General features: G+C 63.5%; 62 protein-coding genes (2 of these 62 running past the window's edge). 33 read left to right on the top strand and 29 right to left on the bottom strand.

Annotated features, from left to right (window positions below; all coding sequences use genetic code 11):
* On the bottom strand, positions 1–323 hold the 5' portion of the coding sequence (locus ACGYLY_RS11115) for a nascent polypeptide-associated complex protein (RefSeq protein WP_395281556.1). Its footprint begins 73 nt before the window's first position; the window shows 323 of its 396 coding nt (coding positions 1–323); it begins with the start codon at positions 321–323; its stop codon lies off the left edge, out of view.
* 91 nt (positions 324–414) lie between these two features.
* A complete protein-coding gene (locus ACGYLY_RS11110; RefSeq protein ID WP_395281558.1) occupies positions 415–885 on the bottom strand; it encodes a PUA domain-containing protein in 471 nt (156 codons plus the stop codon).
* 142 nt (positions 886–1,027) lie between these two features.
* Between ACGYLY_RS11110 and ACGYLY_RS11105 the strand changes: the two genes are divergently transcribed.
* On the top strand, positions 1,028–1,204 hold the full coding sequence (locus ACGYLY_RS11105; protein WP_231184621.1) for a hypothetical protein: 177 nt from the start codon (positions 1,028–1,030) through the stop codon (positions 1,202–1,204).
* On the opposite strand, the gene ACGYLY_RS11100 is transcribed toward ACGYLY_RS11105, so the two are convergent.
* The 3 genes from ACGYLY_RS11100 to ACGYLY_RS11090 form a co-directional block, all read right to left on the bottom strand.
* Entirely contained in the window at positions 1,201–1,698 is a 498-nt protein-coding gene (locus ACGYLY_RS11100; protein WP_395281559.1) for an NYN domain-containing protein, read from the bottom strand. The genes ACGYLY_RS11105 and ACGYLY_RS11100 overlap by 4 nt on opposite strands.
* Before the next feature lie 49 nt (positions 1,699–1,747).
* Positions 1,748–2,389 carry a metallophosphoesterase gene (locus ACGYLY_RS11095; RefSeq protein ID WP_395281560.1) on the bottom strand — a complete coding sequence of 214 codons (642 nt, stop codon included), beginning with the start codon at positions 2,387–2,389 and terminating at the stop codon, positions 1,748–1,750.
* Positions 2,390–2,462: 73 nt separating this feature from the next.
* Positions 2,463–2,795 carry a hypothetical protein gene (locus ACGYLY_RS11090; RefSeq protein ID WP_395281561.1) on the bottom strand — a complete coding sequence of 111 codons (333 nt, stop codon included), beginning with the start codon at positions 2,793–2,795 and terminating at the stop codon, positions 2,463–2,465.
* Between the two features lie 357 nt (positions 2,796–3,152).
* Between ACGYLY_RS11090 and dapA the strand changes: the two genes are divergently transcribed.
* The 6 genes from dapA to ACGYLY_RS11060 are packed head-to-tail and all read left to right on the top strand — an operon-like array spanning position 3,153 to position 8,828.
* Positions 3,153–4,043: a 4-hydroxy-tetrahydrodipicolinate synthase gene (gene dapA, locus ACGYLY_RS11085; protein WP_395281562.1), complete on the top strand. Its 891-nt coding sequence runs from the start codon at positions 3,153–3,155 to the stop codon at positions 4,041–4,043.
* On the top strand, positions 4,040–4,801 hold the full coding sequence (gene dapB, locus ACGYLY_RS11080) for a 4-hydroxy-tetrahydrodipicolinate reductase (protein WP_395281563.1): 762 nt from the start codon (positions 4,040–4,042) through the stop codon (positions 4,799–4,801). The genes dapA and dapB overlap by 4 nt, the downstream gene beginning before the upstream one ends.
* On the top strand, positions 4,798–5,640 hold the full coding sequence (locus ACGYLY_RS11075) for a 2,3,4,5-tetrahydropyridine-2,6-dicarboxylate N-succinyltransferase (protein WP_395281565.1): 843 nt from the start codon (positions 4,798–4,800) through the stop codon (positions 5,638–5,640). The genes dapB and ACGYLY_RS11075 overlap by 4 nt, the downstream gene beginning before the upstream one ends.
* Positions 5,637–6,887, top strand: coding sequence for a diaminopimelate decarboxylase (lysA, locus tag ACGYLY_RS11070; RefSeq protein WP_395281566.1), 1,251 nt, complete (start codon positions 5,637–5,639; stop codon positions 6,885–6,887). Before ACGYLY_RS11075 ends, lysA begins: the two co-directional genes overlap by 4 nt.
* Positions 6,884–7,720: a diaminopimelate epimerase gene (gene dapF / locus ACGYLY_RS11065; RefSeq protein ID WP_395281567.1), complete on the top strand. Its 837-nt coding sequence runs from the start codon at positions 6,884–6,886 to the stop codon at positions 7,718–7,720. The genes lysA and dapF overlap by 4 nt, the downstream gene beginning before the upstream one ends.
* 4 nt (positions 7,721–7,724) lie before the next feature.
* On the top strand, positions 7,725–8,828 hold the full coding sequence (locus ACGYLY_RS11060; RefSeq protein ID WP_395281568.1) for a M20 family metallopeptidase: 1,104 nt from the start codon (positions 7,725–7,727) through the stop codon (positions 8,826–8,828).
* A gap of 259 nt (positions 8,829–9,087) precedes the next feature.
* Here ACGYLY_RS11060 and ACGYLY_RS11055 read toward each other — a convergent pair whose 3' ends face one another.
* Together ACGYLY_RS11055 and ACGYLY_RS11050 are read right to left on the bottom strand one after the other, a co-directional pair.
* The gene (locus ACGYLY_RS11055) at positions 9,088–9,480 is read right to left on the bottom strand and encodes a DUF5518 domain-containing protein (protein ID WP_395281569.1); all 393 of its coding nucleotides are present in this window, start codon (positions 9,478–9,480) and stop codon (positions 9,088–9,090) included.
* Between the two features lie 34 nt (positions 9,481–9,514).
* Entirely contained in the window at positions 9,515–9,733 is a 219-nt protein-coding gene (locus ACGYLY_RS11050) for a zinc ribbon domain-containing protein (protein ID WP_231184610.1), read from the bottom strand.
* A gap of 87 nt (positions 9,734–9,820) precedes the next feature.
* On the opposite strand from ACGYLY_RS11050, the gene ACGYLY_RS11045 reads away from it, so the two are divergent.
* Positions 9,821–10,192, top strand: a complete 372-nt coding sequence (locus ACGYLY_RS11045) for a hypothetical protein (protein WP_231184609.1) — start codon at positions 9,821–9,823, stop codon at positions 10,190–10,192.
* A gap of 40 nt (positions 10,193–10,232) precedes the next feature.
* On the opposite strand, the gene ACGYLY_RS11040 is transcribed toward ACGYLY_RS11045, so the two are convergent.
* Together ACGYLY_RS11040 and purB are read right to left on the bottom strand one after the other, a co-directional pair.
* Positions 10,233–10,883 (bottom strand): hypothetical protein, encoded by a 651-nt coding sequence (locus tag ACGYLY_RS11040; RefSeq protein WP_395281570.1) that lies wholly within the window; start codon positions 10,881–10,883, stop codon positions 10,233–10,235.
* Between the two features lie 90 nt (positions 10,884–10,973).
* Positions 10,974–12,350 carry an adenylosuccinate lyase gene (gene purB, locus ACGYLY_RS11035; protein ID WP_395281571.1) on the bottom strand — a complete coding sequence of 459 codons (1,377 nt, stop codon included), beginning with the start codon at positions 12,348–12,350 and terminating at the stop codon, positions 10,974–10,976.
* Between the two features lie 167 nt (positions 12,351–12,517).
* Between purB and purH the strand changes: the two genes are divergently transcribed.
* Positions 12,518–14,134: a bifunctional phosphoribosylaminoimidazolecarboxamide formyltransferase/IMP cyclohydrolase gene (purH, locus tag ACGYLY_RS11030; RefSeq protein WP_395281572.1), complete on the top strand. Its 1,617-nt coding sequence runs from the start codon at positions 12,518–12,520 to the stop codon at positions 14,132–14,134.
* 340 nt (positions 14,135–14,474) lie between these two features.
* A complete protein-coding gene (locus tag ACGYLY_RS11025) occupies positions 14,475–14,738 on the top strand; it encodes a zinc ribbon domain-containing protein (protein WP_395281573.1) in 264 nt (87 codons plus the stop codon).
* Positions 14,739–14,767: 29 nt separating this feature from the next.
* Here the strand turns inward: ACGYLY_RS11025 and ACGYLY_RS11020 are convergent, their stop codons facing one another.
* A complete protein-coding gene (locus ACGYLY_RS11020) occupies positions 14,768–15,568 on the bottom strand; it encodes an alpha/beta fold hydrolase (RefSeq protein WP_395281574.1) in 801 nt (266 codons plus the stop codon).
* A 144-nt stretch (positions 15,569–15,712) separates the two neighbouring features.
* Here ACGYLY_RS11020 and ACGYLY_RS11015 point away from each other — a divergent pair, with 144 nt between their 5' ends.
* Together ACGYLY_RS11015 and folP are read left to right on the top strand one after the other, a co-directional pair.
* Positions 15,713–16,243: an SHOCT domain-containing protein gene (locus ACGYLY_RS11015; RefSeq protein ID WP_395281575.1), complete on the top strand. Its 531-nt coding sequence runs from the start codon at positions 15,713–15,715 to the stop codon at positions 16,241–16,243.
* 68 nt (positions 16,244–16,311) lie between these two features.
* Positions 16,312–18,750, top strand: a complete 2,439-nt coding sequence (folP, locus tag ACGYLY_RS11010) for a dihydropteroate synthase (protein WP_395281576.1) — start codon at positions 16,312–16,314, stop codon at positions 18,748–18,750.
* 9 nt (positions 18,751–18,759) lie between these two features.
* On the opposite strand, the gene ACGYLY_RS11005 is transcribed toward folP, so the two are convergent.
* The 7 genes from ACGYLY_RS11005 to ACGYLY_RS10975 form a co-directional block, all read right to left on the bottom strand.
* Positions 18,760–19,569, bottom strand: a complete 810-nt coding sequence (locus tag ACGYLY_RS11005) for an ABC transporter permease (protein WP_395281577.1) — start codon at positions 19,567–19,569, stop codon at positions 18,760–18,762.
* Positions 19,566–20,237 (bottom strand): ATP-binding cassette domain-containing protein, encoded by a 672-nt coding sequence (locus ACGYLY_RS11000; RefSeq protein WP_395281578.1) that lies wholly within the window; start codon positions 20,235–20,237, stop codon positions 19,566–19,568. Before ACGYLY_RS11000 ends, ACGYLY_RS11005 begins: the two co-directional genes overlap by 4 nt.
* Before the next feature lie 155 nt (positions 20,238–20,392).
* A complete protein-coding gene (locus ACGYLY_RS10995; protein WP_395281579.1) occupies positions 20,393–21,469 on the bottom strand; it encodes a glycosyltransferase in 1,077 nt (358 codons plus the stop codon).
* Positions 21,470–21,553: 84 nt separating this feature from the next.
* The gene (locus ACGYLY_RS10990; protein WP_395281580.1) at positions 21,554–22,153 is read right to left on the bottom strand and encodes a hypothetical protein; all 600 of its coding nucleotides are present in this window, start codon (positions 22,151–22,153) and stop codon (positions 21,554–21,556) included.
* Between the two features lie 275 nt (positions 22,154–22,428).
* Positions 22,429–22,893 carry a hypothetical protein gene (locus tag ACGYLY_RS10985; RefSeq protein ID WP_395281581.1) on the bottom strand — a complete coding sequence of 155 codons (465 nt, stop codon included), beginning with the start codon at positions 22,891–22,893 and terminating at the stop codon, positions 22,429–22,431.
* Positions 22,894–22,977: 84 nt separating this feature from the next.
* Positions 22,978–23,172 (bottom strand): hypothetical protein, encoded by a 195-nt coding sequence (locus tag ACGYLY_RS10980; protein WP_395281582.1) that lies wholly within the window; start codon positions 23,170–23,172, stop codon positions 22,978–22,980.
* A 4-nt stretch (positions 23,173–23,176) separates the two neighbouring features.
* The gene (locus ACGYLY_RS10975; RefSeq protein WP_395281583.1) at positions 23,177–23,509 is read right to left on the bottom strand and encodes a HalOD1 output domain-containing protein; all 333 of its coding nucleotides are present in this window, start codon (positions 23,507–23,509) and stop codon (positions 23,177–23,179) included.
* A gap of 176 nt (positions 23,510–23,685) precedes the next feature.
* Between ACGYLY_RS10975 and ACGYLY_RS10970 the strand changes: the two genes are divergently transcribed.
* A complete protein-coding gene (locus ACGYLY_RS10970; protein ID WP_395281584.1) occupies positions 23,686–25,491 on the top strand; it encodes a S9 family peptidase in 1,806 nt (601 codons plus the stop codon).
* 18 nt (positions 25,492–25,509) lie between these two features.
* Here ACGYLY_RS10970 and ACGYLY_RS10965 read toward each other — a convergent pair whose 3' ends face one another.
* Positions 25,510–26,001, bottom strand: coding sequence for a GNAT family N-acetyltransferase (locus ACGYLY_RS10965; protein WP_395281585.1), 492 nt, complete (start codon positions 25,999–26,001; stop codon positions 25,510–25,512).
* A gap of 121 nt (positions 26,002–26,122) precedes the next feature.
* Here ACGYLY_RS10965 and ACGYLY_RS10960 point away from each other — a divergent pair, with 121 nt between their 5' ends.
* The 4 genes from ACGYLY_RS10960 to ACGYLY_RS10945 all read left to right on the top strand — a co-directional run bounded on the left by ACGYLY_RS10960 (position 26,123) and on the right by ACGYLY_RS10945 (position 29,727).
* Positions 26,123–27,067 (top strand): ABC transporter ATP-binding protein, encoded by a 945-nt coding sequence (locus ACGYLY_RS10960; RefSeq protein ID WP_395281587.1) that lies wholly within the window; start codon positions 26,123–26,125, stop codon positions 27,065–27,067.
* Positions 27,064–27,897, top strand: a complete 834-nt coding sequence (locus ACGYLY_RS10955; RefSeq protein WP_395281588.1) for an ABC transporter permease subunit — start codon at positions 27,064–27,066, stop codon at positions 27,895–27,897. The genes ACGYLY_RS10960 and ACGYLY_RS10955 overlap by 4 nt, the downstream gene beginning before the upstream one ends.
* 64 nt (positions 27,898–27,961) lie before the next feature.
* Positions 27,962–28,897 carry an ABC transporter ATP-binding protein gene (locus ACGYLY_RS10950; protein ID WP_395281589.1) on the top strand — a complete coding sequence of 312 codons (936 nt, stop codon included), beginning with the start codon at positions 27,962–27,964 and terminating at the stop codon, positions 28,895–28,897.
* On the top strand, positions 28,894–29,727 hold the full coding sequence (locus ACGYLY_RS10945) for an ABC transporter permease (RefSeq protein ID WP_395281591.1): 834 nt from the start codon (positions 28,894–28,896) through the stop codon (positions 29,725–29,727). Before ACGYLY_RS10950 ends, ACGYLY_RS10945 begins: the two co-directional genes overlap by 4 nt.
* Before the next feature lie 27 nt (positions 29,728–29,754).
* Here ACGYLY_RS10945 and ACGYLY_RS10940 read toward each other — a convergent pair whose 3' ends face one another.
* The 3 genes from ACGYLY_RS10940 to ACGYLY_RS10930 all read right to left on the bottom strand — a co-directional run bounded on the left by ACGYLY_RS10940 (position 29,755) and on the right by ACGYLY_RS10930 (position 32,557).
* Positions 29,755–30,333: a response regulator gene (locus ACGYLY_RS10940; protein WP_395281592.1), complete on the bottom strand. Its 579-nt coding sequence runs from the start codon at positions 30,331–30,333 to the stop codon at positions 29,755–29,757.
* Positions 30,334–30,616: 283 nt separating this feature from the next.
* A complete protein-coding gene (locus tag ACGYLY_RS10935; protein ID WP_395281593.1) occupies positions 30,617–31,267 on the bottom strand; it encodes a bacterio-opsin activator domain-containing protein in 651 nt (216 codons plus the stop codon).
* 240 nt (positions 31,268–31,507) lie between these two features.
* Entirely contained in the window at positions 31,508–32,557 is a 1,050-nt protein-coding gene (locus tag ACGYLY_RS10930; protein WP_395281594.1) for an NAD(P)-dependent glycerol-1-phosphate dehydrogenase, read from the bottom strand.
* A gap of 235 nt (positions 32,558–32,792) precedes the next feature.
* Between ACGYLY_RS10930 and ACGYLY_RS10925 the strand changes: the two genes are divergently transcribed.
* The 3 genes from ACGYLY_RS10925 (at position 32,793) to ACGYLY_RS10915 (ending at position 35,918) form a co-directional block, all read left to right on the top strand.
* On the top strand, positions 32,793–33,644 hold the full coding sequence (locus ACGYLY_RS10925; protein ID WP_395281595.1) for an NmrA/HSCARG family protein: 852 nt from the start codon (positions 32,793–32,795) through the stop codon (positions 33,642–33,644).
* Positions 33,645–33,716: 72 nt separating this feature from the next.
* Positions 33,717–34,256, top strand: coding sequence for a gamma carbonic anhydrase family protein (locus ACGYLY_RS10920; protein ID WP_395281596.1), 540 nt, complete (start codon positions 33,717–33,719; stop codon positions 34,254–34,256).
* Positions 34,257–34,379: 123 nt separating this feature from the next.
* Positions 34,380–35,918: a trehalose-6-phosphate synthase gene (locus ACGYLY_RS10915; protein ID WP_395281597.1), complete on the top strand. Its 1,539-nt coding sequence runs from the start codon at positions 34,380–34,382 to the stop codon at positions 35,916–35,918.
* Position 35,919: 1 nt separating this feature from the next.
* Here the strand turns inward: ACGYLY_RS10915 and ACGYLY_RS10910 are convergent, their stop codons facing one another.
* The gene (locus tag ACGYLY_RS10910) at positions 35,920–37,293 is read right to left on the bottom strand and encodes a nicotinate phosphoribosyltransferase (RefSeq protein ID WP_395281598.1); all 1,374 of its coding nucleotides are present in this window, start codon (positions 37,291–37,293) and stop codon (positions 35,920–35,922) included.
* Between the two features lie 101 nt (positions 37,294–37,394).
* Here ACGYLY_RS10910 and ACGYLY_RS10905 point away from each other — a divergent pair, with 101 nt between their 5' ends.
* The 4 genes from ACGYLY_RS10905 (at position 37,395) to ACGYLY_RS10890 (ending at position 40,431) form a co-directional block, all read left to right on the top strand.
* Positions 37,395–37,526, top strand: coding sequence for a hypothetical protein (locus ACGYLY_RS10905; RefSeq protein WP_255665796.1), 132 nt, complete (start codon positions 37,395–37,397; stop codon positions 37,524–37,526).
* Between the two features lie 90 nt (positions 37,527–37,616).
* Positions 37,617–38,954, top strand: a complete 1,338-nt coding sequence (locus ACGYLY_RS10900) for a RimK family alpha-L-glutamate ligase (protein ID WP_395281599.1) — start codon at positions 37,617–37,619, stop codon at positions 38,952–38,954.
* A gap of 57 nt (positions 38,955–39,011) precedes the next feature.
* On the top strand, positions 39,012–40,235 hold the full coding sequence (locus ACGYLY_RS10895; RefSeq protein WP_395281600.1) for an HAD family hydrolase: 1,224 nt from the start codon (positions 39,012–39,014) through the stop codon (positions 40,233–40,235).
* Positions 40,236–40,287: 52 nt separating this feature from the next.
* Positions 40,288–40,431: a YHS domain-containing protein gene (locus tag ACGYLY_RS10890; protein WP_231184566.1), complete on the top strand. Its 144-nt coding sequence runs from the start codon at positions 40,288–40,290 to the stop codon at positions 40,429–40,431.
* 2 nt (positions 40,432–40,433) lie between these two features.
* Here the strand turns inward: ACGYLY_RS10890 and ACGYLY_RS10885 are convergent, their stop codons facing one another.
* A complete protein-coding gene (locus ACGYLY_RS10885) occupies positions 40,434–41,078 on the bottom strand; it encodes a hypothetical protein (protein ID WP_395281601.1) in 645 nt (214 codons plus the stop codon).
* Positions 41,079–41,195: 117 nt separating this feature from the next.
* Positions 41,196–41,462 (bottom strand): MoaD/ThiS family protein, encoded by a 267-nt coding sequence (locus ACGYLY_RS10880; protein WP_395281602.1) that lies wholly within the window; start codon positions 41,460–41,462, stop codon positions 41,196–41,198.
* Positions 41,463–41,562: 100 nt separating this feature from the next.
* On the opposite strand from ACGYLY_RS10880, the gene ACGYLY_RS10875 reads away from it, so the two are divergent.
* Together ACGYLY_RS10875 and ACGYLY_RS10870 are read left to right on the top strand one after the other, a co-directional pair.
* Complete coding sequence (locus ACGYLY_RS10875; RefSeq protein WP_395281603.1) at positions 41,563–42,477, top strand: dihydrodipicolinate synthase family protein; 915 nt, start codon at positions 41,563–41,565, stop codon at positions 42,475–42,477.
* A gap of 106 nt (positions 42,478–42,583) precedes the next feature.
* Positions 42,584–43,432 (top strand): NosD domain-containing protein, encoded by an 849-nt coding sequence (locus ACGYLY_RS10870; RefSeq protein ID WP_395281604.1) that lies wholly within the window; start codon positions 42,584–42,586, stop codon positions 43,430–43,432.
* On the opposite strand, the gene ACGYLY_RS10865 is transcribed toward ACGYLY_RS10870, so the two are convergent.
* Positions 43,416–44,519, bottom strand: coding sequence for a glycoside hydrolase (locus ACGYLY_RS10865; RefSeq protein ID WP_395281606.1), 1,104 nt, complete (start codon positions 44,517–44,519; stop codon positions 43,416–43,418). The genes ACGYLY_RS10870 and ACGYLY_RS10865 overlap by 17 nt on opposite strands.
* Positions 44,520–44,559: 40 nt before the next feature.
* Positions 44,560–44,688: a hypothetical protein gene (locus ACGYLY_RS10860; protein WP_395281607.1), complete on the bottom strand. Its 129-nt coding sequence runs from the start codon at positions 44,686–44,688 to the stop codon at positions 44,560–44,562.
* 161 nt (positions 44,689–44,849) lie between these two features.
* Here ACGYLY_RS10860 and ACGYLY_RS10855 point away from each other — a divergent pair, with 161 nt between their 5' ends.
* From ACGYLY_RS10855 to ACGYLY_RS10835, 5 genes are all read left to right on the top strand, one after another.
* Entirely contained in the window at positions 44,850–44,975 is a 126-nt protein-coding gene (locus tag ACGYLY_RS10855) for a hypothetical protein (protein WP_255665794.1), read from the top strand.
* A gap of 50 nt (positions 44,976–45,025) precedes the next feature.
* The gene (locus ACGYLY_RS10850) at positions 45,026–46,264 is read left to right on the top strand and encodes a mandelate racemase/muconate lactonizing enzyme family protein (protein WP_395281609.1); all 1,239 of its coding nucleotides are present in this window, start codon (positions 45,026–45,028) and stop codon (positions 46,262–46,264) included.
* A gap of 411 nt (positions 46,265–46,675) precedes the next feature.
* The gene (locus ACGYLY_RS10845) at positions 46,676–48,373 is read left to right on the top strand and encodes a PQQ-binding-like beta-propeller repeat protein (protein ID WP_395281610.1); all 1,698 of its coding nucleotides are present in this window, start codon (positions 46,676–46,678) and stop codon (positions 48,371–48,373) included.
* 96 nt (positions 48,374–48,469) lie between these two features.
* Positions 48,470–48,970 (top strand): NUDIX hydrolase, encoded by a 501-nt coding sequence (locus tag ACGYLY_RS10840; RefSeq protein WP_395281612.1) that lies wholly within the window; start codon positions 48,470–48,472, stop codon positions 48,968–48,970.
* Between the two features lie 99 nt (positions 48,971–49,069).
* Positions 49,070–49,909: an ABC transporter permease subunit gene (locus tag ACGYLY_RS10835; protein WP_395291143.1), complete on the top strand. Its 840-nt coding sequence runs from the start codon at positions 49,070–49,072 to the stop codon at positions 49,907–49,909.
* Positions 49,910–49,944: 35 nt separating this feature from the next.
* Here ACGYLY_RS10835 and ACGYLY_RS10830 read toward each other — a convergent pair whose 3' ends face one another.
* Positions 49,945–50,340, bottom strand: a complete 396-nt coding sequence (locus ACGYLY_RS10830) for a hypothetical protein (protein ID WP_395281613.1) — start codon at positions 50,338–50,340, stop codon at positions 49,945–49,947.
* Between the two features lie 76 nt (positions 50,341–50,416).
* Here ACGYLY_RS10830 and ACGYLY_RS10825 point away from each other — a divergent pair, with 76 nt between their 5' ends.
* The gene (locus ACGYLY_RS10825) at positions 50,417–50,950 is read left to right on the top strand and encodes a hypothetical protein (RefSeq protein ID WP_395281615.1); all 534 of its coding nucleotides are present in this window, start codon (positions 50,417–50,419) and stop codon (positions 50,948–50,950) included.
* 1 nt (position 50,951) lies between these two features.
* On the opposite strand, the gene ACGYLY_RS10820 is transcribed toward ACGYLY_RS10825, so the two are convergent.
* A complete protein-coding gene (locus ACGYLY_RS10820; protein WP_395281616.1) occupies positions 50,952–51,581 on the bottom strand; it encodes a rubrerythrin family protein in 630 nt (209 codons plus the stop codon).
* 71 nt (positions 51,582–51,652) lie between these two features.
* Between ACGYLY_RS10820 and ACGYLY_RS10815 the strand changes: the two genes are divergently transcribed.
* Positions 51,653–52,807, top strand: coding sequence for an MBL fold metallo-hydrolase (locus tag ACGYLY_RS10815; RefSeq protein ID WP_395281618.1), 1,155 nt, complete (start codon positions 51,653–51,655; stop codon positions 52,805–52,807).
* A gap of 153 nt (positions 52,808–52,960) precedes the next feature.
* Here the strand turns inward: ACGYLY_RS10815 and ACGYLY_RS10810 are convergent, their stop codons facing one another.
* Positions 52,961–53,586: the 3' portion of a YihY/virulence factor BrkB family protein gene (locus tag ACGYLY_RS10810; RefSeq protein WP_395281620.1), read on the bottom strand. The gene runs 163 nt beyond the window's last position; the window shows 626 of its 789 coding nt (coding positions 164–789); its start codon lies off the right edge, out of view; the stop codon is at positions 52,961–52,963.

Here is a 53,586-nt window from a genome sequence, read left to right as displayed (position 1 = left end):
GTCGCGCCCGACTGCTGGACGACGATTTCGACGTCGGAGTCCGGAATCTCATCGGCACCGTCAGCCGATCCGGATTCGACCGCGCCAGCCGATCCGGACGAACCGGACGCTTCGCGCGTTTCGGCGTCGCCGACGATCTGATACGTGTGCTGGCCGCGCGCGTCCATTCGGGTCACGTCGGGGTCGCTGAAGACGAGTTCGTCGCCGTCCGCCGTGCGGATGACGACTTCCTCGGCGTCGATGTCGTCCACGTCGATACCCATCTGCTTCATCATCTGCTGCATCTTGCGTGGGTCGAGCCCACCGCCGCCTCCTCCAAACATACCCGAACCGTCGGAGCGAACAGGCAAAAACGTGACGCAAACGGTTGGCTCACTCACCGTCGGCATCCGGTCGGTCCTTCCCGCTTGCGTCTCACTCGCCCGCGCTGTCACGCACCTTCACGGCCATCCCGGTGTCGAAATCGAACATGGCGTCGGCGTCGAGTTCGGCGCGGCCGACGGCGAGGAGGGTGCCGTTCTCATGGGTCACCAACACCTCGTCACCGGCGCGAACGTCGGGGTCCACGTCGCCGACGAACTTGGCGAAGACGTTCTTGCCGTCCCGGACGAACGGTTCGCTCTCGTCGCCGACGATAACGCGGCCAGCGGGCGATTCGAGGGCGTCGGCGATACGACTCCCCCCCGCGAGTCCGAGCGTGAACCGGCCGTCGGTGGCGTAGGTGACGAGTCGTCGTCCGTCGGCGTGTACCTGTTGTGGTCGCCCGGACGACGAGTGGCGAACTTCGAGGTCCTCCTCGGGCGGGAACAGCGCGGTACCGGCGCCCGCGCCGAACTGGTAATCCGCGGTGATACGGAGCGCGGGCAAATCCTCGTCTTCGGTCATTGCCTCGGATTCGGCGCGGGTGGGTGAAAGGCCTTCGACATCCGATTTCGCGCCTCGCTTTAGCATGACATTGACTCGCATTACCATGGGACTGGCTATCGATTTGAGAGCGATTTATTAGGAGGGAGTCCGAAGACGGCGTATGAACACGAAAGAACTGCTGGGGATCGCGCTTCTCATCGTCGGGAGCGTCATGATCTTCGGCGTCATCTCGATGATCGGCACCTTCGTGGGGAACGCTCTCGCCGGAATCGCCACTATCGCCCTCGCGGCGGGCGCACTGATGTACGGAACGGCCGAAGGCGGCCGTCCGGTCTAGAGAAGGAACGTTTCGGTTCGTTCGCTGAGGTCGATGAAACTGTCGGCGGCGGTGACGAGTTCTTCGGCGGTCGATTCTTGGAACCCCATCACTTCCACGCGCACCCCCTCGTGACGGAGATGCGTCGCCAGTTGTGCGAAGTCGCCGTCGCCGGTGCAGAGAACGACCGTATCGACTTTCGGCGCGAGCGTGATCGCATCGAGACAGATGCCGACGTCCCAATCGGCCTTCTTCGACCCGTCGCCAAACGTCTTGATGGCCTTTATTTTCGCCTCGAACCCGATGTCGGTCAACGCGTCGAAAAACCGGTCCTCGTCGGGACTATCGGCTTGAATGACGTAGGCGATAGCACGCGTCAACTCCCGGTCTTGGGTCGCCTTCGAGAGGAGAGAGGAGTAGTCAATATTCCGACTATAGACGCTTTGAGCAGTATGATAGAGGTTTTGCGCGTCGGCTAAGACCGTGACGCGCTGACCCGGATGGATCTCCGTCATAGATTAGTGTGATAACTACTGGCATAAAGAAGTTGCCTGTCCGATACTGTCACGACGTGGGCGTTTCGTGCCACGTGAGGGCAAGCGTTTCCGGGTCGAGAACGTAATACCGTTCCCACGTCGGTGCCACGCTGACGACCTTCGTGTCGCCGATGGTCGTCTCCGCGTGCTGGTGGTGGTGGCCGATGAGACAGAGATCGGGGGAGAGGGCGGAAAGCAGGTCGTCAACGTACGAACAGCCGACATCGTACTCCTCGGCGACGGGCAGGCCATGGGGCGCCTCATGAGTCAGCAACACGTCGACGGAACCGAGCTCCATCGCCCGTTCGATGTCCTCGTGGGTGAAGTGACGGCGACGGTCGCCGATGAGGTTGGCGCGCGGTCGGTCGTACTGCGTCGGCGCGAAGTTCCCCGACAGACCGGCGATTCGAAGGCCGTCGAGTTCGACGGCGGTACTCGCGAGCAGGTGTGCGTTTCTGACGTGCGAGTTCGAAACCAGTCCGTTTCGCAGCGCCTCCACGGTGTCGAAATTCTCGTTGTTCCCGCCGATAAACCACGTCGGGGCGGGCAGGTCGTAGAACATCAGGTCTCCCAACTGCAGAGTCACGTCTGGGTCCGCCTCGCGGTACGCCGCGAAGAGTGCGCGCCGGTTGTCGTGGTCGTCGGCGTGGGCGTCTCCGAGGACGAGCATTTTCCGAAAATATGTATGGAGGTATGATAAGACCGCCGGATCGTCCTGCGTGGCAACAGCACACAGGCCCTTCCTACCCGATCAGTACGAGCGCCGCGATGGTGCAGATGAGGAGACCGACGCCGTAAAAGAGCACCTTGACGTCGCTCTGCAACTGGGTCACTCGGAGGTCTTCGGGGTCCGCGATGGTGCTCCGTAACCCCATCGAGTCCGCGGTCGCCGTGGTCGTTCCGACCCGAATCGCTCCGGTTCCGCCGACCGCGATCAGGAGCACGATGAGTCCGAACCCGAGCAAGTAGATGAACGCGAGTTCCGAATCGGTGAGGGCGAACACGGCACCTACCGTAAGTCCCGCGTAGACGAGCGCGTATCGGAGGCTACACCGTGCGATGAGGGACCAGTTCATACTGAATATCCTTCATTTAGCGGTAAATATTTTCTGTACAGTCGCTTGGTTTTCATCAATCGACCACTTTCAACCGATTTCCTCGCGACTTCGACCAGTTTCGAGCGACGAGTCAGATGAGACAAGAACTCCGGCGACAGACTCTGCCGTCGGCGTAAGGCATAAGTCACCACGTAACAGCCAATGGAACATGCCTCGTGCTGTGGCGCGCGCCGTGTTCGCGTATCGGCGAACGAGCGACAGCACAGTCGGAAAACGGACAAAACGCGCGGCGTGAGGTTCGCGGCGGGCGTGGCACCCCCGTTTCGAGCCATTCTCGTTTTGCAGCGTGCGATAACCGACTTCCGACACAAACCGATGACAGACACAGATACACCGTTCCGCGGGGTCTACCCCGCGATGACCACGCCCTTTGCGGGCGACAGCATAGATCACGAACTCCTCCGTAGCGACGCCCAACGCCTCGAACACGCCGGGGTCGACGGCCTCGTCCCCGTCGGTTCGACCGGCGAGAGCGCGACCCTGAGCCACGACGAACACGTCGAAGTCGTCGAAACCGTCGTGGACGCCGTCGATATCCCCGTCATTGCAGGCGCGGGAAGCAACGCGACCCGCGAGGCCCTCGACCTCGCGCGACGGTCCGCGGACGCCGGCGCGGACGCCCTCCTTCTCATCTCGCCGTACTACAACAAGCCGGAACCGGCGGGGATGGAAGCACACTATCGCGCCATCGCCGACGCCGTCGACCTCCCCCAAATCGTCTACAACGTCCCGTCCCGAACGGGAATCAACGTCGACGTGGAGACGACCGTTTCCCTCGCCGAACACGACAACATTCTCGGATACAAGGCCGCCAGCGGCGACCTCGGACAGATCAGCGAAATCATCGAACGGACCCAGGACGAGGCGTTCGCCGTGTTGTCGGGCGACGACGCGCTGACGCTCCCCATGCTCTCCATCGGCGCGGCGGGAACCATCAGCGTCTCTGCGAACGTCGAACCGGAGCGGACCTGCGAACTGGTCGACTCGGCGCTTTCCGGTGACTTCGCCAGAGCACAGGAACTCCAGTTCGAACTCGGGCCGCTGTTCCGCACGCTGTTCGTGGAGACGAACCCGATTCCGGTGAAGGCGGCGATGGAACACCGCGGCTACGGACCGGACGGCCTCCGACTGCCCCTTTCGGAACTCTCCGACGAGCACCGAGAGGAACTCGCGGCGGTACTCGACGAACTGGAGGGGGGCGCGTGACGCGGGTCCTCGTCGGCGGCGTCACGGGGCGGATGGGTCGGGCCGTCATTGCGGCGGCGGGTGGACGAGACGACGTGAACATCGTCGCGGGCGTCAGCCGCGACCCGTCGGGTGAAATCGACGGCGTTCCGCTCGAACCGATGGACGAACTCGAAACCGTCCTCTCCGAGTACGAACCCGACGTCCTCGTTGACTTTTCGACCCCCGACGCGAGTCGGGAGTTCGTCACCGCGTGTGCGGACGCAAGCGTCGCTTGCGTCGTCGGCACGACCGGATTCACGGACGACGACGAGACTGCCCTCCGCGAAGCGAGCGAACGGGTGCCCGTCCTGGTTGCGAGCAACTTCTCCCGCGGAATCCAAGCGCTCCTCCGCGCCGTCGAAGGGGCCGTCTCCGACCTTCCCGGCTACGACGTGGAACTGATGGAAACGCACCACAACGGCAAGCGAGACGCACCGAGCGGAACCGCGAAGACGATTCTCGACCGAATCGCGGCGACTGGCGGGCCGAGCGAGCGCGTTCACGGACGCGACGGTGACGCGCCGCGGCAACCCGGTGAAGTCGGCGTCCACGCCCGTCGTGCGGGCGGTATCGCGGGCGAACACGAGGTCCTGCTGGCGAACGACCACGAGGACCTTCGACTCTCCCATCGGGCGGCCGACAGGGGGGTGTTCGCCGACGGTGCTCTCGACGCGGCGGCATGGGTGGCCGGACGGCAACCGGGACGGTACGAGTTCAGCGAGGTGATCAGCGAATGAGACGTGAAAGTGACATACGAAGCGACGTACGGGAACTGTGGCAACGATACGACTCCGGCGAGGTAAATGCGGACAGCGCCGGACCGGACGAACACGAACTTCTCGAAACCTTCCTCGACGCGTTGGAGGCGGGGGAGGTTCGCGCCGCCGAAAAGCGCGACGGGAGTTGGGAAGCGAACGAGTGGGTGAAGCAGGGTATTTTACTGAACTTCGGCCTGCGGAACATCGAGGGTCGGGAGTACGGCGACGTCACCTACCACGACGTGCTGCCGCTCCGCCGGACGGACGACCTTCCCGGCAGGGGAACCCGCAACACGCCCGACGGAACGGTCCTTCGACGTGGCGCACACGTCGGATCGAGCTGTATCCTGATGAGTCCGAGTTTCGTCAACATCGGCGTCTCCATCGGCGACGGAACGCTCGTGGACTCGTGTGATACCGTCGGCTCGTGTGCGCAAATCGGTGCGAACGTCAAAATCGGCGCGAACGTGCTCATCGGCGGCGTCCTCGAACCCGTCGAGGGAACGCCCGTCGTCGTCGAGGACGACGTGAGCCTCGGCGCTGGCTGTCGCGTCACGTCCGGTTTCGTCGTCGGCGAAGGGAGCATCGTCGCCGAGAACACACTCCTCACGCCTCGAATCCCGGTCTACGACCTCGTGGACGAGGAGATACTGTACGGCCACCTACCGCCGAATCGCCGCGCGTTCACCCGGTTCGTGGAGTCGAGCCTCGGGGACCATGACCTGTTCGACGGCGGTGCGTACAAGCCCGCCGTCGTCGCCCTCGACGTGGAAGACGACACGCTCGAACAGGTCGAACGCGAGGAGGCGTTGCGATGAGCGCGACCGTTTCGGACGACAATCCGCCGGTACGACGGCTGTCGGACTGGTCGGACGCACGACTCGCCGAACTCGCCGACGACTACGATACGCCGCTGTACGTCGTCGACCTCGAACGAGTTCGGGAGAACTACGCCCGACTCGCCGCCGCGTTCCCGGACGCGGACGTGCACTTCGCCGCGAAGGCGAACACGTCGCGGGCGGTCCTCGAAACCCTCGAAGCCGAGGGTGCGAGCATCGAATGCGCGTCCGCTGGCGAGACGGAGCGGGCTTTCGCCGCCGGATTCGAGGGCGAACGTGTCCACTACACCGCCGTCAACCCGCCCGGTATCGACCTCGATCGGGTCGTCGAACTCGCCGCTGACCACCCGGAACTGACGGTCACGGTCGGTGCCGCGGACACCATCGACCGGTTGGCCGAGCGCGGCTACGACGGACGGCTCTGTCTCCGCGTCAACCCCGGCGTGGGCGCGGGCCACCACGAGAAGGTGCAAACCGGCGCGGACGCGAAGTTCGGCGTCCCTTACGACCGGGCCGCATCGCTGCTCGAATCAGCCGCGGACGAGTTCGACGTCGTTGGAATCCACGCCCACGCGGGCAGCGGCATCTCAGGTGATGACCTCGGGAACCACCGCGAACTCGTCTCGCGCATGGGCGAACTGGCCCGGACCATCGATCTCGACCTCGAATTCGTGGACGTTGGCGGCGGATTCGGCGTCCCATATCACCCCGACGACCCGCCGCTCGACCTCGAATCGGTCGCGGATGCAACCCGGAACGCGCTCGGCGACATCGAGGCCACGCTCGTCGTGGAACCGGGCCGCTATCTCGTCGCGGATGCCGGGGTCCTTCTGACCCGCGTGAACACGGTGAAGAACACCCCGGAGACGGTTCTCGTCGGAATCGATGCCGGGATGACGACGCTCGCTCGACCCGCGCTCTACGACTCCCATCACCACATCAGGACCGTCGCCGGCGACGGGGACGGTTCCACCGTCGAAGCGACCGTCGCCGGACCCATCTGCGAGAGTTCGGACACCTTCGGGACCCACGTGCTCGCTGCTCCGACCCGTGGCGACCTCCTCGCCATTGGCAACGCGGGGGCATACGGCTACGAGATGGCGAGTCAGTACAACTCGCGGCCGCGTCCGGCGGTCGTGGCGGTGGACGGCGACCGAACCGGCTTCGCCCATCGACGCGAAACGCTCGCCGACGTCACCGCGACCGAGGAGGTGCCGTGGGAATGAACCTCTCGTTCGAGAAGTACCACGGCACCGGGAACGATTTCGTCATCGTGGACGCGGACGCGTGTGTTCCCCACCGAGCGCGGTTCGCACGAGGGGTCTGTGACAGAGCGGACGGAATCGGCGCGGACGGCGTCCTCTTTCTGGCGCTCGAACCCGATTTCCGACCGCCGCGGATCATCATGACCCTCGTTCAACCCGACGGAAGCACGGCGGAGATGTGCGGAAACGGCGCACGCTGTGCCGCCGTTTGGGCCGCCGAGCGGGCGAACGCGGACGAAGTGATGATCGACACGCTCGCCGGAACCCGCCACGCGACGATACACGACGGCGGTGCGACCATCGAGATGGGCGCGCCCGCGTTCGCTCCCGAGGCCGTTCCGCTCGCGGGCGATGAGCCGCTCGTCGAATCGCGAGTCGGTGACTACGACGTAACGGCGGTGAACACGGGCGTTCCGCACGCCGTCGCGTTCGTGGACGACGTGGACGCGGTGAATCTCGAACGGGACGCGCCGCCGATTCGCCATGCGGACGTCTTCCCGCAGGGTGCGAACGTCACCTTCGCCTCGCCGCGCGACGACGGGTTCGATCAGCGCACGTTCGAGCGCGGTGTCGAGGGCGAAACCCGCTCGTGTGGAACCGGCGCGGTCGCTATCGCCGCCGCCGCACGTCGACTCGGACTCGTCGACGGCGAAGGGGTGTCGGTGTCGCCACCCGGTGGTGAACTCGAAGTCACTGTCAGCGACCGAAACGCGACGCTCACCGGCCCCGTCGAACGCGAGTTCGGGGGCGACCTTCGCGTCTCGAACGCCGGTCGATTCGATTTAGAGGCCTGATACCGTGGTCGATTTCGACCCGGTTTCGTTCCTCGAAACGGCCGTCCAAACGCCTTCGCACGAGTCGGTTGACGAGATGCGAACCCTTCTCGCCGAAACCCTCGAATCCGAAGGCGTCGAGGCGACCGTTGACGACGCGGGAAACGTCCTTGCAGAACGTATCGGCGACGAAGACGGCCCGCACATCGTCCTGAACACCCATATCGACACCGTCCCGCCGCACGTTCCGTTTGCACGCGACGGAGGCTGGATCCGTGGCCGCGGCTCTTGTGACGCGAAAGGGCCGCTTGCGGCGCTCCTCGACGCCTTTCTCGCGGTCGAACCGAACCGAGGCCGGGTGACGCTCGCCGTGACGCCCGACGAGGAGACGGACTCGACGGGCGCGGCCGCGCTCGATTTTCTCTCCTCGAACGGTGGAAGTGATGAGGGCGAGACGCCCCCCGACGGCGTCATCGTCGGTGAACCCACCGGTCTCGACGTGTGTAACGCCGCACGTGGCCGATTTCAGGGAACGGTGACGATCCGCGGGGAGAACGCACATGCCGCTCATCCCGAAGCGGGTGTCAACGCGATACGCGGGTTGACCCCCGTGTTGACGGCGCTCTCCACGTTCGATTCCGACCGGGAACACCCCGAACTCGGCGCGCCGACGCTCACGCCGACGACGGTCAGCGGGGGGACGGCGACGAACCAAATCCCCGCGAACTGTTCGTTCGTCATCGACCGGCGTAGCGTCCCGCCGGAGGGTGCAGAGGAGTTCCGACGCTCCCTCGAATCACATCTCCGGGACGCCGTATCGGGGTCCGTCGAGGTGGACGTCTCGCTCGCCGAACGCGAAACGCCGTTTCTCGAAGCTTTCGACACGCCCGCCGATTCGAGGCTGGTGCGAACGCTCCGCGACGCCAGTGGCGGCGACGTCCGCCCCTTCGGAGCGGCGACCGAGGCATCCTATTTTGCGGCGGTCGCTCCGACGGTCGTCTTCGGGCCGGGCGTCCTATCCGACGACGATGGGGCCGTCGCACACGGCCCACGGGAGTACGTCGATGTCGGCGAGGTACGTGCTGCCGCGGATGCGGTGGAACGGACGCTTCGAACGTTCGTTCGCTGACGGGGACACTGTCGGCACTCTCGGCGCGATTGGCGAACATCGCTTCGACGGAAGCACGCTCGGCGGTGGACGGTCGAGGGCGAATATCCGTGACGGATCGGTGGTACTCGGTAATCCTGTTATTCGCAAAGGAATCGGGGCAGTTCGTACTCGGAAACGCCATCGCTCGCCATCGGTACCGACAGACAGCAGAGATGCGAGGACGACGAAAACCCCTTCGACCGGTTCGACTACCACGCCACGGGGTGGTCGCGTGTTCCTATTTAAAATCTCGCCGAGGTGTGTGCTTTTCGCGGTGGCGTCGCGTGTCTTCGAACTCGTCGACCAGATATGCGCCGAGCAAGCCTCCCAGTGCGCTCAATCCGACCGTATAGAGCATCGAGAGGACGCCGAAGAGGACGATCAGCAGCAAGAACCCGTTCGGAATGTACGCGAAGGAGAGGATACTCACGGCGAACAGGCCGACGAGTGCCATCGGAACGGTTGCAATCACGCCCGAAATCGCACCGACTCGAATCCCGTCTCCGGTCGTCGTTCGACCCAGATAGGCCGCGACAGCGCCGCCGATGACGGGGGAAAACGGGATGAAGAACACGACTGTGGTTACGACCGCTCCGATGAGCGCGTGAATGATGGAATCGCTGTTTGTCATGTTGGTGTGGTGGAAAACGGCGGTTGGTAGCGCTTCAGCCCAAGAAGACGTCCACGATGTCGCTTCCGCGGTTGCCGACGTCCTTGTACAGTTCGGAGTAGCCGCAGTTGGAACAGGAGACGACGGTGAAACTCTTCGTCTGGATGTCGAACATCTTGCTCAACCCGCCGCCGGTGGTCGAGATGGAGTCCGTGGTTACTTCGGTGTGACCGCATTTCGGGCAGCCGGAGGTACCGTGTGTATCGGGGTCCATACGGCGAGGAATGCGTATCCGATGGATAAATACTTCGTGGTCGATACGTCAACGAAGCTTATTACACTTCACTTTCTATCGATACGTATGGGTACAACTCACTCCACGTACGGAAACAAACCCCGCACCGCCCCGCTCGGAATCAAGATACTCTGCGTTCTCGCCGTTATCAGCGGCGTCCTCGGGCTCTTCGGTGGTTTCGTCGCGCTGTTTTCCTCTCCCGTCGGATTCATCGTCGGAATCGTCGCCATGGTGCTTTCGGCGGCCCAACTCGTCGTCGCGTGGGGTCTCTGGACGCTCCAGCCATGGGCGTGGACGCTCACGCTGATCGTCTACGGGCTGAGTCTTCTGTCTGACGTGTTCAAACTACTGACGGGGAACGGCTTTGCCATCATCAGTATCATCATCGGCGTCCTGCTGTTGGCCTACGTATACGGCAAGCGCGATTACTACAAGTAACCTGACGCGAGTCGGCTCGGTCCCTGCTTTCTCCCGATTTTCACGTCGTCGACTCGGCACGGTTCTTCACGCCGAGAAGCATCTTTCGCTCCATGACGAAGTGGGCAGGTTCCCAGAACAGGAAATCCGCCGCTTTGCCGCGGAGGGTTCGTTTACCCCGCGTGCGCATCCGAACGACGAACCGAGTCGTCCCGTCGTTCATCGGATGGAGGACGAACGCCCACGTCCACCGCGGCGATGGACCCGACGGTTGGAGCACAACGGCACGCTCGGGTTCGACGACCACCGCTTCGGGCGCGGATTCGGGCGTCTGTACCGGATAGTCCTCCGGTGCGAGCCGGACGGTGTCCCCCGCTTCGAGGTGCTGATACTCGGGGACGATTCGGTCGGCGTTGTGAATGTCCGCACCGACGAGGTTTTCCAGCACGTCGTAGCTGTAAAAGCCCCCGCGGCCCTGCCCGATTTGGACGAGCCACGGCCACACGTCCTCCGCGGGTGCGTCGATGGTGATGGCGTGGGTAATCTCTTCGTTGGAGTCACGGAGCAAGTCGTCGCCCGGAAGGGACCCGTCCACTTCCTCGTCGGTCGCACCCCACCGCAAGTGCCACGGACGAACGAAATACCAGTATGCGAGCGCGACGACCGCGATGAAGGGTGCCAATAGGCGGCGTCGCTTGGATTTCGACGGCATGAAAACGGGTGACGACGGGAGCGAGCGTAACGGTTTGGGCTGGAAAGTCGCTCGTTCGGGTCGAAGAATTCGGTCGTTGGCTCGGTGAACTCAGTCGAGGTCGTCCGCGAGGTCGGCGGCGATTCCCGTGTAGCCAGCGGGCGTCAGCGCGTGGAGTTCTTCGCGCACGTCCTCGTCCACGTCGAGTTCGTCGAAGAGGTTGCGGAAGTCGTCGAGCGTGACGCGCTTTCCGCGGGTGAGCGCCTTGACGCGTTCGTAGGCGTCGCCGTGGCCTTCGCGTCGGAGGATGGTCTGAACGGCTTCGCCGATGATTTCGGGCGTCGATTCGAGTTCCTCGCGCATGACTTCCTCGTTGGGGACGACCTTTCCGAGGCCGTCTTGGGCCTTCGTGTAGCCGAGGAGGCAGTAAGCGAACGCTCCCCCGATGTTCCGCTTGACGGTCGAATCGGAGAGGTCGCGCTGGAGTCGGGAGGTAGTGACGTAGTCGCCGAGGAACGTGAGATCCGAGTTGGCCTTCGAGAGGTTGCCTTCCGAGTTCTCGAAGTCGATGGGGTTGACCTTGTGGGGCATGGTGGAACTGCCGGTTTCGCTCTCCGTCGCCACCTGGCCGAGGTAGCGGTCGCTGACGTAGAGCCAGATGTCGCGGTCCATATCGAGGAGAATCGTGTTGGCGCGCCGAAGCGCGTCGAACAGTTCCGCGAGGTCGTCACACGGGTTGACCTGTGTGGCGAGGGCAGTGTGCGAGAGGCCGAGACCCGTCACGAACTCGCGGGAGAATGCCCGCCAGTCGACGTCGGGGTAGGCCGCGACGTGGGCCGCGTAGGTGCCGCTGGCACCCGCGAGTTTGCCGGAGAGTGATTCCGTGGTGCGTTCAATTTCGCCGACCGCTCGTCCGAGACGGGCGGCGTAGACGGCCATTTCCTTGCCGAACGTCGTCGGCGTCGCCGGTTGTCCGTGGGTCCGGGCGAGCATCGGAACGTCGCGGTACTCGTGGGCCATGTCGGCCAACTCGTCGCGGACGGCGGCGAGTTCGGGGAGCAGAACGTCCTCGACGGCTGGTTTGGCGAGCAGGCGGTGGGCGAGGTTGTTCACGTCCTCGCTCGTCAGTGCGAAGTGGATCCACGACCCGAGGTCCAGTTCGTCGGGGAGCGAGCGACGGACGAAGTATTCGACCGCCTTCACGTCGTGGTTCGTCGCGGGGTAGTCCTCGTAGCCCTCGGTTTCGAGCGCTTTGACGACTTCGGCGTCCGCGGCGTCGAACTCCTCGTAGACGGCCCTGAGTTCGTCGCGGTCGTCTCCCCCGATGTCGAACGGCGTCGCGTCGAGGTCGGACAGGGCGATGAGGTACTCTATCTCGACTCGCACGCGGGCACGCATGAGTGCGGCCTCGCTCGCGTAGTCGCGGAGCGGCGCGGTTCGACCGGCGTAGCGCCCGTCTATCGGCGAGACGGCGTAAAGGGAGTCCATACGTGTGCCTGCCGTTCGGTTCGGCAAAAGCGTGTCGGTCCGGTGACGCACAAGTATGCATACAAAACCGAAAAATAACGATACGTCCCGGGGATATATACACGATATTGCATAGAATACGTCGCTGGACCGCAACTACTTTGGCCTCGCCCCGCCGTCCTTCTCGTATGACAGGGATTGCGGGTATGGCCGGGAACCGTGGTCGAAACCTCATGCACATCGCGGACCTCGCGCCGGGCGGGGCGGAACTGGCTGTCGTCCTCACCAACAGCGCGGACGCGCCGGTACTGGACGAGGCCGAAAAGCGGGGGATTCCCACGGAGGTCGTCGAACGGGGCGACGACGAATCGCGGAAGGAACACGAACGCCGCGTCCTCGATGCGCTCGCGGACTACGAGTTCGACCTCGTCTGTCTCGACGGCTACATGCGTATCCTCTCGGACGAGTTCCTGGACGACGCGCCGACGACGCTCAACGTCCACCCGTCCCTGCTCCCGTCGTTCCCCGGCATGGACGCGTGGGGCGACGCATTGGACGCGGGCGTGAGCACGACCGGATGCACGGTTCACGTCGTCACCGACGCGACGGACGACGCGGGCGAGGTGGACCGCTCTAAGGTCGACAACGGCCCGATCGTCACGCAGGAACCGATTCCGGTGTACGAGGGCGACGACGAGCAGACGCTGAAGGAGCGTGTCCTCTACCAGGGCGAGTTCAAGGCGTATCCGCGTGCGGTGCGCTGGTTCGCTGAGGGGGACGTCGACGTCGATTTCGACGCGAACGAGGTCCACGTCGAGGCGGATACGGACGAGGAACTCCCCGCTCGAAAGGTCGAATCGTTCGACCGCACCGCCAGCCTCCGATACGGAGAGAACCCACACCAGGACGCCGCGCTCTACGCCGACGCGACGTGCGAGGAGGCCAGCGTGGTCCACGCCGAGCAGTTGAACGAGGGCGCGAAGGCGCTGTCGTACAACAACTACAACGATGCCGACGGCGCGCTGAACCTCATCAAGGAGTTCGACCGCCCCGCCTGCGCGGTTATCAAACACACCAACCCCGCCGGGTGTGCTGTCGCCGACTCGCTCGCCGAGGCCTACGAGCGCGCCCTCTCGACGGACGCGAAGAGCGCGTTCGGCGGCATCGTCGCGCTGAACCGCGAGTGCGACGACGCTACCGCGACCCAGATCGTGGACTCGTTCAAGGAAGTCGTCGTCGCGCCGGGCTACACCGACGACGCGCTGGCGACCCTCTGCGAGAAGAAGAACCTCCGCGTGTTGGAGGTTTCCGACCTCGGCGAAATTACGGAAACCCACACCGAGAAGGACCTCGTGGGCGGCCGACTCGTGCAGGAGCGCGACATGCAGGACCCGACCCGTGCGGACCTCGAAATCGTCACCGAGCGCGAACCCACCGAGGAGCAACTCGACTCCCTGCTCTTCGCGTGGCAGACCATCAAGCACGTCAAGTCTAACGCCATCCTCTTCGCCAAGGGCACCGAGACGGTGGGCGTCGGCGCGGGACAGGTCAGTCGCGTGGACGCGGTTCAAATCGCCACCATGAAAGCCGACCGCGACGCCGAGGGCAAGGACGCCGACGGCGCGGTCATGGCCAGCGACGCCTTCTTCCCGTTCCCGGACGCCGTCGAGGAGGCCGCCGAGGCGGGCATCGAGGCCGTTATCCAACCCGGCGGGTCGGTGAACGACGACGACGTCATCGAGGCCGCGAACGAGAACGGCATGGCGATGGTGTTCACCGGGAGTAGGTGCTTCCGGCACGATTGAGCGAAGCGATTGAGTGCCGGAAGCCAGCGAGACGCAGCGCCCGAAGGGCGACCGTCTCGCGCGGCTTTCGCTACGACTGAGCGAAGCGAAGGAGTGGCGAACGATTTCTATAGCCTACTCCACCGAATTTTCTGGGCCGATTGAGTGACGAACATTTCCTATAGCTCATTTACCAAAATTTCCGGGAGAGATCACATCAAAAGCTCGTCAGAGCTTGCTCTGACGGTGTTTCCGGCATGACTGAGCAGTAGCGAAGTCATCCGGAGGTACGTCGTGAAGCGTAGCGGAACGACGGTGTTTTCAAGAGAAAACTTATAGCCGCTCTCCTCAACGATCCAATATGAATTTCCGGGCGGAACACGGCGTCTACCTTGCGCTCGCAGTCGTCGTCGGAGCCTTCTTCGTCCTGTTCGCGTTCATGGGTCCCGTCGGGTGGATTCTCGACGTTCTCCTCGTCCTCGCCGTCCTCAAACTGGCCGGGGGGAGTAGCCTGTTCGACGCGACGCCGGCGGAGCCGAAACGCAACTGCCCGGAGTGCGGCGCTCGGAATACCGTGAACGATGCGTTCTATGGATACTGTGGCAGGTCGATGGGCGACGGGTAACACGATGAAAACGCGGATCCGCGCCGCCCTCACAAGGATTCCACGAACGATTCGACGCGACGGTTGAACCGTTCGGGTTCTTCGAGGGTGATGCAGTGGCCGCTCGTTTCGAACAGTTCGAATTCGGCGTTCGGGAGGCGGTCCGCGACGTCCCGGACGGCGGCGACGGTTCGCCATTTTTCGTCCCCGCCGGCACACACGAGCGTCGGAAGGTCGATGTCGGGAAGCACGTCGCGGTAGTCGCGCATCGTGTAGTCGAACAGAATCGCGCTCTTGATGGGTGGCGGCGTACGTGAGAGTTCGTCGAACACCAGCACTCTCGTCTCGGGGGACGGTGGGTCCGCGAACGCCGCTCCGATGAGACCCTCGATGAGCGTCTCCTGGTCCGTTTGGACGAGTTCGAGTGTTTCGGTAAGTCGTCCCAAATCGTTATTTCCGTGGTCGTAGCCGTCCCACGCGAACGCCGACGCCGACATATCGACGTCGACGAGTGCCCGAACTCGTTCGGCCCCGTACCGGTCTAAATATTCCCACGACACGAGCGCGCCCATCGACCACCCGACGAGAATCACGTCGTGCAGGTCTTGCTGGTCAAGAAACGCGTGTAGGTCGCGGGCGTACTGTGGCACCGTGTGGCCGGTTTCCGTCTTTTCCGAGCGTCCGTGGCCCCTGTAGTCGAGCGCGATGATCCGGTAGTCGTCCGATAGGGACGTCAGTTGGTGGGTGAAGAAGCGAACCCCCGTCATCACGCCGGGGAGAAACACGAGCGGCGTTCCGTCTCCCTCGTCCTCGAAGTACAGGTCGGCTCCGTTACACCGTGCGTACGACATGGTAGAGACCATATGCTACGGACGGGCAAAAACACTGAACCCGGCCCCATCTCGGGACGGTTTCCGACCTCTCACCGACATGTCTCCGGCCGCTGACAAACGGAACGGACGAGTTGAAGTGGAACGGCGACGAAGTTCCACGCGATGAGCGCCCTCTCCAGCACGAAGGTCAAGACGCTGTTCGCGGGGTTCGTGTTCTCGCTCGTCCTCCTCGTCGGCATCGCCGTGTTCGGCACGGTTGCGACCCTCGCCGCCCTCGGGAGTCCGGCCTACGCGAACGCGCCGCTCCTCTTCGCGTTCTTCCGCGCCGGATTCCCGTACATCGTCGTGTTTCTACTGGACGGCCTGCTCGCCGCCGTCCTGTTCGTCTGGATGGTTTGGAGCGCGGCACGGAGTGTTTCGATGCCGCGAAGCGACCGCCTCGCCGGGTTCGCCCGCATCGCCGAGCGGTTCTCCCCGAAGGCCCGCGAGTTCGGCCTCGAAGAACGCGTCGAACCCACGAAGCGGGATCGGATGGAGGAACTGAAATCGAAGTATGTCGCCGACGAAATCGGCGAACACGAATTCGAACGGCGGATGATGCGGGTGATGGACGACGGGGAAGGAGGACGAGAACGGACGAAAACCCGACGCGGCGACGGACGGCGGAGCCGCGAGTTCGAACGGGAATTTTGACCCGGCGGAGCGGAGGATTCGACTCCAACTCCGACAATCTAAAGCGCTCGGCTTCTGTCCTCACAGATATGGACTACCACGAGGCGGCGAACTTTCTTTTCGACTTGCGGCGGTTCCGCCCGAAGCCGGGGACGGACTCCACCGCGAACCTCCTCGCACACCTCGGTGACCCGCACGAGGGTGGACGCTTCGTACAGGTCGCGGGTTCGAACGGCAAGGGCAGTACGGCCCGGATGACGGAACAAATCCTCCGCGAAGCGGGACTGTCGGTCGGGTTGTACACGTCGCCGCACTTCGACGACGTTCGCGAGCGAATCACGGTCGACGGACGGAAGATAACGGAGACGGCGATGGTCGAGTACGTCGAAGCCGTCTCGGGGTACGTGACCGAACGGGCGGCCCATGGAGACTCGCCGACCTTCTTCGAGGGGATGACCGCGATGGCGCTCTGGTATTTCGCCCGCGAAGACGTGGACGTCGCCGTCCTCGAAGTCGGCATCGGCGGACGGTACGACGCGACGAGCGTCGTGGACCCCGTCGCCTCGTCGGTCACGAGCGTCACGCTGGAACACACGGGCATCATCGGTGAGACGGTCGAAGAGATAGCCACCGACAAGGCACACGTCGCACCCGAAAACGCGCCGCTCGTCACCGGCGCGACGGGGAACGCCCTCGATGCCATTCGAAGACAAGCTGGCGACGTTCTGGTCGTCGGTGACGGCGAGGATTACGACGTGCAGGCTTCCTACGAGGGACGGACGAACCACACCGAGGCCGCGATTTCCCTGTCGGGACCCGACTGGAACGTCGAAACCTCGATTCCGCTTCTCGGCGGATATCAGGCCCAAAACGCAGGTATCGCGGCGATGCTCGCCCGGCAGGTCGCCGACGTGACCGAAGCCGAACTCGCCCGCGGACTCCGAAAGGGGTTCTGGCCCGGTCGGTTCGAAGTGATGGGGTCGGACCCGCTCGTGGCGCTCGACGGGGCGCACAATCCCGGTGCGTGTGAGGCCCTCGCCGACACCATCGCCGAGTTCGACTACGACGACCTCCACTTCGTCTTCGGCGCGATGCACGACAAGGACATCGAGGGGATGGCGGACGCGCTTCCGACGCCGGACCACGTCGTCGCCACCCACGCGAACATCGACCGTGCGGAGGACGTCGCGGTCGTCGCACGGGTGTTCGAGGACCGCGGCGTCGAACGCGTCGAACGCGTTCGCTCGGTCGAAAGCGCGCTCGACGGCGTGCTCGCGGCGGCGGACGAGGACGATTTCGTCCTCGTCGTGGGGTCGCTGTTCGCCGTGGCGGAGGCGCGGACCCGATGGACGCGGGCGGAGATTCCGAAGCGAATCGCCGACGTGGACGACGCGCGCGACGCGCTGGAGGCCAGCCACGTTGGCCACACGGAGAGCGTTCGAACGCGCGGCAAAGCGGTCCACCGCGTGGTGAAAACGCGCGTCCAAACCCGGCAGGCACAACGCCTCAAGGAGGAGATGGTGGCCCTCGGCGGCGAATGTGCTCGCTCCGGACTCAAGGAGCGGGACGACGAGAACATCGACGTGTTGTTGATGGGGACGCTGGCCCAGTACAAACGACTCGCCGAAACGCTCGACGACGGCCCCTACGGACTGTCGGTCTTCGCCGACGACCTCCGCGAGACGCTGGGAATCCAGCAGTTGAACGACGACGCGAACGGCCACGGCTACCCGTGGGAGGGCAGAACCGCGGTGATGGGCATCCTCAACGTGACGCCGGACAGCTTCCACGACGGCGGCGAGTACGAGGCACGCGAGGACGCCATCGACCGCGCGGAACGGATGGTCGAAGCGGGCGCGGACATCATCGACGTCGGCGGCGAGAGCACGCGACCCGGGGCCGAGGAGGTCTCGAACGAGGAGGAAATCGAGCGCATCGTTCCCGTCATCGAGCGAATCAGCGACCTCGACGCGATGATTTCGGTCGATACCCGAAAGGCCGAGGTCGGCCGCGCGGCGCTGGAGGCCGGCGCGGACATCCTGAACGACGTGTCCGGGTTGGAGGACCCCGAAATGCGATTCGTCGCCGCGGAGTACGACGCGCCGTTGGTGGTCATGCACAGCCTCGACGCGCCAGTCGTTCCGAGCCACACCGTCGAATACGACGACGTGGTCGAGGACGTCATCGCGGAACTGGAAGAGCGCGTTTTACTCGCGGAAAAGGCCGGACTGGACCGGAACAAGATAATCGTGGATCCCGGTCTCGGGTTCGGCAAGCGTCCCGAGGAGAGTTTCTCCCTCCTCGGTCGGACGGGCGAACTCCACGCCCTCGACTGTCCCGTCCTCATCGGTCACTCGCACAAGTCGATGTTCGACGACGTCGCGGACGAGGACCGAACGGCCGCGACGATTGCCGGAACGACCATCGCCGCCGAACGCGGCGCGGACATCGTCCGGGTTCACGACGTGGAAGAGAACGTCGCCGCCGTCCGTGCGGTCGAAGCGGCGAACGCGGAACGGACGGAGTAGACGGCGACGCTATCCCGCGCCCGCCTTCGACCCGTCGAACGGCTTCAACTGCTCCGCCTCGGTGAACGCGTAGCGACCGACGAGGAGGGTGCTCGCCATGCTCGTCAATCCGCCCGCGGCGAACAGCATGGCCATGATGACGAACTGGTACTCGGCCGCGTAAATGGGATTTGCGCCCGCGAGAATCATGCCGGACATCATGCCGGGGATGTACACCAGACCGAGGCTTTTCAGCGATTCCACCATGGGAATCAGGGACGCCCGCACGCTCGTCGTCACGTACTCGGAGACGACGTTTTCGGGGGCGACGCCGAGTGCGAGCACCGCCTCGATTTCGTTTCGATTCGACTCTATCTCGCCTTTGAACCGGTCCAGCGCGAGCGAGTTCGTCTTCATCGCGTTCGCGATGACCATCCCGCCGACGGGAATCAGATTTCGGACCGACGCCTCTATCGCACCGGCGGCGACCATCGTGACGATGACGAGTCCCGACCCGAACGCGATGCCGACGAGCGAGACGCGAAACACGCCGGGAACGTCCTCGCCGCGGTCCTTCGAAATCCACGCGGCGATTCCCATCATCGCCACGAGGACGAGCGCGCTCCACGCCAGACTCACCGAGAAGAGGATTCCGATGACCGACCCCATCGCGATCACCTGCACGAACCCGCGGACGAACGACCGCCCGAGTTCGGTTTCGAGGTCGAGGCTGCGGACGGCGGAGACGCCGAGGACGACGAGCGCCAGCACCGAGGCGACGGCGACCTGCATCAGACCTCGTAGCACGTCCGGGTTCCCGAACTGGTCGAAGAAGTTCACGCCATCACCTCCGACACCGGACCGATCGATTCGACCCGCCCGTCTTCGAGCAGTGCGACGCGGTCCGCCAACCGACGCGCCTGCGAATCGTCGTGGGTGACGAGGACCGTCGTGAGGTCGGTTTCGTGGATGAGGCGTTCGAGGAGCGTTTCGACTTTCGCTTCAGACGCCGAATCGAGACTCGACGTGGGTTCGTCGAGCAGGAGTACCTCGGGTTCCGTGATGAGCGTCCGGGCGATGGCGACGCGTTGTGCTTCGCCGCCGGACAGGTCGGAGACGTCGCGGTCCGCGTAACCGTCGAGGTTCATCCGCGCCAGCAACTCCTCCGCGGTTTCCCGTCCGACCGTCTCGCCGCGAAGTCGCGGACCGATGGTCACGTTCTCGAACACCGTTCCGTCACGAAGCGCGGGCGACTGGGGGACGATTCCGATTCGCCGACGGACCTCCCGCGGCGGGAGGTCGCGGTAATCCGTCCCGTCGAGAAACACGGTTCCCTCCGTTGGTTCGTCGAGGCGGTTGAGGAGCCGGAGGAGCGAGGATTTCCCCGACCCGGACGGTCCGAGCACCGCGAGTACGTCCCCCTCGGACACCGAGATGGAAACGCCATCGACGATTCGGTCCCCGGCGACGACCCGCGTGAGTCGTTCGGTTTCGAGTTTGGTCCCCATGCGTCGTCCGCCGGTACGGGGGACACGGCTTTGAATCCTCCTCCGGACGGTATCGATGCTCGATATTCCCATCGCCACCGCTCGAACCCCCTCGTTAGTCGGCGGTAGGCCTTTCACCCGCTCTATAATCCGTCGTTGACCCGCTGGACGTTCCGTTAGAAGAAACCGTACGAGTCCTGTACGTCGCGGTAGCAATCGAGATACTGCTCCAACACGGGATCGGTGTCGTAGCGCTCGAACTCCTCGTTTTCCGTCATCTGCGGGAGTTCGGCGGCCGACCGAAGCGCCTCCGTGAGCTCCTGCTCGCTCGTGGTTCGGAAGGTACGGTCCTCCTGCTCGACTAACTCGTGGGCGCTCGATTCGACGTGGTACTCGACCACGCCGACGCAGCCGCACGCCAACGCGCGCAACAGATCGGTCGGAAACGCCTCGCGCCGGGCGGTCTGGACGTAAACGTGCGCGCCGCGAAACACCGGTATCCGTTTTTCGACCGGTTGTGCGCCGGTGAACTCCACGCGGTCGTCGATACGGAGGTCCGAGGCCTGTCGCTCGTACCCCTCGCGCTCGGGTCCGTCGCCGATGATGACGGCGTGCCATCCCTTGTCACGGAGCTCGGCGAGCGCGAGAAAGAGGCTCTCCACGTTGGCGTCCTCGTCCAGACGGCGCGAGTAGACGATGTCGGCTCCCTCGACCACCTGCGCCTCGCGGATGGCGTCCATGTCGATGTTGTTCGGAATCACCCGCACGTCGTCCCCGTCCGCGCCCAATTCCCGGACGCGGGTTCGTATCGTCTCGGAGGGCGTGATGACTTCGTCCGGTGCCCGTGCCGCCATTCGGAGCGACTTCGAGGACGTTCCGATCGTTTCGGACGGCGATTCGTACCAGTCCACGACGAGCGGTGCGCGCGCGAGTTTGCTCGCCGTCTTCGCCGCGAGGACGTGTTTCGGCACCGCGGCGGCGTGAATCACGTCGGGTTTCGTCCGGCGGAGCGCGCCCGGAAGCGAGAGTGCGAAGCGTCGCGACGGCGTTTGACCCGGCGGGTCCTTCGTCACCGCGCGGTACTCCACGTCGTCCTGCTCGAACGTCCCGTGGTCGCCGTCCCACCACTGAGCACAGAGGACGGTTATCTCGTGGCCGCGGTTCGCGAGCAACTCCGCGATACGTCGAAGTCGATGGGTTCTCCCCGTGTCTTCGTGTTGGGCCGTCACTTCTGCGACGAACGCGACGCGCATACTCCCCGCCACGAAACGAGAAAGTAAAAGTCTTCTTTCATCTGGATGCCGATAGTGGAACTTATCTGATCTGTCGAAACTGGATCACTGGAACCAGCCATCGTCGCCGAACTCCACGGCGAGGTCCGGGGTCGCACCCTGAAATCGTCGTTGCCAACAGTGGCGGTCGTAAAAGTGTGCGATAGCTGTCACACCGAACGCACCGAGAACGAGCCCCGCGAGTTGGAACCCGGATGCGGGAACGAAGCGGAGCCACGCGAGCACGAGGAGAAACGCGCTGACGGCAGAGAGCGCGACGTAGAGTTTGTGCCACGGAATCGTCGTCTGTGCGTCGGTTGCGAGATACAGTTCGAAGTCCCGTGCGCTGTCGGTGAACGACACCTCCTTCGAATCCCGGTTGTAACTGACGATACCGATGTTTTCCAACTTCGGGAGGTGCGTCTGATACAGCGCGCTGTACACCGATTTGCGCTGCTCCGGCGTCACCTCCTCCCGCGCGATGTTGTTCTCCCACGCGGCGATTTGCTCCGCGAGTTCCCCCAACTCGACGGACTCCTGTTGCCGGTTGAGCGAGTAAAGAACGTACCTCCGTCGCAAGTTTTTCACCGCATCGTACACCTCCTGTTCTGAAAACGCACGTGACCGTGTCCGGTCAGCGTGCTCCCGCGAATGTGTCGTATTCATTCCTCCCACCCTGTCGGGCGTAGACGCCGAGATACCGCATAAATCAGCGACTCCGTTTACCCCGTATCCGGCGATGTCCCGCCGCCATAAACAGTTTATCGTCTGACAAACACGGGGTCGACCCGGCCGACTCGGAGGAAGTGCGGACGACGCGTTTTCACGGGAAGTGGCCACTCAATCGACTGTTACCTGTCGATTGGCCCGAGAAAACAGCACCATTCTTGGTCGATTCCGCGAAAAAGCGCCGCGTTCGGCTGTACTTCTGCCGTGTTCGTCTATCGTCCAGTATCGACGCGTTCTCGGGCCGACGGCGACGTTCGGCAGTTCGATGTGGCCGTCGCGTTCGTCGAACTCCCCGCGGTGGCACCGTGTTGTCTCGTCAGCACCGGCGTCGCGTGCGTGTCGTCGTACACGGTAACGTAGGTTATCGTGGTGTCGATACCCTGGCGCGGCACGGCGATACGCGTCGTCCCGTTCACCGGGCCGTACTGGAAGTACGACGTTGCGGCACCGTCCGGCGCGTTCCACGCGGTTCCGACGCCGACGCGTTCCGCCGTGCCGTACACCACGGCGGTCGAATCGTTGACGAACTCGACCCTGATAGCGTCGTGTGTCGCGTTCGTCGCGTGCCGTTGTTCGTGGGTAGCGTGTCCGTGCGTCGTCCCGACGACGCCGCTGCTTCCGGCGATACACAGGCAGATGACGGCCGTCACGAGGACGCGTCGTTTTTTCGTCTGCATGGCGTCCGGGCGTCTCACGCAGGGGTTTTTGTTATACACCGGCTACCGGAGGGAAACGATGGATTTACGCGTCGAACTGCGTCATTACTGTTCCACGGAATCAGAAGAAGGCTTTCGCAAACACGTGATTTCGACCATCACGTCGGGGACGTCATCGCTGGGGAGTCGGAACGTCCACGACCGGTCGAAGTCGATTCCGTTCTGTGCGCTCACTTCGAGCAGTTGACCGAGTTCGTCCTCGAATTCGGCCACCGATAGGAGTTCCAGTTCGGTCACCACTGTGCTAGTACCCGGTGCCGCCAGCACCCAATCGAGGTGTGTCGTCGTACACCTGTACCATCCCGGTCGTGTCGATGCGCACCGTACATCCGTGGAACGGGAACTGTACCGTCCCGATACCGAGGATGTCGTCCACATCGAACGAGTCGAACAACGATTCCAGCGCGTCGCAGTCGAGCGTCCTCTGTAGCGGCGGCATCTTCTCCATCGGCGTCCCCGTCACCTCCGACACCGCGAGGCTGACAGCGACGACGATGCTGTCGGTTTCAGCGCTATCGAACGAGAACTGGTGTATCAAATCCGAATCACTATGAGAATTTTGAGATGTCGTATCCATACTATATCACGAAACGTAGTACAAATCAAGTTATCGGTCGTTCAAAGTCTGTGCCTTTGTATCTCCATTCTTTAAGTATCATGAAATGTGTTTTATCTGTCTATTTTATCCCGGTCAAGAACGCGCGGATTCCGGCGAGCAAAGGACTATCCCGTCAGCACCGAAACCCATCGACGATGACCTCCTACGATTTCGAGCGCTACCTGAACGTTCGAAACGCCTACGGCGCGTCCTTCGATTCCACGGGAGAGCGGCTTAGCTTCCTCCTGGATACGACCGGCGTTCCACAAGTGTGGCAGTTGGACGGCCCACGTACGTGGCCCCAGCAGTCGACCTTCTACGACGAGCGGGTGACGTTCGTCTCGTGGTCGCCGGAGCGCGACGAACTCGCTTTCGGGATGGACGACGGCGGGAACGAACGCCAGCAACTGTTCCGACTCGACGGCGACGGCGAAACGGTCACGCCGCTGACGGCGATGCCGGACGCCAAACACCGATGGGGCGGGTGGAACTCCGACGGGTCGCAGTTCGCCTTCGCGTCGAACCGACGGGACAACGCCGTCTTCGACGTGTACGTACAGGACCGCACCGGGACCGGAGACGACGCCGAGATGGTGTACGAGGGCGACGGATGGCTCTCGCTCGCCGGATGGAGTCCCGACGATGACCGCCTCGTGGTGGTCGAATCGCACTCCTCGTTCGACCGCGACCTCCATGTCCTCGACATCGAATCGGGCGACACCGAACACGTCACGCCGCACGAGGGGAACGTCCGATATCAGGGCATCAACTGGGGGCCGGACGGCGACGCGCTCTACCTCGTCACCGACGACGGTGCCGACACGATGTATCTCGCCCGCCTCGACCTCGACACGTACGACATCGAACTCGTCGAGGAGGGCGGGAACTGGAACGTCGACGGCTGTGCGCTCGACGAGGAGACGGGGCGACTCGTCTACTCGCGCAACGAGGACGGCTACACTGAACTCACCGTCGGCGAGTTGACCGACGGGACGACCATCCGCGAGTTCCCGACGCCGAACCTGCCGCGCGGAATCGCGGGGGGAGTCAGCTTCGGGCCGGACGCCGAACGCTTCGCCATCTCCGTCACCGGTAGCGCGAGCAACACCAACGTCTACGTCGTCGAAACCGAAACCGGCGAGGCCGAGCGCTGGACCGACGCATCGACCGCCGGACTCCCGGCCGACTCGTTCGTCCGCCCGAAACTCGTCCACTTCGAGAGCTTCGACGGCCGCTCGATTCCCGCGTTCTTTTCGGTCCCCGACGGCGCAACGGCGGGCGAAACACCCGTCATCGTGGACATCCACGGCGGTCCCGAGAGCCAGCGCCGCCCGTCGTTCGGCGCGGTCAAACAGTACTTCCTGAACCGCGGCTACGCCTACTTCGAACCCAACGTCCGCGGGTCGTCGGGCTACGGCAAGGAGTACACCCATTTGGACGACGTGGAAAAGAGGATGGACTCGGTCGCCGACGTCGAGGCCGGCGTCGAATGGCTCCACGACCAGCGCGTCGTGGACCCCGACCGAATCGTCGCCATGGGCGGTTCCTACGGCGGCTTCATGGTCCTCGCGGCGCTGACGGAGTACCCCGACCTGTGGGCCGCCGGAATCGACATCGTCGGCATCGCCAACTTCGTCACGTTCCTCGAAAACACGGGCGACTGGCGGCGCGAACTCCGGGAGGCCGAGTACGGGTCGCTCGAAGACGACCGCGACTTTCTGGAGTCCGTCAGTCCCATCAACAACATCCAACACATCGAAGCGCCACTGCTCGTCCTGCACGGCGAAAACGACCCGCGCGTTCCGGTCGGCGAGGCCGAACAGATCGCGGAGGAGGCCGCCGAACAGGGCGTCCCCGTCGAGAAACTCGTCTTCCCCGACGAGGGCCACGGCTTCTCGAAACTGGAGAACCGAATCGAGGCGTACACGAAAATTGCGGCGTTCCTGGAGGAGTACGTCTGAGCGCGGCGGTTCCCTGATTCACAACTCCTTCTCGTACGCGTACTCCCGAACGCCGAGCGTCGGGTCTTCCCGTTCCTCGACTCGCTCGAAGCCGCGGGACTCGTAGAACCCCACGCCGACGTCGTTGTCGGCGAGGACGACCAGCCGAAGTCGGTCGGCGTTACGCTCCTCCAATCGCCGTTCGACGCGGGTCAACAAGCGAGTTCCCAACCCCGTCCCCCATTCGTCCGGAAGAACGTAGATGCGGAGGAGTTCGAACGTTCCCGCTTCGTCGCTCGGGGCGACGTGGACGAACCCGACGAAGTGGTCGCGTTCCGCGACGAAGAACTCGTGGGTCGGTTCCCGCGTACTCTCGCGGAGTCGGTCCGGGTCGTACCACCGGTCGATGGTGTCGTCCACGGCATCCGCGCCGATGATGTCGTCGTAGGCGGCGTGCCACGACCGGCGGGCGACGCGTCGAATCGCGGCGGCGTCGGTCGGTCGTGCGGGACGAAGTTCGGACGTGACCATTCGAGGTGGTGGCTCCTGTCGGTCAATAGTCCTTTCAAGAGGTTGTCTTATGCTATCAACTGACATGCTGATAGCTGTCAATCAGGAGAAAACTTTTGTAGGCGGCATCGAAAGTCCCGCCATGGCCGCCATCGAAACCAAGTCCCTCACGAAGCGGTTCGGCGACGTCGTCGCGGTTCGCGACCTCGATTTGACGATCGAGGAAGGCGAAATATTCGGCTTTCTCGGTCCCAACGGGGCGGGGAAATCCACCACCATCAACATGCTGTTGGATTTCATGCGTCCCAGCAGCGGCACGGCGACGGTCCTCGGCTACGACGCACAGGAGGACTCCCGCGCCATCCGCGACCGAATCGGAATCCTCCCCGACGGCTATCACCTCTACGACCGACTGACCGCGCGCGAACACCTCGAATTCGCCATCGATGCGAAGAGCGCGACCAACGACCCTGCGACGCTCATCGACCGCGTCGGGTTGACACAGGAGGAAGCCGACCGGAAGGTCGGCGGCTACTCCAAGGGGATGACCCAGCGTCTCGCGCTCGCCGCCGCGCTGGTCGGCGACCCGGATCTGCTCATTCTGGACGAACCCTCCTCGGGCCTCGACCCGCACGGAATCGCCGAGATGCGCGAACTCCTCCAGCGGGAGGCGGACCGCGGGACGGCCGTGTTCTTCTCCAGTCACATCCTCTCCGAAGTCGATGCGGTGTGTGACCGCGTCGGAATCATGAACGACGGCGAACTCGTCGCACAGAACACCATCGACCGACTTCGAGAACTGACCGGCGCCCGCTCGCAACTCCTCCTTTCGGTCGAACGGGTTCCCACGGGCCTCGACGTGACCTCCATCGAGGGCGCCTCCGACGTGTCCGTCGAGGAATCCACCCTCAGGGTGTCGTTTTCCGACCCCGCGACGAAACCCTGCGTAGTCCAGCGGGTGGACGCGGCGGGGACCATCACCGACATTCAGTCCGAGGAAGCGTCGCTCGAAGAACTGTTCACCTCCTACACGACGGGTGACGACTCCGGCGAGAACCCCGACGCGCGCGTGGAGGTCTCCGCATGAGTTGGGTCTCCGTCGCGAGAAAGGATTTCATCGATTCCCGACGCTCGAAGGGACTGTGGGCGCTCATCGCCCTCTACGTCGCGGTGCTGGCGCTGACGGTCTACGTCGCGCCGTCGGACGTGACCATGACGAACGTGCTCCGACTCATCGCGCTCGTCGGCATCTTCATCATCCCCATCAGCGCGCTGGTCATCGCGTACCTCGCCATCGCGGGCGAACGCGAATCGGGGAGCATCAAGTTCCTCCTCGGACTCCCGAACACGCGCCTGGACCTCGTGGTCGGAAAGTTCGTCGGCCGGTCGGCCGTCGTCTCCCTCGGCCTGTTGTTGGCGTTCGCCATCGCAGCCGTCGAAGGGTCGCTCCTCCTCGCATCGGTCGATATCGCCGTTTTGGCGCAGTTCTTCGTGCTGTTCCTCTTCTTCGCGGTGACGTACATCGCCATCGCCGTCGGCCTCTCGGCCGCGTGTGCGTCCCGCTCGCGGGCGATGGCAAGTTCGGTGGGCGTCTTTTTCGTCTTCAACGTCCTCTGGACGATTCCGGCGATCTCGCCATCGGCGGCGCTTCGATTCGTCGCCGACGACACGCTCGGCATGCACCTCTCCGCCCAGGTGTACGAGTTCGTGTATCTCATCAGTCCGCCCTACGCGTTCCAGCGCGCCGCGGACCTCGTGTTCAACCAACAGCAACTCTACTACTTCCGCGTACTCGCACAGGACGCCACTGTGCCGTTCTACCTGAAGAAATGGTTCATGCTGGTCATCCTCGGACTGTGGTTGATCGTCCCGCTTACGCTCGGTTACTGGCGGTTCGAGCGCGCGGACCTTGGATGAACGGGCGTGCGATGATTTATCATGGCAGCATACATTTAACTACCCTAGGAATTATATGACCGTTATGGCCGCCATACAAACGACTGGTCTCACCAAGCGGTTCGGTGATGTGGTCGCGGTCCGTGACCTGAACCTCCAAGTGAAGGAAGGGGAAGTGTTCGGCTTCCTCGGTCCGAACGGGTCCGGAAAATCGACGACGATCAACATGCTGATGGACTACATCCGTCCGACGGACGGGACGGCGACGGTCCTCGGCTACGACGCCCAAGCGGAGACTCAGGCGATCCACGAACGCATCGGAATTCTGCCCGACGCGACGGACCTCTACGGACGGCTGTCGGGGAAAAAACACATCCAGTTCGCCATCGACTCCAAGGGGACGGACGAGGACGCGGACGAAATCCTCGACCGTGTCGGCCTCTCCGCCGACGACGCCTCGCGTGCTGCGGGCGGGTACTCGAAAGGGATGCGCCAGCGCCTCGTTCTCGGAATGGCGCTGGTCGGCAACCCGGACCTGCTCATTCTGGACGAACCCTCCTCGGGTCTCGACCCGCACGGCGTCAAGGAGATGCGCCAAATCATCCAACAGGAGGCGAACCGCGGGACGGCCGTGTTCTTCTCCAGCCACATCTTGAGCCAAGTCGAGGCGGTCTGTGATCGCGTCGCCATCATGAACAAGGGCGAACTCATCACCGTCGACACCATCGACGGCCTCCGGGACGCGGCCGGAACCGGTGCCACGATGATCCTGACCGTCGACACCGTTCCGAACGTCGGATTGGAGAACGTCGAGGGCGTCACGAACACGGCCGTCGAGGGCAACGAGATTCACGTCACGTACACCGACGCGGGTGCGAAGGCGAAGGTCATCAACGCCGTCGAGGAGGCGGGTGCAACCGTCTCCGACATCAGGACGAAGGAATCGTCGCTCGAAGACCTCTTCGAGGCCTACACGACCGGTTCGGAGAGCCAACGCGTCGAATCGGAGGTCCACGCATGAGTTGGGCCGTCGTCGCGCGCAAGGATTTCGAGGACGCCGCCCGCTCGAAGATGCTGTGGGGTATTACGGTGTTGTTCGTGCTGGCAACGGCCGGTGTGATGTACGGAGTGAGCGCGTTCACCGATGATTTCACCGCGAAACAAGCCATCGGGCTCCTCAGTTCGCCCGCAACCCTTCTCGTTCCCCTCGCGGCGCTCGTCGTCGCGTACCTCGCCATCGCGGGCGAGCGTGAATCGGGGAGCATCAAGCTGCTCCTCGGCCTGCCGCACACTCGACGGGACGTGGTTTTCGGAAAACTCATCGGACGGTCCGGCATCGTCGCAGTTGCAACCGTCGTCGCGTTCGTCGCCGGTGCCATCGTCCTCTTCGTCCAGTACGGCACGTTCCCCGTGGCGGATTTCCTCGTGCAGGGTATCGTCACGTTCATCTTCGGGATGGTGTTCGTCGGCATCGCCATCGGTTTCTCGGCGATGACGTCCACCCGTTCGCGGGCGATGGCGCTCGCCATCGGCCTGTACTTCCTCTTCGCGCTCATCTGGGACATCGTCCCACTGGGCGTGTACTACCTCGTCGAAGGCGGAATGCCGAACATGGCGAACGGACTTCCCGGGTGGTACTTCTTCCTCCAGATCATTAATCCGAAGAACGCCTACTCGCTCACGGCGTTCTTCCTGAATAACCCGAGTGCAACGAGCCCGTACGCCGACCTCGTTCAAGGAAGCGCCCCCTTCTACCTCGAAGGGTGGTTCTCGCTCGTCATCCTCGCGTTCTGGTTGATCGTTCCCGTCACGCTCGGCTACTGGCGGTTCGAACGAGCGGACATCAGCTAAACCCGCACCAAAATAGATCTTTTCGCCTTACGTCCCTTCGGGAGCGACAGCGTTGGTGGTCAGTTCCATGTCCAACTCGGTGTCGTCCATCCGGTCCAACGTCGTCGAAAGAGACCGTTTCAGGCTTCGTATCTCCGAGATCAGTGCTTGGTACTCCTCGTGGTTCTCCAGTTCGGACCGGTCGATTCGTGCCTGGAGGGTCGCCTGCTTCGACGAGAGCGCGAGGAGTCTCCGAACGTCGGTCGAGTAGGTCGACCGGCGGAGGAGGCTTTTCACGACGTCGTGCAGTTCGCTCGGCTCGGTGACGGGCTTGACGACGTACGTGTCGTAGCCCAGCGCGAGCACGTCGAAGCTCGGTTCGACGGCCGTCACCATCCCGACCCGGCAGTCGATATCGCGGCTTCGAATCGTTTCTAGAACGTCGTCGCCGCTCGTCTCGGGCATGTCCCTGTCGAGGAGGACGACGTCGAGCGTGTCGTCGAGCGATGCGAGCGCTTCCGCACTGCTGTATGCGATTCGAACGTCGTACTCGTCTTCGAGCCACCGGGCAAACAGGTCGGCAATCGGCTGTTCGTCGTCGACGACGAGTATTCGGTGGTCAGTCATTCGTGGCCTCCGGGACGATGGACGGACGGATTCCGGGCTGATACGGACGATGGCGTCGTCCACAGTTCATTATGGCGGGTTCCACTTTCCGACCGCGGGTGAAAAGTCCGACTCGCTTCGAGAGTATCGGACGAGTCTCTAACGGAGTGGCTGTAAAGCGGATGAAAGTCCACCAGCGTCGCCGTTTCCGAGCGTCCAGTCACGTAGAAACGATGTGGCCCGAAGTAGTTGAGACCACATGTTTCCTACGAAACACACTTAAGTGCCTTGCTGATTCAACGAGCTATCCATTCATCGGACGGAGTAGTCCGGCGATGAGGTTCGCATATCCGCGTCGAAGACGACCACCAACGGCCTGTGGAGATATTCCCAGTTCGTCGGCTAACCCTTCACGCGTGATCCCGCGCGGTCGTTCGAAGTATCCCCCTTCGTAGGCAGCGATGAGCGTTTCCTGTTGTGCGGGTGTGACACCCGCGGAGTCGTGAACCGCCCGTTCCTGCATGGAGTATACCCGTTCGACCTGCAGCGGAATTTCTTCGTGTTGACAGAACGTCTGGAACGTAGACATCTCCTCCTGTGCCGGGAACCGAAGATGAAACGTCCAGTCGTCCGCCGTCCCGTTCGCTTCCACGATAGTCGCGTTGGCTTCTTCGACTCCGTGGACGAGGTTCGTGATCTCGTCGTTCCATTCGACGTGGAACAACGTATCATCGGTCCGAGTGTCGATCCTTGTGAGCGTGTTGACGGCCGGTTCGGTGCGTGCTGCCGCCTCGAACCGACTGATATCGTCACCGCGCGCCCAGAAGAAAGGGAACATCGACATTCCTACCGGGACGACACGTTCGAGTTCGATTTGCACCTGCGAATCCGCACGCAACGCGCGGCCGAGTGCAAATTCGTCGGCGGATATCGAAATCTCAACGATGGAACTCATCTGTTTTCGATACCACCACGAGAAATCAGTTACGCTGGGGTATTCAATGTTGTTGCCAAATTCGAGCATAATCGCCGTCATCTCATCGAAAAACGTTACTGGAACGAAGTGCGTTCAATCTCCGAACCGAACGGCTATCGACTCCGTAATCCGTCACGTTCCTGTCGGTATCGATTCCGTAGTACTCGTACGTGGTTCACGAATCAACGCTCCATCCGAACGAAATCCAACGCGTACCATTCAGATTACTTTCGTCGTTTCCGCCGCCTCGAACGCGGCCGCTCGACTCATTCCGTTTCCGAGGATGGTGTATCGGTCCCGAATCCTGTGGGCCGTCGTGAGCGCTTCGACCACGGTGTCGGCGTCGATCCCCAACCCCTCCGCCGTCGTGGGCGCGCCGATGGTCGCGAGCGCGTCGCGGATGCCCTGCCAGTCGCCGCCGTGGAGGTACTCCGTGATGATGGACCCGACGCCGACCTGATGACCGTGCAGCGCCGCCCCCGGCGCGATTCGGTCGAGTTGGTGCGAGAACAGGTGTTCGGCCCCGCTGGCCGGGCGCGAGGAGTCCGCGATGCTCATGGCGACGCCCGAGGAGACGAGGGCCTTCACGACGACCCACGCCGACTCCTCCAGTCCGGGCCGAATGGTGTCGGCGTTGTCCACCAGCATCTCCGCGGTCATTTCCGCCAGCGTCGCGGCGTACTCGTGGAACTCGACGTTCTGGAGCCGCTTCGCCAACCGCCAGTCCTCGACGGCCGTGTAGTTGCTGATGATGTCGGCACACCCCGCGGTCGTGAGTTCCCACGGTGCGTCCGCGATGATTTCCGTGTCCGCCACGACGGCGAGCGGCGGTTCCGCGGCCACGCTGTGGCGCGTGTCCTTCTCCGGGACCGACCCTCGCCCGCTCACGATGCCGTCGTGACTCGCCGCCGTCGGAATCGAGACGAACCCTCGCCCGAGTTCGTCGCTCGCCATCTTGGCGATGTCGATGGCCTTCCCGCCGCCCACGCCGACGAGATATCCCGGCTCCACCTCGTTCGCCACGTCGATGACGCGCTGTACGGACGCGAAACTCGCCTCCTCGATGACCACGGTTTCGACTCCCCATCCGGCCTCCTCGAACTGGTCCGCGACGCGCTGGCCCGCCACCTCGTTCGGCGTCGGACTCGTCACGAGGAGCGGCGTTCCGTGCAAATGCAGTTCGTCGATGGCCGCCGTCGTCTCCGAGAGAACGCCATGGCCCACCACGACGTTCCGCGGCAGGCGAATCCACGAAGATTTCTCGAACATATCCGACACTCTCTCGTGCGCGGTCAAACAGTTTCCCCTCCAACGACGCGCCGAGGTTGTTCAGTCGATTTCCGGATGTGGCTCTATCGAGGCGGCTCGGTGCCCCACTTTTCCAGCGCGACCGTCAGTTCGGGGTGGTCCTCGGTTCGCTCCTCGTCGGCTTGTGGTTGCTCCGTCGCTATCGCCGAACGGGGGCGACAACGACTAAGCGACTTCGCGGCGTTCTCTGCCCGTCATGCCACCGGAACGAGTGCTCGTGGCGGGAGCAACGGGGAGACAGGGAGGAGCGGTCGCGCGCCACCTCATTGACAGGGGAGTCGAAGTTCACGCGCTGACGAGGGACCCGGGGAGCGACGCGGCACGGGAACTGGACGAGTTAGGTGCGGTAGTCGTGGAGGGCAACCTCTTGGACGAGGCGTCGCTCGCGCGCGCCATGGCCGACATGGACGGCGTCTACGGCGTCACCACGTCGGAAGCGGGATTGGATGCCGAGGTCGGACAGGGGACGAACCTCGGGGAGGTCGCCGCCGAACACGGCGTGGACCACTTCGTGTTCAGTTCGGTGTGGGGTGCCGACAGGGACAGCGGCGTGCCCTTTTTCGACACGAAACACACCATCGAACGCCGCCTCGCCAACCTCGATTTGCCGCTCACGGTCGTCAGGCCGGTGTCCTTCATGCAGAATCTGGAGGGCATGCGCGACGACGTGATGAACGAGACGCTGTCGATGCCGCTCGAACCGCGCGTTCCGATGTACCTGATAGATGTGGACGACATCGGCGCGATCGTCGCGGAGGCCTTCCACGGGCGGGCGAACTACGTCGAACGGAGCATCGACATCGCGGGCGACGAACTCACGCTCTCGGCGATGGCGGTTCGACTCTCGGAGAGCATCGGCATCGACGTGACGGCGGACCACGTTCCCATCGACACCTTCGAAAAGCGGGCGGGGGAGGACTACGCGGCGATGTACCGCTGGCTCAATCGGCAGGAAGCGCCCATCGACCTCGCCGAGCTGCGGGCGAACCACGACGTGGAGTTCACGCTGTTCGAGGAGTACCTCCGCGAACACGAATGGGGCGAGTAGCCGTTCTCGCCGAATCGGTCCCTCGCCTCGAATCCCCAGCAGAGCTTTCCCCGAGAACGTCGTGTCAGGGGTATGGTTCGAACGTACGGGTTCGAAGGGGGTGAACCGTCGATACACGAATCGGCCCACGTCTGCCGGGAGGCGACCGTGGTGGGAACCGTCGAAATCGACGCCGACGCGAGCGTCTGGCCGGGTGCCGTCCTCCGGGGCGACGTGGCTCCCGTCCGAATCGGCCGAGAATCGCACATCGGCGACAACGCGGTCCTACACGCCTCGACGGTCGGCGACCGGGTGATGGTCGGTCACGGGGCGGTGTTGAACGACGCGACGGTGGGCGACGGGGCGCTGGTCGGGTTCAACGCGACGATAAACACGGACGTAACGGTCGGCGAGCGGAGCATCGTCGCGGCGGGGACGGTCACGCCCGAATCGGCCGACATTCCGCCCGAATCGTTCGTTCGCGGAGTTCCCGCACGGGTGACGCCGCTCGCGGAGACGACCATCGACGCGGAGGAGATATTCGAGTCGTACTCCTCGGGGGAGTACACCGGACTCGCGGAACGTCACGGAGCGCTGTTCGAGGGGGATGGACACGGGCCGAGTGACGGTTAGAACGCATCCAGGCGCGGGGAAAATGGTCTCGATTGGGATTTCGAGGATAATAAAGGAACTTGCCAGCGCAACCCACGCAGTGATTGGTTTCACTCCCCGAGAAAGGAACGAGCGACAACTATAATGGACGAAACCGCAGATGGCACTCTCTCCGAACCGGAAGAAGGGGATGCCGCTTCCGCGACGCTTCCGCTCGGAAACCGCGAATTGGTCCTCGTGTCGAACAGGGAGCCATACGTTCACGAACGGGATGGGGACGAGATTCGAGTCGTCCGACCGGCGGGCGGCCTGACCTCGGCACTCGACCCGATGATGGCGAGCACCGGAGGCACGTGGGTCGCGTGGGGGAGCGGCGACGGCGACGAGGAGATGAGCGACGAAAACGGGTGTGTGCGCGTGCCGCCCGACTCGCCCGCGTACGACCTGAAGCGCGTCTCCCTCACGGACGAACAGGTGACGAACTACTACTACGGCTACAGCAATCAGGTGCTCTGGCCGCTGTGTCACTCCGACACGGCCAAGATGACGCCGAAACAGGAGTTCTGGCGACACTACCGCGAGACGAACGAGCGTTTCGCGGACGCGATACGTGAGCAAGTGGACCCGTCGGAGGCGGTTATCTGGTTTCAGGATTATCACTTCGCGCTCGCACCGCGACGAATCCGCGAATCCGCGCCCGACGCGTTCTGCATGCAGTTCTGGCACATTCCGTGGCCGTCGTGGGACGTGCTCAGGAGTTGCCCGGAGTACGACGAACTCCTCGACGGACTGCTGGCGAACGACCTCCTCGGCTTCCACACCGACCGCTACTGCGAGAACTTCCTCGAATGCGTCTCCGCGGCGTTGGACGCCGAAGTAAACCACGAGGAGAAGACGATTCGCTACGAGGGGCGGACGATTCGCGTCGAATCGTTCCCGCTCGGCATCGACGCCGCGGAACGACGACGCCTCGCGGGGTCGGCGGAAACGGACGAGGCGTGGGAGTCGCTTCGGGAGGCGTATCCGCTCGGTGCGGAACGGTTGGCAGTCGGGGTCGACAGGTTGGATTACACGAAGGGAATCGAACAGCGGTTGGTCGCCCTCGAACAGCTGTGGGAACGAAACCCCGAGTGGCGCGGACGACTCAGCTACGTCCAGAAGGCGAGCGTGAGTCGCAGTCGAATCGACGACTACCAGCGCGTTCGGGAGACGGTGATGGACGAAGTCGAACGGATAAACGAGCGGTTCGGAACGGAGACGTGGCAGCCCATCGTCTACATAGAGGATCGACTGTCGGTTGCCAAACTGGCCGCCCTGTACCGGGAGTCGGACGTGGCCCTCGTGAGCTCGATCCGGGACGGGATGAACCTCGTGGCGAAGGAGTACGTGGCGTCGCAGGTGGACGAACCCGGCGTGTTAGTCCTCAGCGAACTCGTCGGCGCACACGAGAAACTCGGCGACGCGGCGCTGACGGTGCATCCGAACGACACCGAGTCGTTCGCGGACGGCATCGAGGAAGCCCTGACGATGGACCTCTCCGACCGAGAAAGTCGAATGGATCGGTTGTGGTCCGAAGTCGAGGAGAACGACATCGAAGCGTGGAAACACGACGTGCTGCAGCGGGCGGGCGAACTGCTGGCGGAGCGAGACGGCGAGGGCGTAAAGCGGGGCGAGAGGGCGTAACTCATCGGGCTACCAACTCGGCCTGTACGTCGTCAGCCAGTTCACGAAGGTCGTCGCTGATTTCGACGGGATAGGTGGCCGGGGAGCGCAACGCTCGGCACTCGTCGGGTAGTTTTCGTCGGCGTTCGCCCGCCCGGTCGGCGATGGCTCCGAGTTCGGGCGGGTCGGAGACCCGTTCCCCGTCCTCGAAGATGGGTACGAGTTGTTCCTCGCCGGGACCGTCCTCGCCGCGCAACCCGAGGATATCGCGCTCGTAGCCGTCCTCACCGACGCGGCGAACGCTTTTCGCGCCGGGATACGTGACCTTGCCGGACGACAGTTTCATGCTCGGGCGCATCTCGCCGCCGCGTTCGATCTCGGTGAGTTTGTACACGAGGTCGAGGGACGGGGCGTCCCGACTGGTCGTCAGCGCGGTGCCGGGACCGAACCCCGTCGCCACGCCGCCGTCTCGGAGGAAGTCGGCGATTTTGTGCTCGTCCATGCTGGAGGAGACGAAAATCGGGCGGTCCCCGACGATTTCGGCGACGTCCTTCGAGAGCGGGGCGAGGTCGCCCGAATCGAGTCGCACGCCGACCTCGGCGTCGTAGTTTTTGGCCACGTCCATCGCCAGTTTCGCGCCCTCGACGGTGTCGTAGGTGTCCACGAGCAGGATCGTGTCCTCGTGAAACCGGTCGAGAAACGTCTCGAACGCGTCGCGTTCGTCCTCGAAACTCTGTATCCACGAGTGGGCCATCGTCCCGTAGACGGGGAGCGAGAACTCCTCACCGGCGGCGACGAGCGAGGTGCCGTCGAACCCGCCGATGGCGGCGGCGCGGGCGGCCTTCATCCCGGCGTCGGTACCGTGGGAGCGCCGAGCACCGAAATCGACGAGCGATTGGTCGTCGCCGTGCCGTTCGACCGCCTCGCGCATTCGAGCGGCTTTCGACGCCACGAGGGTTTGGAAGCCGACTTGATTCAACAACACCGTCTCGAACAGTTGGGCTTGGAAGATGGGTGCGGTCACTTCCAGCAGGGGTTCGTCGGGAAAGACGGGCGTACCCTCGGGGAGCGCCCGTACCGTCCCCGTGAACTCGAACTCCACGAGTCGAGCGAGGAAGTCCTCGTCGAACCCCCGATTTCGAAGGTAGTCGATGGCTCGGTCGCCGAACGAGAGGTCCTCGACGTACGCCATCGCCTGTTCCAACCCGGCGGCGAGGAGATAGCCCCTGTCCGCCGGAAGCCGTCGGAAGAAGAGGCTGAACGTCGCTCGCGGGTCGTGGTCCGCGGCGTGGTAGCCCTGCAGCATCGTCAACTCGTAGAGGTCGGTGAACAGTCCCAGATTCTCGGGCGTTACGTAGCCGAACCCCTCTCCGTTCCCCGTATCGGTCCCCACCATAGCCACCGTGACGACGCCGCGCCAGTAATAGTTGGGGGCGAGAACGTTCGCGGCCGAAATCCGGCGAGAGGCGTTTATTCGTGGAACACCTACTTCGTGGCATGAACTTGGAATCGCTCAAACCCGATTTCCTCACGCCGAACTGGAAGTGCCACTCGTGCGGGAAGAAGTACTGGCGCAACCGTCGCCAGTGCAGCAAATGCCAGAGTACCGTCTTCGACCGAATTCGATAGGGCGAGACGGAACTACTCTCCCGGACGTCCGAATAACTGCTAGTAACAGAGCAATAAGTGTTTTGAGCTAAGTTAGCCAATGACATACCAATGTCGGGAGAAACGACGGTACGGGTCGGTGTTTTGAGCCTTCACAACAGCAAGGAGACGAAAGCCATTTTGAACGCCGTCGAAGCGTTGGGTCACGAACCCGTCTGGCTTCGTCGGGAGAACACGTCCGTCGAGATACGGGACGGCGAACTCGTCCTCGAACCGGACGTGGACGTCATCGCAAATCGGTTGTTGCTCTCGAAGACCGAGTATCCCGACGAACTGCTCGGTCTCGTGAACATGTTCGCGAGCATCGTCCCGACGCTCAATCGACCGATGTCGGTGTTACGAGCGACGCACAAATTCGCCGCCGCGGTGCGGTTGGCGGAGGAGGGGATTCGGGTCCCCGACGCCATACTCGCGCTTTCCACGGAGCGACTCAACGAACTCTGTGAGCCGTACGGCTCCGAGGCGGTATACAAGACGGCCATCGGGACCCACGGCGGCGGGACGTGGAAGGTCGATTTGAACGCCCCCATCAGCTCCCGCGTCGGAAAACGACAGGCGTTCGTCCAGCAACTCATCGAACAGGGGGAGGACGGACCGCACAGCGACCTCCGGGTCTACGTCGTCGGTGACTCCGTCATCGGCGGGATGATCCGCTCGGCCCCGGAGGAGGAGTGGCGGACGAACGTCGCACTCGGCGGCGACGTGAGCGCGGCGGGCGACGTACTCACGGACGAGGTCGCACGGATAGCGCTCGACGCGGCGGACGCCATCGGCCTCGACTACGCCGGCGTGGACCTCATCCGGAACGAGGAGGACTGGTACGTCCTCGAAGTCAACCCGACCGCCGGGTTCAAGGGGTTCTTCGAGGCGACCGGCCACAGTCCGGCACCGCACATCGCCCGCGCCGCCATCGAAACGGCAGGCGGGTCCGTGGACGAAGACCGGGTCATGGACCTGACCGCGACGCTCGACGACACCGTCCCGTCCTGCAAACCCACCACCGGCCGCCGCGACCTATCGGAGCAACCGACCATCGGATACACGACGGAAGTCGTCGTCAGCGGGACGACGGGGTCGGCGACGGTCGTCGCCAAATCCGACACCGGCGCGAGTCGGACGAGCATCGACACCGGTATCGCCGCCGACGTCGGTGCGGGGCCGATTCGACGAACCTCGCGGGTGCGCTCCGGAAGTTCGAAGTCGAGTCGAACGCGTCCGGTGGTCGATATCGTCGTCGGCATCGCCGGGAACCACTATACCGTCTCCGCAAATATCGAGGACCGGAGCCACATGGAAAACCCGGTCCTCCTCGGCCGCGATATCCTCGAACACTATCAGGTGGACATCAGCAAGCGGGTCGGCGAGGAGGACACCACCATCGAGGAGTAACGGGCAAACGCGTCCACTGCCCCCGACCTTTATCCCGGAAAGCGACCCACTTCCAGTATGGAACGCTACGACGCTCTCTATCGGCTCTACGACGAGTTCGACGCGAAGACGCTCAGAGCGTATCAGGACTTCGTGGACGTGTTTCCGCCGGTCGATTCCCGCGTCGCGCTGGAACACTGGCAGTCCGCGAGCGACGAACTGGAGCGACGGAAGGACGAGATTCGGGACGGATTCGACGCGGGCGAAACCTACGCGGACGTGGCGGCCCACGCCACGCGCGACCAGGCGTTCACCGCGCTCGACCTCTACTCGAAGTACGGCCGGTCGGTGAACGCGCTCGTGTTGGACGTGGACGAGACGCTTCGGTCGGCGGGCGGAACGGACAACGAGATTCCGCGGGAGGTACTCAACCTGCTGACCGAGTTCCACGAGAAGGGCGTCCCCATCGTCGTCTGCACGGGTCAGACGTTGGAGAACGTGAAGGGGTTCACGATTCAGGGACTCGGCAACGAAATCGTCCACTCCGGGACGGTGAGCATCGTCTACGAGGCGGGGACGGGCGTGTTTACGCCGGGACACGGCGCGGAGACGAAACGGTTGCTGTTCGAGGAGCTAGACGAGGACATCCGTGACGTCTTCGACACGGTTCGCTCGCGGGTGCTCTCGTCCGCGCCGGAGGAACTCCGTCGGTGTACCCACCTGCAGGGCAACGAGTTCAACATCACGATGAAGCCGAACTTCGAGACGGGGAGTTCGCGGGCGGTGGAGGTCATCGACGACGCGCTCGTCTACCAACTCGACCTGCTCGGCGAGACGGTGGTCGAGGACGGAAGCGAGTGGGCGCGAGCGTACTACGCCGAGAGCGACCCCGAGATTCGCGGCGTTCTCGAAGCGAAGGGTGGGACGCCCGACGCGGAAGTCGAGGAGATTCCGAAGGACGTGCGGGACACCTTCGACCGAATCGACGTGGCCTACTACGAGGGTGACGCCGCCGAAATCGGAAGCCGGGAGTTGAACAAGGTCGTCGGCGTGGAAGCCGCGTTGAACGTCCTCGGCGTGGACGACCCGTTCACGCTCGTCATGGGCGACAGCAAAAGCGACCTGCGCGTGATGCAGTGGGCGAACGAGAACGACTGCGGCATCGGTGCCGCGCCGGAACACGCATCCGGCGACGTGCTCGACCACGTGGTCCGCACCGACGAACTCATCTTCGACCGCGGGAAGGCGGGCGACGTGCTTCGGACGGTGTACGCCCTGAATCGGTTGGCTCGGTTGGGATAGGGTTGCTGATGCAGGCACAGCGGGTTTTCCTTCGGCCCGCGAACGGTCGCACATGAACGAATGTCCGGTCTGCGGCACGGAACTGTACGAAAATCGGGAAACGGAGTTCGTAACGCGCCACCTCGGCCGACAGTATCGGTTCTGTTCGGACGACCATCGAGAGGAGTTCGAGGAGGCACCGGGCGAGTACCTCTGAACTCAGTCGTACCAGTACGCGCCGCCGACCACGGAGAGCGGAATCGTCGCGAGCCACAGGAAAATGCGGATCGCGAAGAGCCGAGGGGCGAGGAACGGATGGGCCGGTCCGACGTGGGACGTTTGAAGATAGTAGTAGGTGCCGCTCTCGTTGAGGAAGCGAAGAGGGAGCGGTATCTCCGATCCCGTTCGGACCTGTCCCGTTCGAATCGCCGTCCGGAGTTCGGAATCCGTCTGGTCGGTGCCCGCCCCCGGGTCGTACGTGACGTTCGCTAGCACGGCGGCGAACGAGACGTTCCGCGCCGTGAGTACGGTCGTCCCGTTTTTCACCTCGACGGTCGGTTCGTAAAACCCGTCTCCGGTCTGGATGTACTCGTAGTCGGACCACGAACGCGAGAAGTTAGCGCCGACCGAAACGCCGCCGTGTATCGCCGCGAATTCGAACCCGCAGGTGCGAGCGAGCCTCGGGGAACAGTATCGGACCGATGAGGACTGTCGAACGTAGTGGGTCGTGTGCGAGTGGTCTAACTCAACCGCCCGGTACTCGTATCGGAGGTCGTTACCGTCGGGAACCAACCAGAGTGTGTTCGCCGCGAACGCGACGGCGAGGAGAAAGCAGAGCGCACCGATGGCTCGCCGCCGATTCACGAGACCACCGCTCGTTCAGCCTTCATGACGGTATCGTGTCATAATCCGATATAAGCTTTCTGTCGAAGGGAGATGAAACGGAAAAGAAACCGAGGATGTGGGAGGCGTCGTGTCGACTCAGGCGTGAACCTGTACGCAGACGGTGTCGCCCGCTTCGACGGGACTGTGAACCGAGAGCGGTTCGTGGTCGGATTCCCGGACGAGGGTGGTGTCCGAGCGGATGCCGAGTCCGTCCGCGATTCCGGCACTGACTTGCGGACCGTAGCGCTCGCCGAGTTGTTCGACGACGTCCTCGACGGTTGCCTCGTCGGGGACGGCCACGCGAGCGTCGCGGGTTCCGGTGCGCGCGACCATCGGGCCGGTGAGCTTGACTGTGACGTTCATACTCACACGTTCGAACCCCTGTACCAAAAAGTTTACTCAGTCTCGAAAAACTGCTCCCGAGACGAAACCGCTTATTGGGTCGGGGGACGAGCGTCCGAGTATGTCGCACGCACCAGAACCGGGGACGGACGACCCGCTTTCCCTGCACGGCGTCGTTCCGCCCACGATTACGGCGTTTCACGAAGACGAGTCGGTGAACTACGAAGCCACGGCGGCCCACGCGCGGTACGTCGTGGACGGCGGCGTACACGGCGTCTTCCCGCTCGGCACGAACGGCGAGTTCCCGCTGCTGACCAGCGAGGAGAAACGCGGCGTCGTCGAAGCGGTCGTGGACGCCGTGGACGACGTGCCGGTCATCGCGGGCGTCGGCGCGCCGAGTACCTACGAAACCGTCGCGAACGCCGAACACGCCGAGTCCGTCGGCGCGGACGGCCTCGTCGTCGTCACGCCGTACTACTACCCGTTGGATCACGATGCGGCGGTCGAACACTATCGGCGCGTCTGTGCGGCCGTCGACCTGCCGGTGTACATCTACCACATCCCGAGCAAGACGGGCAACTCGCTGTCGCTCGACACCCTCGACGACCTCGCCGAGATTCCGAACCTCGCCGGACTCAAGGATTCGAGCAAGGACATCCCGTGGCTCGGACAGGCAATCGACGCCAACCCTGAACTGACGTTCCTCTCGGGGTCCGACTCGCTGATTCTTCCGGGGCTACAACTCGGCTGTACCGGAACGGTGAGCGCGGTCGCGAACGCGTTCCCGGAACTGATTGTCTCCCTCTACGACGCCTACGACGAGGGCGACGAGGAACGGGCCCGCGAACTCCAGAGCGAGGTGTATGCGATCCGGAGCGCGCTGAAGGGCGGGGCGTACATGGCGGGCGTGAAGACGGCGCTCGACGTGCTCGATTTGGACTTCTCCCCCGGCCCGCTTCGGAGTCCGCTTCGAAAGATGGACGAGTCCGACCGCGCGGCGCTCGAATCCGATCTTCGGGCGCTCGACATGCTCTGATTATCGGCGCGTACGGTCGGTTTCCCCGTGCACACGGGACCTTTCTTCCGGGTAGGCTACCCTTACGAGGAGAGCGTATAACAGGAACCCCGTCGTGCGTGGGACCATGCTTCCCTCGCGCGTTCTCGTCGTCGGGTTGGTTCTCCTCTGCGTCGTCGGCGGTGCCGCCCACGTCGGCGGTCCACCGGTCGCCAGTGCGACCGCCACATCGGCCACGGCAACCGCACCGCAAACCACCACGACGGTCGGTTCCTGTACGAAAATCACGAAACCTGGTCGCTACGTCCTCTCACACGACATCCACAACGGAAAGACGGCCATCTCGACGGGTTGTATCAAAATCCGCGCGGACGACGTGGTGTTCGACGGCGGCGGCCATATGCTGGACGGGTTCGGCGTCAGCGACACCAGCGGCGTTCACGTCGACGGCGCGTCGAACGTGACGGTGCGAAACCTCCGAACGAAGGACTGGAATCGCGGCGTCTACGTGCAGGATTCGTCCGCCGTGACGGTGCGCGACGTCGTCACTTTCAACAACGCCATCGGAATCGGCGTGACCGACGCCGACGCTCGGTTAGTGAACAACACGGTCAGGGACGGCCTTCGCGGCCTCGTCCTCGCGGACGCGTGGGACGACGACATTCGCCGCAATCGAATCCACCACAACGACGCCATCGACATCTACGCGCCGATGGCGCTGGTGAACGTTTTCGGCGTGCAGCTCACCGTCGGACCGCCGCTCGACCCCGACGGCGACGGGCGCTACGAGGACGTAAGCGGTAACGGGGAAATCGGCGTCGCGGATGCCGCGTCGCTCCCGATAGTCGCCGCGGCCGAGACGATCGGACTCGCCGACATCCCGGAACAACAGCGGACCGCCCTCGACTTCGACGGTGACGGGAACTTCGACCACGGCGACGTGATGGCGTACGCCGGACTCACGCCTTCCGGATGACCTCCTTCGCCCAGTCGGGCCACTCCTTTCGTTCCCGTCCGTCGAACTCGCCGTCGCCGGACATGGCCTTGAGGGCGCTCGCGTCCTCCGTGCTCCAGACCGCGCCGTCCTCGTGGAAGACGCCGTTCAGGATGCCGCGCTTGCGCTGGCTCAGCATGTAGGCCGGTTTGAGCATGAGCGACCAGAAGAAGTTGCCGACGCCCGATTTCTTGATGACGGGTGCGAGCGACGCGTAATCCGGTCCGCGCTGGGCCACGGACACCTCCTTCTGTCCCCACCCGAAGTCGGCGACACGTTGCCACTCGGTCAACCAGACGGGCATGTTGACGCTGCGTTTGAGTTCGTTCGCTTGCTGCAGAACGCCGCTGTAGATGTCCGTCGTGTTCGGGTAGTTGTAGTGAAACTGTATCACGTCGATGCCCCAGTCGTAGTAGTCCGTGGCGTTGGCGAAACTCGTCGCTCCGATGGTCAGCGGAACGTCGCCACGCCGCTGACGCGTGAACTCGAACATCTCGCGGGCGAACCGCTTCTTCCACGGCCGCCATCCGGGTTCGTTCATCACTTCGATGGCGAGGACGCGTTCGTCGTCGCGATAGCGGTCCATCACCCACTCGGCGAACCGCTTCGGGCCGTCCCATTTGTCGGGATTTCGCATCACCCGTTTCCCCGGCGACCAGACCGACGTTCCCGTCCACGGGTCGGTGTCGTGCAGGTTCTGCGGCGTCGGCGGACGACCCACCCCCTCGAAGACGCCGAGGAGAACCCGGATGCCGTGCGAGTCGGCGGTCGAAAGGAAGTGGTCGAGCGCGCGGCCGAACGACGCTCGGTCCTCCTGCCATGCCTCGTAACTCAACCACGTTCGAATCGCGTTCAGGTTCAGTCGGTCGGCGAACCCCATGTCGCGCTCCGTGACGCCGCGTTCGTATGTGTGCCACATCTGGAAGGAGTTCATCGCTCGGGCCGGGAGGTACATAGCCCCCCGAACATCCACCGGCGGACCCCATGCGTCGGCGACGCATCCGGCGAGAGAAACCGCGGACGCGGCACCGGCTGCGAGGAACCCCCGTCTCGTACACCGATGAGTCATGGAATCGCCGACAACGGCGGGGCACCTGAAAGTAGCGGTGCTACTCCTGATAGTTCCGGCCGACGGTCGGGAGCGACGGTTCGAAACCGCTCTCGCGGTCGATTTCGGGGGAACGGAGGCTCGAACCGTACGCCACCGGTAAATCGATCGATCGTTTCGCACCCGTCATCGCGGTTAGTCGGTGTATAATCGATACGGGGAGCGACCGTTCGGACGACGAGCGGAGATGGTCGGTGGCGGTTCGATGGCCCGGAACGGTGGGCTTATCGCGGGTCGTAATCGGTTAACTGGTGAATAGTAAGGATGCGAGGCGTCGAACGAGTAACCGAGATGCCTGAACAGCAGACCGAACCGCGGGTGGTCGGGTACTATCGACGCGGTAGATACGAACTTCGTACCGAAGATTCCGTCCACGCGTGGATCAGCGCGGAAGTTCCAGTCGACGTGCACCAGTAATAACGGACGATACCACGTGAACTTTTACTCCCGGCGGAGTACCCGCCGGTATGGGACGCGATTATTCGACGCTGCACGACCCCAACGCAGAGTACACGATGCGCAACCTCTCCGGCGAGACGATGGGTGCGACGGCATCCCGCGGAAGCAAGCGCGACATCGAAATCACCGACGTTCAGACGACGATGGTCGACGGCAACTTCCCGTGGACGCTCGTCCGCGTGTACACTGACGCCGGAATCGTCGGCACCGGTGAGGCCTACTGGGGTGCCGGTGTCCCCGAACTCATCGAGCGAATGAAGCCATTCGTCGTCGGCGAGAACCCGCTCGACATCGACAGACTCTACGAACATCTCGTCCAGAAGATGTCCGGCGAAGGCTCCATCGAGGGCGTCACCATCACGGCCATCTCCGGCATCGAAATCGCCCTCCACGACCTCGCGGGCAAAATTCTCGACATCCCCGCCTACCAACTCCTCGGCGGAAAGTACCGCGACAAGATTCGCGTGTACTGTGACTGTCACACCGCCGACGAGGCGGACCCGGACGCCTGTGCCGCCGAGGCCGAACGCGTCGTCTCCGAACTCGGCTACGACGCGCTCAAGTTCGACCTCGACGTCCCCTCGGGTCTCGAAAAGGACCGCGCGAATCGCCACCTTCGCAACGGGGAAATCCGCCACAAGGCCGAAATCGTGGAGAAGGTCACGGAACAAGTGAAGGACCGCGCGGACGTCGCGTTCGACTGTCACTGGTCGTTCTCGTCCGGAAGCGCACAGCGTCTCGCCAAGGCCGTCGAGGACTTCGACGTGTGGTGGCTCGAAGACCCCGTTCCGCCGGAGAACCTCGAAGTGCAAGAGGAAGTGACGAAATCCACGACGACGCCCATCGCCGTCGGTGAAAACCGCTACCGCGTCACCGAGGAGCGCCGTCTCATCGAGAACCTCGCCGTGGACATCATCGCGCCCGACCTGCCGAAGGTCGGCGGCATGCGCGAAACCCGCAAAATCGCGGACGTGGCGAACCAGTACTACGTGCCGGTCGCCATGCACAACGTCTCCTCGCCGGTGGCGACGATGGCGAGCGCTCAAGTCGGTGCCGCCATCCCGAACTCGCTGGCCGTCGAATACCACTCCTACCAGCTCGGCTGGTGGGAGGACCTCGTGGAAGAGGACGTTATCGAGGACGGCTACATCACCGTTCCCGAGAAACCCGGTCTCGGCCTGACGCTCGACATGGACGCCGTGGAGGCGCACATGGTCGAGGGTGAGGAATTGTTCGACGAAGCGTGAGCTTCGCCGAGCCAGCAAAGCTCTGCTTTGCGTCGTTTGATGAGGCATAGTCTCATCAAGCCAGCGGAGTTTTACTCCGCGTTGTTCGACGAAGCGTAACCTCGTCGAGCCAACGAATCTCCGATTCGTGCTGTTCGACGAAGCGATGGCTTCAACGAAACCGAGACGATTGAAGGCGGATGGCCATATCGGGGGTCACGTTCCCCCTTCCGATAAGAGACTCATTTCTGATAATTGTATCGAGGAAGGAGGTGTGGCCTCGCTACTCCCGCCCCGAAATGGTCGATAGACGCGAAATTCGAGATGGAACGACTGTTTTCGGACAGATGCATTCGATGTCAGTATCAGAAAGTTTTTTTAAGCATAATTTCTGCACAAAGTATATTCGGTGGGGATACTTTCAAATGGAACATGCACGCGACAAATCGGCGTGATTTTCTCAAGGTGGCAGCGGTCCTCGGTACGACTGCCGCGGTCGGTAGCGAATTCGTACTCCCCGCGATGGGAGCCGACGATGCAGGGGGTTCGTGGACGACGTTCCGCGGAAACGCGGGCCGGACCGGTGCCACCGAAGCTAGCGGTCCCGGACCGAACGTGACCACCGAACGGTCGTTCGATATGAACGGCGGCATGTACACGACCGAACCAGTCGTCGCGAATGGGCTGGTGTACATGGCCGTGACGACGGCATTGACGCCGTCGTCCAGCGAGGGCTATGTCGCCGCCTACGACCCCGACGCTGACGAAACGGTGTGGAAACGTGATGATTTCTCTCGACCGGGGACGCCCACGGTCGGTGATGGAACCGTCTATTTCGGCACGCGTGGTTCCGAAGACGCCAGCGGGTCGGGGTTCTTCGCCCTAGATAGCGGTACCGGCGAGACGAAGTGGCACATGGAGGAGTCCGACCGAATGGACAACCCGTTGGTCGCCGACGGAGGGTTGTTCGCCGACGTGTCCGGGGGCATCGCTCGGTTCGACCCGGATACGGGTGACGTCGTCTGGAAAACCGAGGCGGCCAGCGGGGTCACGTGTTTGGATGACGGGACGCTCCTTTGCGGGAACGGAGTCGCGCTGAACGCGGACGACGGGTCGGTTCGATGGGACGTCTCCGGGGATGGCGACGTCCTGCAAACGGTCGCGGACGGTCGGGTGTTCAGCACGGAGAACCGAAGCGGCGAGTACGCCATCAAAGCGCGGTCGGTGGAGGACGGCCGCGAACTGTGGACCCACACCCTCGCGATGAGCGGGTACTGGTTCGGCAACCGGCTGACGGTCGCAAACGGCTGTGTCTTCTACCGCATAAACGACGCGATACAGGCTCTCGAAGTGGAAAACGGCTACGATGCGTGGACGTTCGAGGCCGACGCGTCGCTCGCTGGTGCCCTGTCCGTCGCAGGAGATACGCTGTACGCCGGCGGGCGAGCGGACCCGGAGACGGAAACCGGGGACGCGGTCGTTCTGGCGCTGAACACGACGACCGGCGAACTGGACTGGCGACACGAGTTCGGAGAATGGGACGCCGAGGAGTACGGTCCGGCGGCCAACTCGCCCGTCGTCGTAAACGGAAAGGTGTACACGGCGACGTACCCGTTAGGCTCGACGTTGGACTGGATGTATACGAGGTACGGCGACTTCCACGTCCTCGGGAGCGCCGAAGACCCGACGACCACGACGACCGAGGAGACGACCACTGAAGAAACCGAGACGACGACCGAAGAGACGACCAGCGAGGAAACCACCACGAGCAAAACGACCACGACCAGCGAGACCACGACAACCGCCACTGAACCGACCACCACCGCGGGCGAAACGACCACGACGACCGCAAGCGAGACCACCACATCGTCCTCGACGACGGACGCCACGACGACGAGAACGACGGCACCGGGGACGACGATGTCCGAAACGACGACCACGACGACCACGTCGGGAACGCCGGGCGCAACCGAAACGACGGGATCGGGAGGAAACGGGAACCTCACCAGCACCACGACCGGGACGACGACCACCTCGGACGGGCAACCCGGATTCGGTCTCCTCACTGCTCTCGGCGGGTTCGCCGGGGTCGGCGCGTACCTCCGGTCCAAAATCGAGCGCGATGACTGACCACTGATCCCGGTGAACCGACCGCTTTCCAAACCGTCGCGTCGAACCGATCCGGATATGGTTATATTTTTGACAATCGGCCGAGGATGATGCGGTGTGTCTCAGAAGTTTCCGCCGGAGACGCCGCGCGAACGACAGACGATTCGTCTCCCGGCGGCGAAACTGGCGTCGCTTCGGGACTGGGCGGTAGACGGCACCGGTCGGACTGCGGCGGCACGGGTGCGGGACGCGGACGGACGGATCGCCCTCGTCCAAAACGGCTGGTCCGAAGGATGGATTCTCCCCGGTGGCGGTGTCGAGTCGGGCGAAACACCCGTCGAGGCGGCACGGCGGGAGGTGCGTGAGGAGACGGGTCTGGACGCGACCATCGGCGCGCCGTTAGTCGTTCTCGACCAGTCGTACGTGGAGGTGGGAACCGGTGAGCAGCGGTTTTCTGCTCAGGACGTCGTGTACGCCGCGCGCGCCGACGGCGAAATACCCGATGCGTCGCGGTTGGGTGCGCACGAAGACGAGATTTCGGCGGCCCGGTGGTTCGGCGCACTTCCCGAGAACCTCCACGACGGCGACCTGCTTCGGGCGTACCTCCGAGGAGAATGATGCAATGGTTCCGGGGTGTATCCACGCCGACCGATACCGGATGTTTTCGTTCGAAACCGATCAAAAAGTTCAAGACAAATATAGGAGAATAATTCTCTCGTGAGCTTGTCAGCTGTCGTGAAGAAAGAGGTTCACCAATCCGCACGTTCATATTCGGTGGCAGGAATCGCGTTCTTCTTTTTCCTCTTTGCAGTCTTTCTGGCCGCCATCCACTGGGTTCCGGTTCCCTCTCGAAACGCTCCGGTGGAACAGAGTAGACTCGTTCTTCTAAACAGCATGCGACAATCGGGCGTGTTCTTCGTTCCGCTTCTCGGGCTCGGCATCGGATACGATGCGATAGCCGGGGAGCGCGAGCGCGGCAGCCTGAAACTCCTGTTGGGCCTCCCGAATACGCGGCGCGATGCGGTACTCGGCAAGTTCGTCGGTCGAACCCTCGTTGTCGGTGGAGTGGTCGTCGCCTGTTACACCGTCGTCTGGGCCGTAACCGTTCTGTCGTACGGCACCCTCGATTTCGCCACTTTCGGACTCTACACGCTGCTAACTGTGTGCAATGGAGCGGTCTACGTCGCCGTCCCGCTCGGCTTTTCGGCGGGGATGAAATCGCGTCAGAGGGCGCTCGTCGGGGCGATAGGACTGTACGCGTTGTTCATGTTGGGATGGGACGCGCTCCTGTTGGGCTTGCAGTTGGTGCTATATGGTGCACAACCCCCTCACGGCGGACTTCCGGATTGGTTTCAGCTCATCGGTGTGTTCAACCCATCGACGGCGTTCATGTTCGCGGCGAGAGCAGTCATTCCCGCATACCACGACCTCACGATATATCCCCACTCGGACGCACCCTTTCTCCAAGACTGGGTCGGATTCGTCGTCCTCCTCGTCTGGGTCGTCGTTCCACTCGTGCTCGGGTACCGGCGCTTCGAGAAGATGGATATCGAATAACGCCCGCCGAAATGTCGTCGACGTTTCGCCGGTCCTCATTCCCGTTCGCTCGGCGGTCGTTCGCCGTCCGACACCCGCAACTGCTCGATGACGGTCGTTCTGAACGCCGCCGCGACCGCACCGACCGCGAACAGCCACACCAGCACGATTTGGGCGGGCGTCGCGTTTCCGTCCGTTAGCCCCGTTCCGAGCAGGACGTGAACCCCGACGGAGAGCAGAAAGACGAGGAACGCGAAGTGCCAGACTCCATCGACGTAGAGGTTGGGGTTGTACGAGAGCAGGACGTACGCGAGGAGAAGCGCGACGCCCAACGCGCCGAAAATCCCCGAATTACCTCCCACGTCGAGGGCGTCCGCCAACGGACCGACGAGGGTGGTGAGCGCCAGCGTCAGCGCGAACGTGAGGCTGAGAATCCGGGAGCCACTGACCATGGGGCGGGTTGTCGGAGTCGAAGTATAAATGTAGCTACTCCGAACATATATTTCGTCACCGACGAAATAGGGGGGAATGAGCGGCGACCCGCGGTTTCGGGAAACACAGCGCTTTCGACAGGGTTGGCTGTGGGCGTTCCTGCTCGTCACGAACGTTCCGATACTCCTCCTGTTAGGGGTTATCTTCATCGACGAGTACGGGGGAATCACCCGCGAGGCGATTCGAAACGGCGCACTGATTCTGCTCGCGCTCGGCCTGCCGTTGGTCCTGATTCATCGGGCCGTCCTCGTGACCGAGGTGCGGGATGACGGACTGTATCTGAAGTTCGTCCCGTTCCACCTCCGGTTTCGACGGATTCCATTCGAGGAAATCACGGCGGTCGAATCGTCCGAGTACAGCGCCATGCGCGACTACGGCGGGTGGGGAATCCGATGGGGTCTCTCGCTCACACGAGACGGACTCTCGTGGGACGAGAAGGGAACGGCGTACATCGTGGACGGAAGCGAGGGCGTGCGAATCGAGCGCGACGGAACGCGGCCCCTCCTCGTGGGGTCCGAACGCGCCGGCCAGTTGCGTCGAGCCATCGAGGACGGACGACGGCGATACTGACTCAGCAGATGGGTTTCGGGTCCAGTCCCATCCCGGTCAGCGTGTCGGCGTAGTCGTCGTAGGCGACTTGCACGGTTTCCGTGGCCGCGTCGAAGGCCCGGTTCCAATCGTCGTCGTCCTCGCAGCGGTCGGCGAGAATCGCCACACCGTCCTCCACGTTCTCCCGCGTGTCGGCGCGCAAGTCGCGGAACACGTCCGCACGGCGCTCGTCCGCCTCGTTGATGAAGAAGCTCACCACTTGCAGGAGCGTCCGCTCCCCCACCAACGAGCGCCCGACGAGAGCGCCGCCGCGTTCGACGTCGTCGTCCAGTCCGCGGAGGAAGTCGTGCATCGGGTCGATCGCGTCGCCGGGTTCGAACTCATCCAGTTCCCCGACGACCCGGTCGTAGTGACGGCGTTCCTGCTCGGCCAGTCGCTCGAACGCCTCCCGTGCGCGCTCGCCGTCGGCCCCCGCGGCCCACCCGTCGAACGTTTCGGCCGCGGTATGTTCGCTTTCGGCCGCCGCGCAGAGTACCGCTGGCGGGTCGAGTTCGGCGTCGGTGAGCGAGATGAGGAGTTGTTGTGAGCCGAGACGGTCGAGTTCGGTGGCCTTCTCGTCCGCGACGGCATCGGCGAAGTCATCGGGGTGCATATTCCCGAGACGACGACCGTCGGCATAACGTTTGGGCGACACCTTTTGGCCTCGTGTCGCGTACTACGAGCATGGCCGATACCCTCTCTCCGGCGGGGCTGTACGACCGACTCCAGCGAGGGGAATCTCTCTCGATACTCGACGTCCGCAACCGCGACGAGTTCGAGGAGTGGCACATCGACGCGCCGCGGACGATACAGACGCCCTACGCCCAGTTCATGAGTGCGAAGGTCCGAGGCGAGGTTCCCGAACTCGCCGAGGAAATCGGAATCGACGCCGCGAGTCAGGACGGTCCGATCGTCGCGGTTTGTCCCCAAGGGGACGCGAGCGAAGCCGTCACGGAACTCCTGCGGGAGGAAGGCTACGACGTGCGGAACCTCGAAGACGGAATGGAGGGATGGGCGACGGTGTACGTGGCGCGCGAAATCGACGGCGGGTCCGAAACGACCATCCAGTACGAACGCCCGTCCAGCGGCTGTCTGTCCTATCTCGTCGTTTCGGGGAGCGAAGCCGCCGTCATCGACCCGTTGCGGTCGTTCGCCGACCGGTACGTCCACGATGCGGCGGAGCGGGACGCCGACCTCCGCTACGCCATCGACACGCACGTCCACGCAGACCACGTGAGCGGCCTCCGAGCGGTCGCGGAGCGGAGCGATGCCGAACCCGTACTCCCGGCAGGTGCGACGGAACGCGGCTTGGCGTTCGACGCGCGACTCGTGGAGGACGGCGACGAACTCGCGCTCGGCGACGCCACCCTGACCGCGATACACGCGCCGGGCCACACCAGCGAGATGACGCTGTTCCGACTCGGCGACGTGCTGTTCAGCGCCGACACGCTGTTTTTGGACGGCATCGGACGGCCCGACTTGGAGGCGGGAAGCGACGGTGCACGCGCGCTCGCCGACTCCCTCTACGGAACGCTTCACGACCGCGTGCTGTCGCTTCCCGAGGAAACGCTCGTCGCGCCGGGACACGCGGATTCGGGGACGCGGCGAGGAAACGACGGGACGATTACCGCGACATTGGACGCGGTACGCGACGCGGTTCCCTTCCTGTCGCTCGACAGGGAATCGTTCGTGGCGCGGGTCGCGGACGATCTGCCGCCGCGGCCCGCCAACTACGAGGAAATCGTCGCCGTGAACCTCGGGCGGGAAACCGTCGATACCGAGACGGCGTTCGAACTCGAACTCGGCCCGAACAACTGCGCGGTGTCGTCCGAACCGTGACGGCCCGCGGTATCCTCCGGCACAGTCAGGTGCGGTCGGCTTCCTCTTCGACCTCCCGTTTCCTCTCGTTCCGCTTCTCGGTCGCGGTCGTCTTCAGCCATCGTCGGCGCAAACTACATCGAAGCAGTAGTTCGGTTTGTGGCTATCGGACCTTCAGACGGTCGCCGCGCTCCGGTCGGCGGCGACGAGGTTGACGACGGCCCCGACGAGCAGGAGGACGCCGGCGAAGTACAGCCACGTGAGGAAGAGGATGACACCGGCGAGCGCCCCGTAGACGGGGGCTTTGCTGGCGCTCTGTGCGTACAACTGGAAACCTCCTTGGAGGATGATCCATCCGATGGCGGCGAAAACGGTTCCCGGAAGCGCCTCTCGAACGGTCATATCGACCGGCGGAAGGACGTAGTACAGCGGCAGGAACACCAGCATGAGTCCGACGAGGAGAACCACCGTCCCCGCGAAGTCGATGAACGGAATCCCCTCCAAGGTGGACGAGCGAATCACTACACCGATACCGACCATCAGGGTGACGCCGACCGCGACCGCGACCAACGTGACGAACCCCTTCTTCAACTGGTCGACCAGACCGGCCTCGGGGTCGTGTTGGTAAACCTCTTCGAACGCGAGGAGGAGTCCCCGAAACAGTTTGAGCGCGCTCCAGAGCAGGACGACGACGCTGAAGAGTGACGCGCTGGCCCGCGCCGAGGAGTTCCCGATCGCTTGTTGGAGGAATCCCGCACCTTGGTCGGAGAGCAGTCCCTTCGCCTGCTGGACGAGCGTGT

It is taken from the genome of Haladaptatus sp. CMAA 1909, assembly GCF_043952005.1.
Taxonomy (GTDB): domain Archaea; phylum Halobacteriota; class Halobacteria; order Halobacteriales; family Haladaptataceae; genus Haladaptatus.
This window is presented reverse-complemented; position numbering and strand designations above follow the sequence as displayed.

Excerpts from the sequence above, each read along its gene's own strand:
- ACGYLY_RS11110 (WP_395281558.1), bottom strand. The coding sequence starts at position 885 with ATGACCGAAGACGAGGATTTGCCCGCGCTCCGTATCACCGCGGATTAC.
- ACGYLY_RS11105 (WP_231184621.1), top strand. The coding sequence starts at position 1,028 with ATGAACACGAAAGAACTGCTGGGGATCGCGCTTCTCATCGTCGGGAGC.
- ACGYLY_RS11100 (WP_395281559.1), bottom strand. The coding sequence starts at position 1,698 with ATGACGGAGATCCATCCGGGTCAGCGCGTCACGGTCTTAGCCGACGCG.
- ACGYLY_RS11095 (WP_395281560.1), bottom strand. The coding sequence starts at position 2,389 with ATGCTCGTCCTCGGAGACGCCCACGCCGACGACCACGACAACCGGCGC.
- ACGYLY_RS11090 (WP_395281561.1), bottom strand. The coding sequence starts at position 2,795 with ATGAACTGGTCCCTCATCGCACGGTGTAGCCTCCGATACGCGCTCGTC.
- dapA (WP_395281562.1), top strand. The coding sequence starts at position 3,153 with ATGACAGACACAGATACACCGTTCCGCGGGGTCTACCCCGCGATGACC.
- ACGYLY_RS11075 (WP_395281565.1), top strand. The coding sequence starts at position 4,798 with ATGAGACGTGAAAGTGACATACGAAGCGACGTACGGGAACTGTGGCAA.
- lysA (WP_395281566.1), top strand. The coding sequence starts at position 5,637 with ATGAGCGCGACCGTTTCGGACGACAATCCGCCGGTACGACGGCTGTCG.
- dapF (WP_395281567.1), top strand. The coding sequence starts at position 6,884 with ATGAACCTCTCGTTCGAGAAGTACCACGGCACCGGGAACGATTTCGTC.
- ACGYLY_RS11055 (WP_395281569.1), bottom strand. The coding sequence starts at position 9,480 with ATGACAAACAGCGATTCCATCATTCACGCGCTCATCGGAGCGGTCGTA.
- ACGYLY_RS11050 (WP_231184610.1), bottom strand. The coding sequence starts at position 9,733 with ATGGACCCCGATACACACGGTACCTCCGGCTGCCCGAAATGCGGTCAC.
- ACGYLY_RS11045 (WP_231184609.1), top strand. The coding sequence starts at position 9,821 with ATGGGTACAACTCACTCCACGTACGGAAACAAACCCCGCACCGCCCCG.
- ACGYLY_RS11040 (WP_395281570.1), bottom strand. The coding sequence starts at position 10,883 with ATGCCGTCGAAATCCAAGCGACGCCGCCTATTGGCACCCTTCATCGCG.
- purB (WP_395281571.1), bottom strand. The coding sequence starts at position 12,350 with ATGGACTCCCTTTACGCCGTCTCGCCGATAGACGGGCGCTACGCCGGT.
- purH (WP_395281572.1), top strand. The coding sequence starts at position 12,518 with ATGACAGGGATTGCGGGTATGGCCGGGAACCGTGGTCGAAACCTCATG.
- ACGYLY_RS11025 (WP_395281573.1), top strand. The coding sequence starts at position 14,475 with ATGAATTTCCGGGCGGAACACGGCGTCTACCTTGCGCTCGCAGTCGTC.
- ACGYLY_RS11020 (WP_395281574.1), bottom strand. The coding sequence starts at position 15,568 with ATGTCGTACGCACGGTGTAACGGAGCCGACCTGTACTTCGAGGACGAG.
- ACGYLY_RS11015 (WP_395281575.1), top strand. The coding sequence starts at position 15,713 with ATGAGCGCCCTCTCCAGCACGAAGGTCAAGACGCTGTTCGCGGGGTTC.
- folP (WP_395281576.1), top strand. The coding sequence starts at position 16,312 with ATGGACTACCACGAGGCGGCGAACTTTCTTTTCGACTTGCGGCGGTTC.
- ACGYLY_RS11000 (WP_395281578.1), bottom strand. The coding sequence starts at position 20,237 with ATGGGGACCAAACTCGAAACCGAACGACTCACGCGGGTCGTCGCCGGG.
- ACGYLY_RS10995 (WP_395281579.1), bottom strand. The coding sequence starts at position 21,469 with ATGCGCGTCGCGTTCGTCGCAGAAGTGACGGCCCAACACGAAGACACG.
- ACGYLY_RS10990 (WP_395281580.1), bottom strand. The coding sequence starts at position 22,153 with ATGAATACGACACATTCGCGGGAGCACGCTGACCGGACACGGTCACGT.
- ACGYLY_RS10985 (WP_395281581.1), bottom strand. The coding sequence starts at position 22,893 with ATGCAGACGAAAAAACGACGCGTCCTCGTGACGGCCGTCATCTGCCTG.
- ACGYLY_RS10975 (WP_395281583.1), bottom strand. The coding sequence starts at position 23,509 with ATGGATACGACATCTCAAAATTCTCATAGTGATTCGGATTTGATACAC.
- ACGYLY_RS10970 (WP_395281584.1), top strand. The coding sequence starts at position 23,686 with ATGACCTCCTACGATTTCGAGCGCTACCTGAACGTTCGAAACGCCTAC.
- ACGYLY_RS10965 (WP_395281585.1), bottom strand. The coding sequence starts at position 26,001 with ATGGTCACGTCCGAACTTCGTCCCGCACGACCGACCGACGCCGCCGCG.
- ACGYLY_RS10960 (WP_395281587.1), top strand. The coding sequence starts at position 26,123 with ATGGCCGCCATCGAAACCAAGTCCCTCACGAAGCGGTTCGGCGACGTC.
- ACGYLY_RS10955 (WP_395281588.1), top strand. The coding sequence starts at position 27,064 with ATGAGTTGGGTCTCCGTCGCGAGAAAGGATTTCATCGATTCCCGACGC.
- ACGYLY_RS10950 (WP_395281589.1), top strand. The coding sequence starts at position 27,962 with ATGGCCGCCATACAAACGACTGGTCTCACCAAGCGGTTCGGTGATGTG.
- ACGYLY_RS10945 (WP_395281591.1), top strand. The coding sequence starts at position 28,894 with ATGAGTTGGGCCGTCGTCGCGCGCAAGGATTTCGAGGACGCCGCCCGC.
- ACGYLY_RS10940 (WP_395281592.1), bottom strand. The coding sequence starts at position 30,333 with ATGACTGACCACCGAATACTCGTCGTCGACGACGAACAGCCGATTGCC.
- ACGYLY_RS10935 (WP_395281593.1), bottom strand. The coding sequence starts at position 31,267 with ATGAGTTCCATCGTTGAGATTTCGATATCCGCCGACGAATTTGCACTC.
- ACGYLY_RS10930 (WP_395281594.1), bottom strand. The coding sequence starts at position 32,557 with ATGTTCGAGAAATCTTCGTGGATTCGCCTGCCGCGGAACGTCGTGGTG.
- ACGYLY_RS10925 (WP_395281595.1), top strand. The coding sequence starts at position 32,793 with ATGCCACCGGAACGAGTGCTCGTGGCGGGAGCAACGGGGAGACAGGGA.
- ACGYLY_RS10920 (WP_395281596.1), top strand. The coding sequence starts at position 33,717 with ATGGTTCGAACGTACGGGTTCGAAGGGGGTGAACCGTCGATACACGAA.
- ACGYLY_RS10915 (WP_395281597.1), top strand. The coding sequence starts at position 34,380 with ATGGACGAAACCGCAGATGGCACTCTCTCCGAACCGGAAGAAGGGGAT.
- ACGYLY_RS10910 (WP_395281598.1), bottom strand. The coding sequence starts at position 37,293 with ATGGTGGGGACCGATACGGGGAACGGAGAGGGGTTCGGCTACGTAACG.
- ACGYLY_RS10905 (WP_255665796.1), top strand. The coding sequence starts at position 37,395 with ATGAACTTGGAATCGCTCAAACCCGATTTCCTCACGCCGAACTGGAAG.
- ACGYLY_RS10900 (WP_395281599.1), top strand. The coding sequence starts at position 37,617 with ATGTCGGGAGAAACGACGGTACGGGTCGGTGTTTTGAGCCTTCACAAC.
- ACGYLY_RS10895 (WP_395281600.1), top strand. The coding sequence starts at position 39,012 with ATGGAACGCTACGACGCTCTCTATCGGCTCTACGACGAGTTCGACGCG.
- ACGYLY_RS10890 (WP_231184566.1), top strand. The coding sequence starts at position 40,288 with ATGAACGAATGTCCGGTCTGCGGCACGGAACTGTACGAAAATCGGGAA.
- ACGYLY_RS10880 (WP_395281602.1), bottom strand. The coding sequence starts at position 41,462 with ATGAACGTCACAGTCAAGCTCACCGGCCCGATGGTCGCGCGCACCGGA.
- ACGYLY_RS10875 (WP_395281603.1), top strand. The coding sequence starts at position 41,563 with ATGTCGCACGCACCAGAACCGGGGACGGACGACCCGCTTTCCCTGCAC.
- ACGYLY_RS10870 (WP_395281604.1), top strand. The coding sequence starts at position 42,584 with ATGCTTCCCTCGCGCGTTCTCGTCGTCGGGTTGGTTCTCCTCTGCGTC.
- ACGYLY_RS10865 (WP_395281606.1), bottom strand. The coding sequence starts at position 44,519 with ATGACTCATCGGTGTACGAGACGGGGGTTCCTCGCAGCCGGTGCCGCG.
- ACGYLY_RS10860 (WP_395281607.1), bottom strand. The coding sequence starts at position 44,688 with ATGACGGGTGCGAAACGATCGATCGATTTACCGGTGGCGTACGGTTCG.
- ACGYLY_RS10855 (WP_255665794.1), top strand. The coding sequence starts at position 44,850 with ATGCCTGAACAGCAGACCGAACCGCGGGTGGTCGGGTACTATCGACGC.
- ACGYLY_RS10850 (WP_395281609.1), top strand. The coding sequence starts at position 45,026 with ATGGGACGCGATTATTCGACGCTGCACGACCCCAACGCAGAGTACACG.
- ACGYLY_RS10845 (WP_395281610.1), top strand. The coding sequence starts at position 46,676 with ATGCACGCGACAAATCGGCGTGATTTTCTCAAGGTGGCAGCGGTCCTC.
- ACGYLY_RS10830 (WP_395281613.1), bottom strand. The coding sequence starts at position 50,340 with ATGGTCAGTGGCTCCCGGATTCTCAGCCTCACGTTCGCGCTGACGCTG.
- ACGYLY_RS10825 (WP_395281615.1), top strand. The coding sequence starts at position 50,417 with ATGAGCGGCGACCCGCGGTTTCGGGAAACACAGCGCTTTCGACAGGGT.
- ACGYLY_RS10820 (WP_395281616.1), bottom strand. The coding sequence starts at position 51,581 with ATGCACCCCGATGACTTCGCCGATGCCGTCGCGGACGAGAAGGCCACC.
- ACGYLY_RS10815 (WP_395281618.1), top strand. The coding sequence starts at position 51,653 with ATGGCCGATACCCTCTCTCCGGCGGGGCTGTACGACCGACTCCAGCGA.